The organism is Leifsonia lichenia, from assembly GCF_054780215.1.
The window spans coordinates 872,166-926,967 of record NZ_BAAGWT010000001.1; the positions used below are offsets into that span (position 1 = coordinate 872,166).

Consider the following 54,802-nt stretch of genomic DNA (forward strand, 5'->3'; position numbering starts at 1 on the left):
CACGAGTTCGCGGCGCGCGCCGCCTCCGAGGCGTGCGCCTCCCTCGCCGCGGACGAGTCGTTCCTGTCGTTCCTGCTGCTGTCCCGAGTGGATGTGGAACTCATCCGGGAGCTGCTGTCCGGCCAGAACGCCGCCTTCGTCGACAGCTACCTGGAGCGCACCTCCGGCCGGCCCGACCTGTTCCAACCGCTCGCATCCCTGGTGACGCTGACGACGAGGGAGCAGGCGGTCCTCAGCGCGATGGCGACGCATCCCACGGTGGGCGACGCTGCTGCGAGCCTGCACGTCTCGCCGAGCACGGTGAAGAATCAGCTCAGGTCGGCGTACCGCAAGCTCGGGGTGAGCACCAGGGCCGACGCTCTCCTCCGGGCGAGCGAGCTCGGCCTGCTGGGAGAGGGGTGAGGGCGCGTCCGTCGAATGCCAGAACCCGACTCTGATTTCGACGGCCGCGCCCTCGTGGGTATCGATCCGACCTGAGCTCTCCGTGTTGACCCCGGCCGTTTCGATGTCTCAACGCTATGGCCGCCGGGCGACCGCGCGGTGCCGATCCCCGCTGGGCACCGCGCTTTTAGTCCCTCCTTTGGTACCCCGTGCGGCGGCGCCCGCCCGCTGCGCCCGCCCGCTGCGCCCGCGCCGTGCCGCGTCATCATCGCTGACCGCTGGCATCTCTTCGTACGAGGGTCGTCCGCGACCCAGCGAAAGGATACGCATGACCAATCACGACGGCCCATGGCCCACGGGCACCCCCTCCTGGACCGACCTGCAGGTGGCCGACGTCGCCGCGGCGCGTGGCTTCTACGCCTCCCTGCTCGGCTGGGACATCGAGGACGGACCTGAGGACGCCGGCGGCTACCTCATGGCCCTCCTGAACGGTCGCCCCGTCGCGGGCATCGGGCCGAAGACGGCGGAGGACCCGACCCCGAGCGCGTGGATGACCTACCTCGCCACCGACGATGCCGACGCGACGGCGAAGCGCATCGTGGATGCGGGCGGCAGCGTCTTCATGCCGCCGTTCGACGTGCTCGACGTCGGGCGCATGACCGTCGCCGCCGACGCGGGCGGCGCGGTGTTCGGTGTCTGGCAGGGCACGAAGCACCAGGGCGCCGGCATCGTGAACGAACCGGGGGCGCTGTGCTGGAACGAGGTGCACACCCGTCACTACGCGGCCACCACAGCGTTCTACTCGACCGTCTACGGCTACGACTTCGCCGAGATCGGCGACGGTGAGCACTTCACGTACAGCGTCGCCGCACTCACGCCCGGCGGACCGCAGATCGCGGGTGTGCTCGACGATCCGGCCCTGCCGGAGGGGGTCGACGGGTACTGGCTCACCTGGTTCGCCGTCGCCGACGTCGATGGCGCTGCCGTCCATGTCACCCACCTCGGCGGCAGGATCGTCGCACCACCGGCGGACAGCCCGTTCGGCCGCATGGCGATCGCGACCGGCGCCCAGGGCGAGACGTTCGGCCTCATCGCGCTGGACTGAAGCGCCCACTCGTGCGAAAGGCGCGGCCGGCGTGTTGCCGACCGCGCCTTTCGCACGACTGGTGGACGCGTCAGTCGCGGTCCAGGGGACGCCAGACGACAACCTGGTTGCTGCGACGCACGCGGGTGCCGGCGCGCATCGAGATGACCTCGCCGGCCGAGCCGGCCGCGAAGACGCGGTGCCCTGGCCGGTTCAGGAGCTCGTCGGCCAGCGCCGTTTCGAGTTCCCGCACCCGCTTCGTGAGCGCGCCCACCTGATCCTCCAGGTTCAGGATGCGCCGGATGCCCTCCAGGCTCACGCCCTCGGCTCCGAGCCGCGCGATCTCCTGCAGCTTCGCCACGTCGCGCATCGAGTACCGGCGCGACTTGCCCGCCGTCCTGCTCGGGCTGACCAGCCCGAGCCTGTCGTACTGGCGGAGGGTCTGTGGATGCATCCCCGCCAGTTCGGCCGCGATCGAGATCACGAAGACCTGGCTGTCCTCATCCATAATCAGGTGCGCGCCTTCGCGAGCAGGTCCTCGCGGGGGTTCTCGTCCGGGAGCTTCTCCGCGAACGCCTTCAGCGCGTCCTGAGCCTCGGCGGACAGGTGAGACGGAACAGCCACCTGCACCACGGCGAGGAGGTCGCCCGTGCCCTTGGCCGTCTGCACACCTCGCCCCTTGACGCGCAGCACGCGGCCGCTCGGCGTGCCGGGAGCGACGCGCAGCTTGACCGGGTCGCCGCCCAGCGTCGGCACCTCGATGGTCGCACCGAGCGCCGCTTCGGCGAACGTCACGGGGACGGTCACGCGCAGATTGAGGCCGTCGCGCTCGAACACGGGGTGCTTGCGCACGGTGACGGTGAGCACGATGTCGCCTGCCTCGCCGCCGTCCGGGCTCGGCTGGCCCTTGCCGCGGAGCTTGATCTTCTGGCCGTCTGCGACGCCGGCGGGGATCTTGACCTTGATCGGCTTGCCGTCCGACGCCTGCAGCGTGATGGTCTCGCCCTTGGTGGCCGTCACGAAGTCGATGGTGGTGTGCGCGGTCACGTCGCGGCCGCGGGTCGGTCCGCCGTAGCCGCGGAACCCTCCGCTGGACGAACCGAAGCCGCCGCCGCCCTGGCCGAACAGCCCTCCGAACACGTCGTCGAAGTTGCCGCCCTGCTGGTAGCTGTAGCCGCGGTTGCCGCCCTGGCCGAACATCCCGCCGAACACGTCGTCGAAGCCGCCCTGACCTGCGGAGCCCGGCGCGGTGAAGCGGGCGCCGGAGCCCATCGCGCGGATCTGGTCGTACTCCTTGCGCTGCTCAGGGTCGCCGAGCACCGAGTGCGCTTCGCTGATCTCCTTGAACTTGGCCTCTGCGGCCGGGTCGCCCGGATTGGAGTCGGGGTGGTACTTGCGCGCGAGCTTGCGGTAGACCTTCTTGAGCTCCGCGGGGGTGACGTCTTTGGAGACGCCGAGAACCTTGTAGAAGTCCTTGTCGAACCAGTCCTGGCTTGCCATGGCGCCTCCTTCCTAAGCCTGTGGTGGTGTGTATGAAGTCTGCATGTATTCGTGGCGCGCGTCACGGAAGCGGCGGGATGCGTATCCCGCCGCTTCGCGTGTCACGTGCATCCGGCTGTCGGGGATCAGGCCGGGACCGCGACGACGACCTTGGCCACCCGCACCGTGGTGGAGCCGAGCCGGTAGCCCGTCTCGACCACGTCGGCGACGGTTTCCACCGTGACGCCGGGGGTCGGCTGCTGGAAGATCGCCTCGTGGATCTGCGGATCGAACGGCTCGCCCTTCTCGCCGTACGGCGTGAGGCCGAGACGTTCCACCGTGGTGCGCAGCTTGGCCGCGATCGTGGCGAACGCGCTGCCATCTTCGAGGTCGCCGTGCTTGTCAGCACGGTCGAGGTCGTCGAGCACGGGAAGGAGTCCCTTCACCGTGTCGCCGACCGCGCGTTCGCGCTCGATCTCGCGGTTGGACTCGGTGCGCTTGCGGTAGTTCGCGTACTCCGCGGTGACCCGCTGAAGGTCGGCGAGCCGTTCCGCAGCGAGCTGGTCCGCCGTCGACTGGCCGCTGAGCACGTCCAGGTCTTCGTCGGAGAGGAAGGACCCGAGGTCCTCTCCGTCGGCGGGGCCGACGTCGACGATTTCCTCGTGGGCGAGGTCGGGGCCGGCGCCGCTTCCGTCTCCGGAGGCTGCGCCGGCATCCTGACCGTCGCCGTCCTGGCCATCCTGCCCGGCCTGCGGCTGCCGAACCTTGCCGGTCTCGGGGTCGATCCTCCGCTTGTCGCGGACGACCGGCTCCTCGCGCTCAGGGTCTTCGCCCTGCCCGTTGGGGTTCTGGTCCGACATCGTTACTTCTTCTCCTCGTCTTCGACGACCTCTGCGTCGATGACGTCCTCGTCCGAGTTCTCCTCGGCGGGCTGGTCACCGGCAGGAGCCTGCTCACCGGTGGTCGCGTCGGCCTGAGCGGACGAGTAGATCGCCTCTCCGAGCTTCTGCTGGCTCGCGTTGAGCTTGTCGTATGCGGTCTTGACTGCGTCCTCGTCGTCTCCGGCGAGCGCGGTCTTCAGCGCGTCGACGTCGCCCTGGACCTCGTTCTTGACGTCCTCGGGGAGCTTGTCCTCGTTGTCCTTGATCAGCTTCTCGATCGAGTATGCGAGCTGCTCGGCCGTGTTGCGGGTCTCGGCGGTCTCACGACGCTTCTTGTCCTCTGCGGCGTGCTCCTCTGCCTCGCGCACCATGCGCTCGATGTCGTCCTTCGGCAGCGACGAGCCGCCGGTGATCGTCATCGACTGCTCCTTGCCGGTGCCCTTGTCCTTGGCGGACACGTGCACGATGCCGTTCGCGTCGATGTCGAAGGTGACCTCGACCTGCGGGATGCCGCGGGGAGCCGGGGCGATTCCGGTGAGCTCGAAGGTGCCGAGCGGCTTGTTGTCGCGAGTGAACTCGCGCTCGCCCTGGAAGACCTGGATGGCGACGGACGGCTGGTTGTCGTCCGCGGTCGTGAAGGTCTCGCTGCGCTTGGTCGGGATCGCGGTGTTGCGGTCGATGAGCTTCGTCATGATGCCGCCCTTGGTCTCGATGCCGAGGCTCAGCGGGGTGACGTCGATGAGGAGGACGTCCTTGCGCTCTCCCTTGAGGACACCGGCCTGGAGGGCGGCGCCGACGGCGACGACCTCGTCAGGGTTGACGCCCTTGTTGGGCTCCTGCCCACCGGTCTCCTGCTTCACCAGCTCGCTCACGGCGGGCATACGGGTGGAGCCGCCGACGAGCACGACGTGCGCGATGTCGGACACCTTGATGCCCGCCTCGCGGATGACGTCCTGGAACGGCTTCTTGGTGCGGTCGAGGAGGTCGCTGGTCATCTGCTCGAACTGGGCGCGGGTGAGCGTCTCGTCGAGGTTGGCCGGGCCGTTCTCGGTGAGCGAGAGGTACGGGAGCTGGATGCTCGTCGACATGCTCGACGACAGCTCCTTCTTGGCCTGCTCAGCAGCTTCCTTGAGGCGCTGCAGCGCGATCTTGTCCTTGGAGACGTCGACACCGGTCGAGTCCTTGAAGCGCTTGATGAGCCACTCGACGATGCGCTGGTCCCAGTCGTCTCCACCGAGGCGGTTGTCACCGGCGGTCGCGCGGACCTGGATGGTCGAGAAGTCGTCGTCCTTGCCCACCTCGAGGAGGGAGACGTCGAACGTTCCACCACCGAGGTCGAAGACCAGGATGAGCTCGTCTTCCTTGCCCTTGTCGAGGCCGTATGCAAGCGCGGCGGCGGTCGGCTCGTTGATGATGCGGAGCACGTTGAGGCCCGCGATCTCTCCGGCCTCCTTGGTGGCCTGGCGCTCTGCGTCGTTGAAGTACGCGGGGACGGTGATGACCGCATCCGTGACGGTGTCGCCGAGGTACTGCTCAGCGTCCCTCTTGAGCTTGGCGAGGATGCGCGCGGAGATCTCCTGCGGGGTGTACTTCTTGCCGTCGACATCGACCGTCCAGTCGGTGCCCATGTGGCGCTTGACCGACGCGATGGTGCGGTCGACGTTGGTGACGGCCTGGCGCTTCGCGGTCTCGCCGACCAGCACCTCGCCGTCCTTGGTGAACGCGACGACCGACGGGGTGGTCCGGAAGCCTTCCGCGTTGGCGATGACGGTGGGCTCGCCGCCCTCGAGGACGGAGACGACGGAGTTCGTGGTTCCGAGGTCGATTCCTACTGCACGTGACATATGTGCTTTCTCCTTTTGTTGCTGACTGTGTGGCTGAAAAATCTGGGGTCAAGAGTTGAGTCCCGACGGCTCAAGTGTCGCATCCACTGGTGAGCCTGTCAAGCCGAGGATCCAAAACTTGAGCACACTTGACTCAACTTTGATCGCGGGTCGTTCATTCCCGGAATCTGCGAGAGATGACAAGTTTCCTTGACTCGGTCGTGCGGCCTTTCTACGATCGGGCTATGACAAGCGACCTTGACTCCGGAGGCGAATCCCCCACGGAGCTGCGACGCCAGCGCGCCTTCCACATCCAGATGCGGGTGGCGGCCGGCTGCTTCCTTCTCGCCAGTTTCGCGCTGGCCACCTGGGGGCACGCGAACACCCCCTGGCGCCTGCCGCTGGCCTTCCTCCCGCTGCTCGTCGCCGTGTGGATGGTGGTCACGATCGTGCTGCGGGTGCGGAAGATGGACGAGTACCAGCGCAAGCTGTTCTTCCCCGGCCTGGCGGTCGGCTTCACCGTCGCGATGCTCGCCGCCATTGCAATCGGCACGCTCAGCTCGGCCGGGCTCGCGGTGCCGAACGGCGGCTGGATCATCTCGATCGCCGGAGTCCTGGCCTGGGAGGGCACCAACCTCGTGACCGGAGCCCCGACCACCTGATGGAGAACATCATGCGCGCCGAGCGCGAGCAGCGCGGCTGGACGCAGGCGGTGCTCGCCGAACGGCTGGAGGTCTCACGGCAGACGGTGGTCGCACTGGAGACGGGGAAGTACGACCCGTCGCTTCCGCTGGCGTTCCGCATCTCGCGGCTGTTCGAGAAGCCGATCGAGGTGCTGTTCCTCCCCGGCGACGCGCCGTGAGGGCTCGGGCGCGCTCCGTGGGCGCCTAGCTTCGGACGAGCATCCCCCGCCCGGCGTAGAAGCGCTGGAAGTCGTCGACATGCAGGGACGCATCCGCCGCCGTCGCGCCGATCCCAGACGGGTTGTGGAACGAGACGGTCTCGCCGTCGAACCCGTGCACGAGGACCAGGTGGCCGCCGACCCGGTCGTTCTGCCGCTCCGGGAAGCGGATCTCGGGCGTGACCGAGGCGATGGCGACGACGCCGCGCCCAGTGGATGCGGACCGCTCGACGAACGCGGACCGCCCGACGGACTCGAAGTGCTCCCGCGCCGTCGACCCCTCCACCACCTCGCCGTCGAGCCCGAATTCGGCGGCGATCCAGGACAGGAACGGGCGGTAGTAGAGGCCGCGTACGGTGTCGGCCTCGGGGATCAGCGCACCAGCGGACGTCGCGCCGTCGATCAGGTCGCGCATTGTCGCAGCCGCTGCGGCAGGGCGCCAGACGCGCATCACCGAGCGCAGGCAGGCCAGGCCGCACACATTGCTGGCCCAGTAGCGGTACTCGTCTGCGGAGGCGTACCCATCCCGCGCCCAGTCGTGCAGCGCCGCCGGATCCTCGCCGCGCACGATCAGCGCCTCGTTGCAGCGCGGGTCGCCCCACTGCGACTCGTACGGAAAGCGCGCGACCCCCGGATTCACACCGCCTCCACAAGGACCGTCGATAGCGTGCTGTTCATGGATTCGGAGTCCCTTCCCGTCGATCACAACGGCCCGCTGCTGTCGTCGCGCGCCATCGAAGCGCTGCAGAACATCGACGCGGCGACACTCGACGAGGTGCAGGCGTTCCGCACGGACTTCGCGCGGTTCATCATGCCCTACAAGTTCGGCATCGACGAGATCTCGACCAAGGTGTCGATCCTCCGCGAAGAGTTCGCCGAGCTCCACGACTACAACCCGATCGAGCACATCACCAGCCGCCTCAAGTCGGCGGAGAGCATCGAGCAGAAGATCATCCGCAAACAGTGCGACCCGTCGTTCGACGCGATCCGCGAGTCGATCACCGACATCGCGGGCATCCGCATCGTCTGCAGCTTCGTCTCGGACGTCTACCACGTGTTCGAGCTGCTTTCCGCTCAGGCCGACGTCAACGTGCTGCGCGTGAAGGACTACATCGGGCATCCAAAGCCCAACGGCTACAAGAGCCTGCACGCGATCGTGGAGGTGCCCGTCTTCCTGTCGGACGGGCCGATCGCGGTTCCGGTCGAGATCCAGATCCGCACCGTCGCGATGGACTTCTGGGCGAGCCTGGAGCACAAGATCTACTACAAGTACGACGGCGAGGTGCCGGAAGAACTGCTCCGCGACCTCACCGACGCCGCCGTGAAGGCCAACCAGCTCGACATCACCATGGAGAGCCTGCACCGGCAGGTGCGCGGCAAGAGCGGCACCCAGTACACGCTGCCGATCGCGATCTAACAGCACGCCACTGCGAACGGCGAGATGCCAGTATCTGCGGCCGGGATCGCGTGATCGGCTGCAGTTACTGGCATCTCGTTCGCTTCAGTAGCCGACCACGCCGGTGAAGTCGGGGGAGCCGTCCGCCTTCGCGGGCAGCGGCTGGCCGCTGATGTAGCGCGGCCACTCCAGCCGGAGTCCCCCTGCCGCATCGAGCCGCGGGTACGCGGCGGTCGGCAGCGCCGGAGCCGAGGATGCGACCGGGGGCGCGGCGGGCGGCGGCGCAGGCGCGAACGTCGACGCGGCAGGCTGCGCGAACTGGGGCGCGGTGGCCTGCGCGAATTGCGCACCAGCTGCCGGCGCGAACTGTGCCCCGCCGGCCGGAGGCGGCGCAGGCGCGAACGCTTCCGGCTGCTGCGGAGGCCACGGCTGGGGCCGCTCCGCCTTCGGCCCGAACAGCGTGTAAGTGAGCGGGATCAGGATGGTTCCCAGCGCATCCAGGATCGCCACCACCCCCAGCAGACGCCAGTACGTCTCGCCGAAGTCCACGGTCGGCAGCGCGAGCGGAACGGACAGCCCGAGGGTGAGCAGCGCGACCAGGAGCAGCGTGGCAACCGTGACCTTGCTCATCACCGGGCCGGTGAAGCGCCGCTGCGTGTTCAGCACCAGGTGGATGTGCAGGAGCCCGAGCCGTGTCACGATCACCAGCGCGATCCACGCGAACGGCTCCCACCACGGCCCGTGCGCGAAGGGGTCGGCGGGGTTGACGGCGACGGGCACCCAGATCTTCGCCAGCCCCGCCATCAGCAGGTACGCCGACGTGATCACGCTCACCACGCCGAACCAGGCCGCCCGCCTGGCGGAGACGTCGGCGTCGTACCAGGACACCAGCGAGAAGAACACCAGCAGCGCGATCGTGCCGATGAGCCGCCAGCAGGTCTCGTCGAACCGGCCGATCACCACCGCGTACACACCCACCAGGGCCGCCGCGATGAGCGCTCCGATCACGATGCGCGGCAGCAGGTGCCGCACCCAGCCGTACTGCCGGACTTCGTTCGCCGTCGCCGTCATGTGAGCCTCCCGTGCCGTGTATGCCGCTCCGGACATATGCGAGCCAGGAGCACCTTCGGCGCGAGCCTATCCGCGGCGGGGAGACGGCGATAACCGTGACCGCACGGATCATCGGCACAGGGCACGCCACGACCCCGCGGTTCACCCACCGGCTACCCCGACGCCATACGCTGTGCTCATGAGCACTCCCCCGAGCGCGAACGGCAACGACGCCGACCGCGGCACCCAGCCTCCGTCAGCGCCAGCCGACCCGTCGTCGGCGAGCCCGGCGCCAGCCTCGACGCCAGCCGACACGGCGGCCGTGCCGGCCAGCACCGACGCGCTGGTCACCTCGGCGTCTCCGCTGTTCGTCGACAGCTCGGCCGAGCGCCGCATCCCGCGTCGTCAGGTGGTGTCGTGGGCGCTCTGGGACTGGGGCGGCGCGGCGTTCAACGCGGTCATCACGACCTTCGTGTTCACCGTCTACCTCACGGGCAGCCTGTTCGTCGATCCCGCTCTCGTCGCCGCACGGGATGCGGAGACCGACCTGAAGGGACCGGCCCACGCCGCCGTCACGGCTGCCGAGGCCCCGCTGTCGAGCGGGCTCGGCTGGGGGCTCGCCATCGCGGGAATCGTGGTCGCACTGATCGCGCCGGTGCTCGGGCAGCGCACGGACGGCTCCGGCCGCCGCAAACTGTGGCTCGGCATCAACACCGGCGTCGTCGTGATCATGACCGCACTGATGTTCTTCGTCGTCGGCGCGCCGGGATACTTCCTGTTCGGCGTGGTCCTGGTGGCCGTCGGCACGATCTTCTACGAGATCGCGACCGTCAACTACAACGCGATGCTCGTGCAGGTGTCGACGCCGAAGACGGTCGGCAGGGTCAGCGGCTTCGGCTGGGGCGCTGGATACCTCGGCGGCATCGTGCTGCTCCTCATCGTCTACTTCGGTCTCGTCACCGGCAACGACGACGGAACGGGCGGGATGCTCCACGTCACCGAGGACGCCGGGCTCAACATCCGGATCATCGCGCTGATCGCAGCGGCCTGGACACTGATCTTCTCCCTGCCCGTGCTGATCGCCGTTCCGGAGATGCCTGTCGGCTCCCGACGGTCGCGGGTCGGGTTCTTCCAGTCGTACGGCGTGCTCGTGCGCGACATCGGACGGCTGTGGAAGGAGAGCCGCAACACCGTCCTGTTCCTCATCGCGTCTGCGCTGTTCCGCGACGGACTGGTGGGAGTGTTCACGTTCGGCGGCATCCTCGCGCAGGGCACGTTCGGGTTCAGCAGCGGCGACGTCATCATTTTCGCCATCGCCGCGAACGTCGTCGCCGGCATCAGCACGTTCGTGTCCGGCCGCTTCGACGACCGTTTCGGGGCCAAGCCCGTGATCGTCACCTCCCTGGTCGGCCTGGTGATCGCCGGGCTGGCCGTCTTCTTCGCGCACGACCTCGGCGCGACCGCGTTCTGGATCGGCGGCCTCGTGCTCTGCCTGTTCGTCGGGCCCGCACAGTCGGCGAGCCGCACGTTCCTCGCCAGGGTCACGCCTGCCGGCAGGGAGGGCGAGGTGTTCGGGCTCTACGCCACGACCGGACGCGCCGTCTCGTTCCTCGCGCCGCTGCTGTTCGCGACGTTCGTCGCGGTCGGCGGTGCGCAGTACTGGGGCATCCTCGGGATCGTCCTCGTCCTCGCTGCCGGGCTGGCCCTCCTCATCCCCGTCCGCGCCACCCGCTGACCGCTTCCACCCCTTCCCCCCATCATCGAGTCCGACGTTGTTCACGCGTGGCGACGGAGTGTCGCCGGAACACGTTCAGACTCGGCGGTCGGGGAGCTGGGCGAGGGCGGGGACGACGCGGTCGCGCAGAAGCGGGGCGAGGTCGCCGAACGGGTCGGCCTGACTGGACCAGCGAAGCTCCGCGATCTCGGCCGCGGCGACGGGGATGCCCGTGAGATCGGCGGTGAACACGGTCGCGTCGAGGACGTGTCCTGGCTCGTTGGCCGCGTCGGCCTCCCAGGCGCCGAGCAGACGCAGATCGCCACGGTCGAGGACGATGCCGACCTCCTCGCGCACCTCGCGCACGGCGGCCTCCGCCGCTGACTCGCCCGGTTCCGGCTTGCCGCCCGGCAGCATGAACCGCGAGGTGCCCTTCTTGCGCACGGTGAGCACGTCGCCGTCCTCCCGGACGAACGCGACGGCGGAGACGGTGATCACGGGATGGGCCATGGGACGAGCGTAGCGAGGGCGCATACCCAACCCGATCACCCGGCGCGCAGCCGGTCGAGCTTGCCGATGAGCGCCGCCCGCTCGGAGGGCGATGGTCTGAGGGCGAGGGCTTCCTCGAGGGCGGCGATCGCCGCATCCCGTCGCCCCAGCCGTGCGAGGAGTTCGCCGCGTGTCGCGGGGAGCAGGGTGGAGCCGGCGAGCTCGCCCCTGTCGATCATCGCGTCGACGAGCGCGATACCCGCAGCCGGGCCGTCCGCCATGGCGACCGCGACCGCGCGGTTCAGCTCGACCACCGGAGAGGGCGCCAGCCGGGCGAGCGCGTCGTAGAGCAGGACGACGCGCGCCCAGTCCGTCTCGGCCACCGAGGTCGCGACGGCGTGACACTCGGCGATCGACGCCTGCAGGCCGTACGCGCCGAGCCCCCTGCCCGCAGACGCCGCGTGCGCGAGGGCGGCTCTGCCACGCCGGATCGCGGCCGTGTCCCACAGCCGCCTGTCCTGGTCCTCCAGTAGCACCGGCTCGCCCGCCGCATCCATCCTGGCGGGGAAGCGCGCCGCCGTCAGCTCCATCAGGGCGAGCAGCCCGAACACCTCCGGCTCGGGGGCCAGACGCACGAGCACTCTGGCGAGCCGGCGCGCTTCATCGGCGAGGTCGGTGCGCATCCAGGTGTCTCCGGTGGATGCGAACGACCCTTCCGAGAAGATCAGGTAGACCACCTGCAGCACCGACCCCAGGCGTTCGGCTCGCTCGGCAGGCTCCGGCACAGCGAACGGGACTCTGGCCGCGGAGAGCGTCTTCTTCGCGCGGGTGATCCTGGCCTGAATGGTGGGCACCGGCACGAGGAACGCCCGCGCGATCTCGTCGCTGGTGAGACCACCGACGACCCGAAGCGTCAACGCGATGCGCGCCTCCTTCGAGAGGACGGGATGACAGCTCACGAACATCAGCGCGAGCACGTCGTCGTCGATAGCGCCAGGGTCGAACAGGGCGTCGACGCCCGGCTGCGTCTCCTCCAGGTCGCGGGCGAGCAGCGCATACCGGTCGTCGCGCGCCGACCTCCTGCGGAACGAGTCGATCGCGCGCCGTCGCCCGACGGTGAGCAGCCAGCCGGTGGGTTGGGCCGGCACACCGTCGACCGCCCAGGAGACGAGCGCCTCGGCGAGCGCCTCCTGGGCAAGGTCTTCAGCGAGCGCGAAGTCGCCGGTGTAGCGGGCGAGGGCGCCGACGATCCTCGCCGACTCCATCCGCCACACGGCTTCGACGGCTGCGCGCGCTGCAGTGCTGGTGGTCACAGGTGGCCGGAGAGCTTCAGAGCTGACCGGTCTGCTCGCGCCAGGCGCGTTCCTTCTGGATCCACACGTTGTCCTGCGGGAACTCGTCGATCGACGGCACCCTGCGGATCTCGATGATGCTGCCGGACGTCATCGGTGCGCGCTTGGACCACTCGACGGCCTCCTGCGCCGACGCGACGTCGAGGATGTAGTAGCCGTTGAACAGTTCGCGGGTCTCCCCGTACGGGCCGTCGGTGACCACGGGGGTCTCACCCGTGAAGTCGACGACGACACCCTCGCTCGGGTCGGCGAGCCCCTCGGCGGCGAGCAGGACGCCCGCCCGGATGAGCTCGTCGTTGAACTGCCCCATCGCGTTGAGGACCTCCTCGAAGTCGACGTTCGCGAAGGCGGCCGCTGCCGCTTCGGTCGGTCGCAGGATGAGCATGTACTTGGGCATTGTCTTCTCCTTGGTTCGAGGTCGCTTCTCGACCTTTTCATCCAGAGGTCGAACGGCGCGACCCCCGATCGACAGGTTGTGGAAAAAATCTTGGGATGCTGCGCTGGGGAGGGACGCGGTCGGCCGCGGGATGCTCGCGGCTGGCGCCCTGCTCGCGCTCTGCTTGCGCCCTGCTCGCGCTCGGTCGCGCTCAGTCGCGCTCAGTCGCGCGGCCACGCCCGGACGAAGCGCGCGAACAGCTCGGCGAAGGTCTTCGCCTCCTCGGGCGTGAACGCCCCGAGCGCCTGCTCGACAGCGGAACGCCGGTGGTTGCGCACCTCGGAGATCTGCTTGCGCCCTGCCGCGGTCAACTGGATGAGGGTGCGTCGCGCATCCGCTGGATCGGTCACCCTGCTCACCAGGCCGCGATCGACCGCCTCCTGCACCAGCCTGCTCGCCCGCGGCTGATCGACGCCGATGGCCGGCGCGAGGGTGCTGATGGAGAACGTGGTGCCGTCGCGCTCCGCCGCGTCCAGGACGTCGAGCATCCGGAACCGGGCGGCTCGGCCGAGGGAGCCGTCTGGTCGTCCCCGGCGTCCGGGAGCGGGGCGGCCGGAGTCGCCGAAGCCAGGGAAGCCGGTGGGGTAGCCCGGGCCGGGGCGGTCCGGGCCGGGGTAGTCGCTGCCGGGGTGGCCGTCGCCGGGGTCTGCTCCTGCTGGGCTCTCGCCGGGGACGCGTCCTCGGGAGGTGTCCTCGGCTTCACCGTCGTGCGCGTCGAAGCCGTGTCGGCCGCCGCGACCCGCCCATCCCTGGCGGCCGTGCGGACCCTGGCCGAAGCCCTCCTGCCAGGGGGAGCGGCCCGGCATCCCGTGCGACGGCGGCCCTCCGTGCATCCTGCGACGCGATTGATCGTGGCGGACGGCCATCAGCGACTGCTCGACGAGCGCCACGATGTCCGGATCCTGCGAATCGGATTCGGGGACTTGACCATCCATTTCCATGTATGTAATCATACAACTGCTTGTAACAGTACATGCAATAGGAAAGGGTTCCTGATGAACACCACTACGAATACACACACGACACCTCCCGGCTACTGGTTCAGGGTGATCGAGCACGAACTCCGCCACCGGATGCGCGACGAGCTCTCCGGCTTCGACCTCCGCCGCGGAAGCTGGCGGGTCCTCAACACGATCGCCGACGGCGCGACCAGCGTCGACGAGGTCGCGGATGCGCTGCCGCCGCGGCGGGGCGGGCGCGGGCGCGGCGACTTCGGGCGCGACGACTTCGGGCGCGGCGACTTCGGTCGCGGCGACTTCGGGCGCGGCGACTTCGGGCGCGGCGACTTCGGTCGCGGCCACGTCGGGCGCGGCCACGTCGGGCGCGACGACTTCGGTCGCGGCCACGTCGGGCGCGGCGACTTCTGTCGCGGCGACTTCGGGCGCGGCGGCTACGGGCGCTTCGGCGACCACCCGCGGTTCGCTTCCGAGGAGGAGCGCGCAGCGTTCTGGGAGCAGCGACAGCAGAAGTTTGAGGAGATGCGCGAGCGTCGCGGCTTCGGCTCGGGCGAGGGGCACGACTTCACCCGCGGCGAGCGTGACGGCTTCGGCCCCGGCGACCGCCGCCGCACCGAGGACTTCGAGCGCGCCGACGCGACCTGCCACGGTCACGTGCACCCCCACGGCCACGCGCACCCCCACGATGAGGAGCACGGACGCGACGAGCTCGGACGCGACGAGCACGGACACAGCGAGCACGGACACGACGAGCACGGACGCGACGAGCACGGACACCACGAGCACGGACACCACGGTCACCCGCACCACCACGACACCGAGCACGGACGTGACACCCACGGCCACGCGCACCACCACGACACCGAGCACGCTCGCGGCGCCCGCGGCCACCACGGCCCGCGCGACGCCTACCGCCGTCACCTATCCCGCGCATCCCGCGCATCCCGCGCATCCCGCGTCGAGGCGACCATCGCCGACTTCGTGGAGCGCGGCTGGGTCACCCTGTCGGGCGAGCGCAACGAGGTCGTCGAGCTGACCGACGCAGGACGCGCGGCGCACGAGTCGGCCCGCGAACGCATCCACGGTCTTCGCGCGTCGATGACTGCCGGCATCAGCGAGGACGACTACGCCACCACCGTCGCCACCCTTGAGGCGATGGCGCGCAACCTGGGCTGGCAGGACAGGTCCGCTGGTGCGGACGACCCAGATGCGGCGTCCGCAGCAGCGGGTGGCTCCAGCCCGGACGACAACACCGCCCCCGGAGACGACACCGCGCCGACGGAAAGCTAGCCGCACAGGGCTCGGTCGCCCCCGGGCGACCCGCCCGCCTGGCAGCGCGACGCTGCTGGCCGAGCCCAGCCGCCACGTCGCCGTCTTGCTGCGCCGCACTCCTCCCCGCTAAACTCACCGGGAACGTTCCCGGAATGGCCCGGGAGGGAAGCAGGCGGCAGTGAACGATCCGGTGCTCATCATGGGGCTGGCCTTGCGGGTGCTGACCGCGATCGGTCTGGGAGCCGCGATCGGGCTCGAACGACAGTGGCGGCTGCGGACCGCGGGGATCCGGACGAACGCGCTCGTCGCCGCCGGGTCGTCGCTGTTCGTGATCGTCGGCTCGGTCGGACTCGACGGGCCGACCGCCGACCCCACCAGGGTCGCCGCACAGGTGGTGTCCGGGATCGGGTTCCTCGGGGCGGGAGTCATCCTGCGCGATGGCTTGAACATCCGGGGCCTCACCACGGCCGCGACACTCTGGTGCGCGGCCGCCGTCGGATCGCTCGCTGGCGCAGGCAGCCTCTGGATGGCCCTCATCGGCACCGCCGCCATCGTCGCGACCAACACCTTACTGAGGCCGATCAGCACGCTCGTCAACAAGCGCACCCGGCGCTTCGCCGAGCACGCCGACGATCCGGACGAGGCGGAGGAGAGCAACGATTTCGCCCTCGAGGTCGAGACGACGGAGAAGAGCGAGAACCGGGTGAGGGCGCTCCTCATCCAAGCCGTCTCGCGACCCGATCTCGTGTTGCGCTCCGTCGACACCAAGCCGGGTCCGCACTCGCACGTCACCGTGCTCGCCCGCGTGACCTCGATGAAACCCGGCGTGCCCGGCACCCTCGAACGCGCGGTCCAGCGCATCAGCCTCGACCCCAAAGTCGTCGCATCCCGCTGGTGGCCCACCGAGCCGGACGACTGACGCGCCCACGCACTCGAGCCCAGGGTTTTTCACCTTAAGACGCGCACTTACGGTGAAAAACCCTGGGCTCGATTGCTAGGGAGCGGGGGCGGGGGCGGGCGGAGCCGTGGTGCGGCCGGGGACGAAGGCGCCGGGGATGGTCAGGTGGTTGTCGGCGGGGACGCCGTCTTCGATGGCCGCGATCATCAGGTCGACGGAGACGCGGCCGATGTCCTCGATCGGCTGGCGGAACGTGGTGAGACCGAGCAGCGGGGTCGCCAACGGGCCGATGCCGTCGAAGCCGGTCACCGACAGGCGCTCCGGCACCGCGACGCCCGCGCGCTCGCACTGCTCCATGATCGCGACCTGGGTGCGGTCGTTGGGGCACATCACCGCGGTGAGGCCGTCGACCCTTAGCAGCGACGGCAGGATGTGCGCAGCATCGGCGTTCGTGCGCACCTCCCGCACGGTCACGCTGACGCCGGCTGCTGTCAGCCTGTCGATCATGGCGACCCCGCGCAAGTGCTGGCTGTACGAGTAGTCACCGTCCACCAGGATGACCGCGACCGACCGATGCCCAAGCCCGATCAGGTGGTCGGCGAGCTGATTGCCTCCATCCACGTCGTCCACGCAGACGCTCGACAGCACCGGCTCCGTCTCCCGTCGACCAGCGGCGACGACGGGAAGCCTGTCCACGAACGGGAGCACCTGATCGGACGGGAACCTGGCCGAGCAGACCAGCAACCCATCGACCTGCAACGACACAAGCGACCGAAGCGCCGACAGCGCGTTGTCGAGCGTGAGGTCGCCGGGATTGGTCGCCGTGACCACCGAGTACCCGCGCTCGGTTGCGCGCGTCTGCATCGCGACATGGAGGAAGCCTGCGAACGGGTCTGTGACATCGTGCAGCACGACCCCGAGCGTCCTGGTCCGCTCGGAGACAAGGCCGCGCGCCATGGCGTTGGCGACATAGCCGAGCGAGTCGGCGGCGTCGAGCACGCGCCGCCTGGCGTCCTCACTGACCTCGCCCTGACCGAGCAGCGCGCGGGACACAGCCGACTTCGAGACGCCGGCGAGGCGTGCGACGTCGATGATCGTCGGCGCCTTCGCACGCTCCTGAGTCACGGCGGCTCCCCTTCGCTCTGTCGTCCGAATGGACGGTATCAGAGCAGGGCGGCCTCCGCGCGCGTCGGCGCGGGCTGCGTCATCCCGTCGCGGACGGCAACGGCGAGGTCGGGATGGTCGGCGAAGACCGCATCCACCCCGCTGCCGAGCACGAGTTCGAACTCGCCCCGCCAGTCGCCCAGGTCGGCCTCGCTCGCGCCGCGCCGGAAACGGGCGGACAGAAACGCGTTCTCCGGGCGAAGGGTCCAGCAATACGTCTGGAGGCCGAGAGCGCCGGCGCGCACGGGCAGTTCGCTCGCCGACGGCTCGCCATCCGGCCCGGCGGTCAGGATGCGCGAGAGGTCGACACTCACGCCGTCCACCCCCACCCCGGCCTCCTCCGCAGCCAGCGCGAGCAACCCGGCGTCGGAGACATCGTCGTCGTAGCTGCGCGCCGCGGCACCGTCACGCGCGACCCTGTCGGCAGGCGCACCGTGCGACTCGATCAGGTAGATCCAGTCGGCTCGCACCCCTCGGCGGGCGAGCTTTCCCAAGACGGTCTTCTCGAAGCTCTCGACCACCAGAGTGGATGCGTCCGCCCACCCGGCCGCCGACACTTCCGCCGCGAACAGCTCGTCGAGCGGCAGCCCGATGCTCTCGAAATAGGTGGCGTGCTTGATCTCCGCGACGATGCCGAGCGGCCGCCCACTGCGGGTGGCCTCATCGTCGGTGAGCGCGAAGAGGTCACGCATCCGGAGGATGGGGAACGCGCCGTCGAAGGAGGCGCTGAGCGGACGCAGGGCGCCGAGCCGCTCGACGGCGCGGAGGGTGGCGAGCTGCTCCCAGGTGAAGTCTTCGGTGAACCATCCTGTGAGCGGCACGCCGTCGATCTCCTTCGTCGTGCGGAGGTGCGCGAACTCCGGCCGCGAGGCGACGTCGGTCGTGGTCGAAATCTCGGCGTCGTGACGGATCACCAGGACGCCGTCGCGGGTGGCGACGATGTCCGGCTCGACGGCGTCGGCGCCGAGCGCGAAGGCGAGCCGGTAGGCGGAAGCCGTGTGTTCCGGCCGGTAGCCGCTCGCTCCGCGGTGGCCGATGATCGCAGGGCGGGTCGCCGCCCGCGCGGGTCTGCCAGGCGCTCGCGCGGCAGTGCGCTCGTCATCGGAATTGTCCACGGTCGCTCCTTGATCGTCACCGGGAACGTTCCCGAATCGTCTCTCAGATTATCACCACCCCCGACCAGACTTCACCCCCCATTCACCTTCGGCTCGCTTGCGCGCCATCTGGGGCTCTGATACTTTCCATGCACACCGGGAACGTTCCCGCGACGATGCGGGCAGGAGAAGAAATGACATCAACCATCGCAACGGCCACCGGCCCAGAGCCGGCAGCGAGTCACCGTCGTGACCGCCGCCGCGACGGCCAGCACCCCCACGGTGACGGAGTCCGGCGCACGCGACGCACCCGCCGCACCCGTCTCCGCACGGGCATCGGCCCCTGGTTCGTGGTCCCCGCGGCCGTACTCCTCGCGATCTTCATCTACCGACCCCTGATCAACGGGCTCCAGCTCAGCTTCTTCGGCACCGACCTGTTCGGCAACGCCTCCCGTTTCGTCGGCCTCGACAACTACATCACGCTGCTCGGTCAGCCGTCATTCCAGCGGGTGGTCGGAACCTCCCTGCTGATCGCGTTCCTGTCCATGGCGATGTCGGTGGGCGTCGCGCTGCTCGCCGTGATCCTGCTCCGGAAGTGGATTCCGGGCGGCGGCCTCTTCCGGGTGATCTTCTCCCTGCCGTTCGCCTACTCCGCCGCCTCCGCATCCGCCATCTTCTCCGGACTCCTCGCACCATCGGTCGGCGTCGTGAACCAGTTGCTCGCACACCTCGGGATCGACGCCGTTCCGTGGCTGGAACAGCCAGGCTGGGCGATCTTCTCCATCTCGCTCACAACGGCGTGGTACGAGCTCGGCTTCGCCTTCCTGGTGCTCGCCGCGTCCATCCGGACCATCCCGCCCGAGGTGATGGAGGCGGCCGAGCTCGACGGAGCAGGAGGACTCCGGTTCACCTGGTCCATCCTCATCCCGCTGCTGAGCCCCAGCCTGTTCTTCCTGCTCGTCACCCAGACCATCTCCGGCCTGCAAACGTTCACCCAGGTGCGCATCCTCACCAGCGGCGGGCCGTCGTCCAGCACGACGACGCTCGTCTACCAGCTCTACATGTACGCGTTCGGTCAGGGCACGCCCGACTACGGCCGCGCATCCGTCGTCGCCATCGTGCTGGTGCTCATCGTCGCGCTCGTCACCTGGCTTCAGTTCCGCTTCATCAACAGGAGGGTCACGGTATGAGCTCCGCCACCACCATCAGACGCCGATCCAGGATGCGCGCCATGCGCCCGAGCGACATCGCGCGCATCCTGGTGCTCGTCGTCCTCGTGCTGCTGATCGGGTTCCCGGTCTACATGACCTTCGTGAGCGGCTTCTTCCGCTCCGGCGCGTTCGTGCGGAACGGGCTGTTCCCGCCGCTCAGCGACTTCACCCTCGACAACTTCACGGCGGCGCTCACGGCCATTCCGCTGGGGCAGCAATACCTCACGAGCATGATCGTGGTCGTCCTGCAGACGTTCGCTCAGCTCGTCACCTCGGCGCTGGCCGCGTACGCGCTCGTCTTCCCGAGCTGGCGCGGCAGGGGCATCGCTTTCGCTCTCATCATCGCGACCCTGGCGGTGCCTGGCGAGAGCCTGGTGGTACCGAACTATCAGCTCGTCAGCGACCTGGGGCTTCGGGACACCATCTTCGGCATCGTGATCCCCTATCTCGCCATCGGCTACCCGATCTTCCTCCTGCGGCAGGCGTTCGCATCCCTGCCACGCGAGATCTGGGAGGCGAGCAGGCTGGACGGCTGCGGCGACTTCCGCACGCTGCTGTTCGTCGTGTTGCCCGCCTGCCGCAGCCAGGTCACCACGGCGATCATGTGGAGCGCTCTGTTCGCCTGGAACGGCTTCTTCTGGCCCCTGCTCATCACCGACTCCCCCGCCAACCGCACCGTGCAGGTCGGTCTCTCCCAGCTCGTGTCCTCGGAGTCCACCGCCCCTGCCGCGGTCTTCGCGGGGACCGCCCTCGTGCTCATCCCGACGGTCATCCTCGTCATCGTCAGCCAACGGTTCCTGCTCTCCGGCATGTCCCGCGGCGTTCTCAAATGACCCCCGAACCACCCACCCCCTATCCGCACCGAACGAAAGAAACCCTATGAAGAAGACCATCGCCCTCGGAGCTGCAGCGCTCGTTCTGCTCTCCATCGCCGGATGCAGTTCCACCGGTTCCTCCGCGCCGGCCACCTCCGCTGCGGCCGATGCCCCCGGCCCGTCCGCCCTCAGCGCGGCGAAGGGCGTCACCGACATCACGTTCTGGCACGGCCTCGGCGGCATCAACGCCCAGGCGTTGCAGTCACTCGTCGACGAATTCAACACCGAGAACGCCGGGAAGATCCACGTCGACACCAGCGCGCAGGGAAGCTACCCCGACCTGCTCGCGAAGTACACCGCATCCCTGCGCGACAAGTCGACGCCGACGGTCACGCTCAGCAACGACATCTCCTCCGGCTTCCTCAACGACGTGAAGCGCAGCGTCTCTCCCGAGGCGATGGCGGCCGCCAACCCGAAGGATCTCGACCTCGGTCAGCTCTCCCCCGCCGGCAAGCGGTACTACAGCGTCAGCGGCAAGCTGGTCGCCGTGCCGATGAACATGTCCACGCCTCTGCTCTTCGTCAACACCGGCCTGCTGAAGCAGGCGGGCGTCGACACGGCATCGCTCAACACTCTGAAGGGCCTGTCGGAGGCGGCGACGAAGATCCACACCGCGACGGGGGTCGCCGGGATCGCCGAAGCGTTCGACGACTGGTGGTTCGAACAGCTCTCCGCCACGAGCGGCAACCTGTTCTGCACCCCAGGCAACGGCCGGGACGGCAAAGGCGCAGACAAGGTGAGCCTCAGCCAGCCCAGCCAGGTCGCCGCGTTCAGCACGATGGCCGACCTCTACAAAGCGGGAGTGGGCCTCAACGTCGGCACGGACAACAACAACGCCGTCACCGCGTTCGCCGCCGGCAAGACCGCCATGATGTTCAACTCGTCCGCGGTCGCCGCGTCGGTCGCCCAGAGCACGTCGTTCGATTACGAGGCGCTGCCGTTCCCCCTGTCGGCGCCCACCTCGAAGGCCGGAACGGTCGTCGGCGGCTCCGCCATGTGGCTCAGCAACACCGCGACGCCCGCCCAGCAGGTGGCCGGCTGGAAGCTGATCTCGTTCCTCGCCTCGGCGAAGTCGCAGGCCACGTTCAGCGAGGCGACCGGCTACGTCCCCGCCAACACGGCCCTCGAGAACTCGTCGGCCCGCAAGGACTACCTCGCCAGCCATCCCGTGGCCCAGGTCGCGATCGACCAGGTGAAGCACGTCACCGACGTCCCGGCCTCGCACGGCTGCTTCACGGGCGCGTTCAGCGCGATCCGCGCCGCCGTCATCCCCGAGATGCAGGCCGCGTTCTCCGGCTCGAAGACGATGAAGCAGGCCGTCGCCGACGCCACGACCGCGTCGAACCAGGCCATCGCCGACTACAAGCAGCAGCTCGGCGCGCAATAGCCGCCACGACCTGCAGCCTGACGCGCCCCGGTTCACCAGGACCGGGGCGTGTCTGCGTCTCGAGCCGGGAGCGCTGCCACCACCTCCGCCCGGCTACCGCCCCTCCAGGTGCTCCTTCAGCACCCGAAGGGTCCGCCGGTTCTCCGACCCGATCGCGGAGGCGGCGAGACGCCCGACAGCGCGGATGAGGCCCCTCGCCTCCACCGCTCCGGTGCGAACCACGCGCGTGCCGCCGTCGATCGGGGTCAGCTCGTAGCGGATGGTGAGCGACAGCGCACTGCCGCCGGAACGTTTCGGGGCCGCCGTCTGCTGGAAGACGAGGAGGCGCACCGGCTCGTACTCGACGACGGTGCCGTGAGCCGTTCCGATCAGGCTGGCGTCCGTGTACCGGGTCCCCTTCCGGACCGTCGCGCCCGACGCGGACGTGCGGGTGCGCGGAAGCCAGCCCGGATACCCGTCGAGATCGGCGAGCGCTGCGAACACCAGGTCGGGGCTCGCGGCGATGTCGACCGTCACGATGGTCTCACTTGGCTTCGGCACGCTACGAATATAGGGGGGATCCCGACCACCGCCGCGCGTGTCTGGCCGCGGTGGCGTTCGGGTTCCGCCGATCGGCGAGAATGGACACATGACCGCATCCCGCGAAGAGGTCGTCCTGCTCGCCGACGACGGCACCCCGATCGGTGTCGCCGACAAGGCGACGGTCCACACCACGGACACACCGCTTCATCTCGCCTTCTCGTGCCACCTGTTCGACGGCGACGGGCGCATCCTGGTCACCCGCCGCGCGCTGAGCAAGCTGACCTGGCCTGGCGTGTGGACGAACTCGTTCTGCGGGCATCCCGCGCCAGGCGAAGGCTTCGAGGACGCCATCCGCCGCCGCGCCGGCGAGGAGCTGGGCGCCGCCATCGAGAACGTCGCCGTGGTGCTCCCCGACTTCCGCTACCGGGCAGTGGATGCGGGCGGCATCGTCGAGTACGAGGTCTGCCCCGTCTACACGGCCACGATCAGCGGCGAGCTCGCCCCGGAGCCGAGCGAGGTCGCCGAGTGGCGCTGGGTGGACCCGCGCACCCTGCTCGGCGCGGTGGAGGCGACACCCTGGGCGTTCAGCCCGTGGCTCACCCTGCAGCTCCCTGCACTGTATGCGGACACCAGCATCGAGGCGTCTGACCAGCTCTGAGCATCCTGGGCCATCACCACAAAGAGTGAAATGCCCTCATTATTTCCACCTGTGTAATTGACTGTGGATAACTACCGCGGCCGTATGCCGTGCCGGGAAACCGGGAGGGGCGATTCACCCCCAGCGGGACGCCCTCTCAGCGCGGACTCGTGGTCTCTGCGCTGACGGTGTCGAGGAAGTCGACCGTCGACTGGAGCGCTGAACGTGCCTTCGCGAAGTCGAGGTGGAACTGGTACTCGTGCGGGAGGGCGGGCGACTCGTCCTCCGCATAGAAGAGGCTCGTCACATCCACCCCCAGCCCGTCGAGCTTCTTCGCCAGCGGCTTCGACTGGCTGTTCGTGAGCGGGTCGCCGTTGCCTCCGGAGATCCAGGTGGCCGGGAAGTCCGAGGTGACGTATTCGATGATGGACATGTCCCTGCCCGCCGCGGTCTGCGACCAGCCCTTCGCGCCCAGGTACGACCAGAGCGCCACCCGGAACCCCCAGCCGCCGATGCCCGGCGCGTTCGGGATGCCGCGCACGTCGTAGATGCCGCAGTTGAGGATGACAGCCCTGAGCTGGTCCGCGGTGAGCTTCGGGGCGATGCGGACGCGCTCCGCGTACGCGGGGTTGGTCACCATGGTGGCGAGCTGCGAGGCGTACTGCGAGCCTGCCGAGTCGCCGGCGAGCACGATGCTGCCCGCGTCGATGCCGTACTCGGCGGCGTGCTCGACGAGGAAGCCGAGGGCATCGTTGAGCTGGGTCAGCGCCGTCGGGTACGTGGTCTCAGGCGAGATCGTGTAGTTGAGGCCGACGGCGGCGTAGCCGTGCGAAGCGAGGAGCCGCAGATACGCGTCGACGTCGGACTTGTCGCCGGAGATCCAGGCTCCGCCGTGGATCCACACCACGGTGGTGAGCGGGGTGGATGCGCCTGCCGGCGTGAACACGTCGAGGGTGGTGTCTGACCCGGCGTCGCCGTAGGAGATGTCGCGTCGCGCATCCACTCCGCTGCGCGGAGCGTACGGTTCCATTTCGGCGACAGTCTGCGCCGCCCCGCGCTCGAACAGTGCGCGGATGAGAAGAGCGGACGGCCACGGGTTGACGAACGCCACGACGGCGAGGGTCGCCAGCGCGAGGCCGACCGCGATGGACAGGACGGATGCGACACTGTCGTACCAGCGTTTGCGCGTTCGCTGCCCCACTGCTGTCAGCCGTTGCGGGTGGCGTCGATGTGCTGTTCGAGCCACCAGGTCTTTCCTTCGTCGTCTGACACCCAGCCGTCCCACGAGAAGGAGTCGTCTGTGATGGCGCTGAAGTTCCACCGGATGGGGCGGCCGTCGGTCTGCGTGCCGTCCTGCCGGATGCCGTCGCGGTGGTGGGCGCTCGCGACCAGCGTGCAGAAGTCGCCCGCGACGGCGCCGAACCAGCTCACCCGCCACAGCCCGAGCACCGCGTCGTAGACCCGGATCGTGGTGCCCTTCGCTTCGGTCATCGTCGGGTCGGCTGCGCTCGGGGCGACCAGAACATCCTGAACGGCGCGGCCGCCCAGCGTGTATGCGAACAGCCAGTCGGTGGTGAACTCGGACCACGCGCCGGACTCCTCGTCGAGGAACCGGCACTCCGCCCGCCAGCTACCGACGAGCTGCCCGAACAACTGCATCCGTTGCGGCCGGACGGGCGTCGGACCCGACGCCACGAGTGCCCGCGCGAATGCTGCGTCTGTCGACTCACTCATGGTTCTGCCCTCCAGGAGGAATGGGACGGACGAGATCAGCCCGCGGAGCGACCCGCCTCTGTCGTCGACACGTCGGTGCGGTGGAAGTTGAGGTACGACCGCGACGCCGTCGGGCCGCGCTGGCCCTGGTACCGCGAGCTGTACTCGCTCGACCCGTACGGCTTCTCAGCCGGGGAGGTGAGCCGGAAGAAGCACATCTGGCCGATCTTCATGCCCGGCCACAGCTTGATCGGCAGGGTGGCGACGTTGCTCAGTTCGAGCGTGACGTGACCGGAGAAGCCGGGGTCGATGAACCCGGCCGTGGAGTGCGTGAGCAGGCCGAGCCGCCCGAGCGAGCTCTTGCCCTCGAGGCGCGCCGCGACGTCGTCCGGCAGCGAGACCAGCTCGAAGGTGGAGCCGAGCACGAACTCGCCGGGGTGCAGGATGAACGGCTGGTCCGCATCCACTTCGACCAGCCTGGTGAGCTCAGGCTGATCCTCGGCGGGATCGATGAAGGGGTACTTGTGGTTGTCGAACAGGCGGAAGAACCTGTCGAGCCGCACGTCGACGCTCGACGGCTGGACCATGGCCCCGTCGAACGGTTCGAGGGCGATGCGTCCGGAGCCGAGCTCGGCCTTGATGTCGCGGTCTGAGAGAAGCACGGGATCAGCCTATCGGGGGCGGCGCTGATCGAGCAGGATCGGAGAAGCGATGCTGCGCGACGCCGACTTAGATTGTGTGCAGACCAGAAAAGGGAGGGCATCATGGCCACCACGACGTTCAGCAAAGAGGAGAAGGCCGCCATCAAGGCGGCCGTCGCCGAGAAGAAGGCCGCACAGGAGGGCGCGGACGCCGCCGCGGCGTGCGAGGCCGCCATCGCCGCCATGAAGGGCGCCGACAAGGAACTCGCAGAGGCGTTCCACGCGCTCGTCGCCGAGAACACGTCGCTCGCCGCGAAGACCTGGTACGGGATGCCCGCATACGCCGACGCGGACGGCAAGACGGTCGTGGCGTTCAAGCCGGGTTCCAAGTTCAAGATCCGCTACGCGACGATCGAGTTCCAGCAGGCGGCGAAGCTCGACGACGGGCAGCTCTGGCCGGTCGGTCTGGCGCTGACGGGGATGGGGGATGCGGAGAAGGCGCGGATCGCGGGACTGCTGCGCACCGCCGTCGGGCGCTGAACCCCGGCGACTGTCAGGGAACCGTTAGCGTCGCAGCCGTCTCCGTGAGGACATCGCAAGGATCGGCCTGAGCGCGCCGGAACCGGCGCACGCTGAAGGCGTGAACGAGTTCCTGAGGCGAATCACTGAGGGCCGCGCCCTCTGGGGAACGATCGACGTGTCCCCGCTGAGCCGTGGCGTCTGGCAGCGCGTGCGACTGACCGTGTACCCACCCGGCATCAGCCGCGGAGAGCGGCGTCTGCTGCACGCCTTCCACGCCTGGCCGATCGTCGGCGCCATCGGATGCCTGTTCGCGCTCATCCCGCTGAGCGACGCGGGTCCCGTCCTGGCCCTGGCGACGGTACTGACGGTGTACCTCGCGGGATTCCTCGTGCTGGCAGCGCTCAGTCACGACCTGCGCATCCGGTGCCATGTCGTCACCGCCGCCTCAGAGTATGTCGGCGGGAGCCTCCGCGAGTTCGGCGACGTCCAGCTCCTCCTCGCCGCCGGACGTCGGCTGGTCGACCTGGAGACACAGCGGCGGGGCGGTCATATCGACGCCGTCGCATACGAGGCCGAGTGGGCGGCGGTGTACGACACCCTTCCCGCGTCGGCCGAGCGCGCCGCGGTTTGGCCAAAAACCACAGACCGGGTACGCTGAGGATCCAACTCGGATTCCAGATATTCACTGGGATCCTGGGTCGTGCGAGTGTAGTTCAATGGTAGAACTTCAGCTTCCCAAGCTGATAGCGCGGGTTCGATTCCCGTCACTCGCTCTCTAACACGCTCCACCCTCCGCAACGCACCGTAACGATCGATTGCCAGCGTCGCGAGCCGCTGATATCACCGTCGGATGACGATCGAACAGTGGTGGGTCTGCGCTCCGGTCCTCACCGACCGCGTAGCTTTGCGAAACAGTTCTCGCGCCGACGGCCCCGAAGCGAGCAACATATGGCAATGCCCGAGTTCAGCACAGACCAGGTTCACGCCGGAGAGTCGCACGACGCCGCGCACGGAGCCAGAGTCACCCCGATCTACCTGACCGCAGGGTTCGAGTTCGACAGCTTCGCGCAGGCGGAGGACCGGTTCGGCGGCGACGAGCCCGGCTACACGTACAGCAGGTCGGGCAACCCGACCACCGCGTCGCTCGAACGACGGATCGCCGCCCTCGAAGGCGGCAGGGAGGCGGTCGCGGTGGGGAGCGGCCAGGCCGCGCTCACAGTCGCCGTGCTCGGCCTCGTGCAGGCGGGAGACCACATCCTGTCGGCGCAGAGCGTCTACTCGGGCACGCGAGGGCTGTTCGTGACCGGGCTGCGCAGGCTCGGCATCCAGATCGAGTTCGTCGACGACCCGACAGACGCTGCCGAGTGGCGGCGGCGCATCCGGCCGAACACCCGGGTGCTGTTCGGCGAGTCGATCGCCAACCCCTCCAACGACATCCTCGACGTCGCCCTCGTGGCCGGCATCGCGCACGAGCACGGCATCCCGCTGATCGTCGACAACACGCTGGCCACCCCGTACCTCCTCCGGCCGGGCGACCACGGCGCCGACATCGTTGTGCACTCGGCGAGCAAGTTCCTCGGCGGCCACGGCTCCGCACTCGGCGGTGTGCTCGTCGACGTCGGCTCGTTCGGCTGGGCTTCGTCGCCGTTCCAGCACCTGACCGCGCCCGACGAGTGGCTGCACGGCGCCAGCTACGTGGATGCGCATGGCGCCGGCGCGTACATCGCCTTCGCCCGGTCGGTGATCGCCTCCCTGTTCGGGCCGGTCCTCTCGCCCGTCAACGCGTTCCTCATCCAGCAGGGCGTGGAGACGCTGTCGTTGCGGGTGCGGCGTCAGTCGGAGACCGCGCTCGCGGTCGCTCGCTGGCTGGAGGCGCAGGAGGACGTCACGAACGTCGACTACGCGGGCCTGGAGACGCACCGTTCGCACGCGCTCGCCACGCGCTACCTTCCGCGCGGCTCCGGCGCCATCCTGGGCTTCTCGCTCGCGGGCGGGGAGACCGCCGCCGCGCGCTTCTACGACGCCGTGCACCTGTTCAGCAGGATGACCCACATCGGCGACGTCCGCTCACTCATCCTGCATCCGGCGTCCACGACCCACGCTCACCTGGACGGGGACGTCCGCGAGACGACGGGGATCGGCGACGGCCTGCTGCGCCTCTCGATCGGGCTCGAAGACGCCGACGACCTGGTCGCCGACCTGGCGCGCGGGTTCGCCGCCGTCAGCGAGACCGCGACCAGCGCCGCACCCGCACCCGCCGCACCCGCCGCGCCACCCACCCCCACCCTCGCCGTCGCCGCGGCCGGCAACTGAGGAGCACGCTCATGGCCAGACTTCAGCACTTCGGCTGGTTCTTCGCCCGCGGCTTCGGCCCGCAGGGCTGGGGGCACCCGTACTACGAGTGGGACTACCGCTGGACCAAGCCGGACATCTACCAGCAGTCGGCGCGGGAACTCGAACAGGCGGGGCTCGACCTGGTCATCATCGAGGACGCGCTCTCCATCGGCTTCCCCGAGACGATCGACCTGCGCGTGCGGGAGGCGTACGGCGGCCCTAAGCACGACCCGCTCATCCTCTCCCCCTACCTGCTGGATGCGACCCGTCACCTCGGCGTCGCGCCCACCATCAACGCGGGGGCGTACCCGCCGTACGTCGCCGCCCGCCAGTTCGCCAGCCTGCACCACCTGAGCGATCACCGCCTCGGGATCAACGTGGTCACCGACGTCGGCAGCGCCCGCCATCTCGGGCTGCCCCCGCTCCCCCACGACGCCGCCTACGACAGGGCCGAGGAGTGGCTGACCGTCATCCGCCGGCTCTGGCACAGCTGGGACGACGGCGCGCTGATCGAGGACGCCACCACGCGCCGCTACGCGGACGGCTCCAAGATCCGGGCGTTCGAGCACAGCGGAGAGTACTTCGACGTCACCGGCCCGCTCAATGCCGTCCCGTTCGAGCACGGCGACCCGGCCATCGTGTCCCCCGGCGGCTCCCCGCGCGGGATCGCGTTCGCTGGCGCGCACTCCGACGTGCAGCTGGCGCTCGCCCCACTCGACGCGCAGAGCGTCCGCGACTACCGCGAGAAGGTCAGGGCCGCCGCCGTCGCGGCCGGTCGAGACCCGGACGCGATCAAGGTCCTCTTCGTCTTCAAACCGGAGATCGTGTCGAGCGAGGAGGAGGCCGACCGGGTCGTCGCCGCGTCCAAGCATCCGAGCGACGAAGAGCTGTACCGGGTGCTGCTCGGCCAGTCGAGCGACCTGGAGACCGACCTCAACTCGCTGTCGCTGGACGAGCCGTTCGACGCTTCGATCTTCGGCGACCACGTCTCGCAAGGCAGCATCAAAGGGCTGTTCGGCAAGCAGGGGATCCGGGATGGGGTCACGCTGCGCGACCTCATCGCGCCGAAGACCGTCAAGGGCAAGATCGCCGACCGCGAGGGCTTCGTCGGCACCGCCGAGCAGATCGCGGACTTCATCGAGGAGCTCGGCGATGACGCGGACAACGACGGCCTGATCTTCTCCGGCGACCTGCACCCGGTGACGCTGCACCGCAACCTGGACGAGCTGGTGCCGATCCTCCGCCGTCGCGGCGTCCTCCGCCGCGAGTACGGCGACGGCGGCATCCACGCGAACCTCTCGGACTTCTGATCGGCCTTCCGATCCGCGCGACGCGTGGGGGTGCGGGCGCCGGGCTGCTCGCGGCCCTGGCCGCCGCGCTGTCGTTCAGCACCAGCGGGATCCTGCTCAAACCCCTGATGGATGCGGGATGGTCGCCCGCGGCGGCGGTGACCGTCCGCGTCACCATCGGCGGGGTCGTGCTCCTGCCCGCGGCGCTGGTCGCTCTGCGCGGCGACCTCATGCAGCTGCTTCGCCGGTGGCGTCTCGTGCTGGCGTACGGCCTGGTCGCGGTCGCGGGAACGCAGGTGCTGTACTTCGCCGCCATCCAGCGACTACCGATCGCCGTCGCCCTGCTCATCCAGTACTCGGCTCCGGTGCTGATCGTGCTGCTCGGCTGGATCACGGGCAGGGCGCCCGTCCGCGGCACCGTCGTCGCCGGGGCGGCACTGAGCGTGGCCGGTCTCGTGCTCGTGGTCGGCCTCGACGGAATCGGGATCGGCGCAGGCTCCGCGCTCGACGGCGGCGGCATCGCACTCGCCCTCGCCGCGGCCGCCTGCCTCGCCGGGTACTACCTCCTGTCCGCCATCCCGACCCCCGGGCTCCCCCCGATCGCGCTGGTGAGCGCCGGGCTCCTCGTCGGCGCGGCCGCCACGCTCGCGGTTGGCGTCACCGGCCTGCTCCCGTTCACCGTCTCGGACGCACCAGCGATCATCGGCGGAGCGACCATCCCCTGGTGGCTGCCGATGACCGTCGTCGCCCTCGTCGCCACGGCGGCCGCCTACTCGCTCAGCATCGCGGGTTCGCGCCTGCTCGGTTCCCGCCTCGCCTCGTTCGCCGGGCTCACCGAGGTGGTGTTCGCCGTCGTGCTCGCCTGGCTCCTGCTCGGCGAGCAACCGGATGCGCGCCAGCTCGCCGGCGGGGCGTGCATCCTCGCCGGCGTCGCGCTGGTCAGGCTCGAACGGCGCGGGAGGGACGCGCGAGCCCCAGGCGGTCGCGAAGCGTCCCCCGTTCGTAACGCTCAGGGGTGAGCCCGCGGCGCTGGAGCTCCGGCGTCACCAGGTCGACGAACCGATCGAGGCTGAGCGGCAGCGTGAGGGACTGGACGATGAAGCCGTCCGCTGCCCGCGCATCCACTTGCTCCTCGATGGCGTCTGCCACGTCCTGCGCCGTGCCGACGACGATGCCGTCGCGGAACGTCTGGGCGTAGACCTCGCGCGGCGTGCGCGGCCCGCCCTCCGTGCGCAGCGCCTCCGCCCGGCGGTTGGGCGACCGCGACTCGTTCGGGGTGTCGACCTGCGGGGCGAAGTCGATCGGCTCGTCCGCGGAGCGGCCGGTGAGGTCCTGTCCGATCGAGTGCGAGACGTCTTCCACGATCAGCGCATCCGGCGTGGATGCGAGCAGCTCGCCCGCGAGGTCCTCCGCCTCCGAGCGGGTGCGGCCGACCACCGGCTGCAGCGTCGGCAGGATGTGGAACGCATCCGGATCGCGCCCGGCGTCCGCCACCTGATCCTTCAGCCCGCGATAGAACGCCTGCGCTTCGGCGAGCGGCCGGTACCCGGCGAAGACGGCGTCGGCCGTGCGCGCGGCGAGCAGTTGACCGGCCGCCGACCCTCCCGCCTGGAACTGCACAGGATGACCCTGCGGCGGCCGTGCGATGTTGAGCGGTCCCCGCACGGTGAAGAACTCGCCGCGATGGTCGGCGGTGTGCAGCCGGGAGCGGTCCGCGAAGATCCCGCTCTCCTTGTCGGCGGGGAACGCGTCGTCGTCCCAGCTGTCCCAGAGCTGTTCGACCGTGCGCACGAACTCTTCGCCGCGCTCGTAGCGGCGGGAGTGGTCGAGGTGACTGTCGCCGCCGAAGTTGCGCGCCTCCTCGTCGTACCGCGAGGTCACCAGGTTCCAGGCCGCCCGTCCACCGCTGAGGTGGTCGAGCGAGGCGAGCGAGCGGGCGACGTGGTACGGCTCGTTGTAGGTGGTCGAGACAGTGGCGGCGAGCCCGATGTGCTCGGTGTGCACCGCGAGCGCCGACAGCAGGGTCAGCGGTTCGAGGCGGACCTGCCCGTAGTGGTCGATCCCCGAGGGGTGCCTGTCCCAGAAGTACAGCCCGTCTGCCAGGAAGATCGTGTCGAACACCCCGCGCTCGGCGGTCTGGGCGAAGTGCTTGTAGTGGCCGATCGTCAGGTGACGCTCCGGCCGGGCGCTCTCGTGCCGCCATCCCGTGACGTGGGCGCCGCCCGGGTGGAACGCGAAAGCGCCCAGGTGGATGCGCCGGGTCATGCTGCGTACCTGCTCTCCGGTCGGGCGAGCCCCAGGTGCTCGCGGAGCGTGTCTCCGGTGTACTCGGCCGGGTAGACGCCGCGGTCGGTGAGGCGGGGGACGATCTCGTCGACGAAGTCGGTGAGCGTGTCCGGCAGCGTCGGGAACATCAGGATGAATCCGTCCGCGGCCCGCTCGGTGTACGCGGTCGCCAGCGATGCGGCGAGCGAGTCCGGCGTACCGATCACGAAGCGACGCCTGAGCACCGTGCGGTACAGCTCGCGCAGCGTGTAGTCCCGCTCCTTCAGGAGGGCGAGGATGGACAAGTAGAGCGACTTGGACTGGTTGAACCCGGCCAGGTCGGCGTCGAACTCGAACCGCTCGTCGAGGTCGCGACCGCCGAGGTCCTCCCCCAGCCAGTGCGAGAGCAGGTCGAGCGCGAGGCGTTCGGGGGTGAGCTCCTCGATGTGCCGCAGCTTCTCCTCGGCCTCTGCCAAGGTGCGGCCGATGACCGGCTGCAGCGCGGGAAGCACCCGCACGGCCTCCGGGTCGCGTCCGGCCCTCCTCGCTCGGAGCTTGTAGTCGCGGTAGAGCCGCCGCCCGGCGCCCAGATCCTCCGAGCCCAACGTGAAGACCGCATCCGCCGTGCGACCGGCGAGCGCGCGGCCGGCCTCGGATGCGCCCGCCTGGAACAGCGGAGGGTGCCCCTGCGGCGGTCGCGGGATGTTGAGCGGCCCTCTGACCGAGAGGAACTCGCCCTCGTGGTCGAGGACGTGCAGCTTGTCCCTGTCCGCGAAGTATCCGCTCGCCTTGTCGTGGAGGAACGCGTCGTCGTCCCAACTGTCCCAGAGGCCGTTGACCACGTCCACGAACTCCTCGCCCCTGCGGTAGCGCACCGCGTGGTCGAGGTTGCTGTCGCGGCCGAAGTTCCTCGCGTCCTCGTCGCTGGCGCTGGTCACCAGGTTCCAGGAGGCGCGGCCATCGCTGAGGTAGTCGAGCGACGCGAGCTTGCGGGCCACGTGATACGGCTCGTTGTACGTGGTGGAGATGGTGGCGGCCAGGCCGATCTTCGTCGTGAGCTGCGAGAGCGCGGAGAGCAGGGTGAGCGGTTCCGGTCGCACGTTGACGCCGTGGTCGACACCGGAGTCGTAGCGGTCCCAGACATACAGCTCGTCCGCGAGGAAGACCGTCGCGAATCTGCCCGCCTCCGCCGTCTGCGCGAACTCGGCGTAGTAGTCGAGGTCGAGGTACCGGGTCGGCTCGGCCGCGGGAGACCGCCATCCCGTGATGTGCTCGCCTCCCGGGTAGAACAGCCCGGCCCCGAGGATGAGCGGGTGACGATCGGCGCTCACAGCGCGGCTCCGGCGAGCGCGGGCGCGGGCGCGGCTCCGGCGAGCGCGGGCGACGTCCAGCCGAGCGCCGGCGCGATCTCCCGGGTGATCTGCTCCAGCGCGTCGTGCCGCTGGGCGTAGCTCGCGTAGACCAGTTCGAGCTGCACCTGCAGGAGGGTGGTCGACCGGAACGCGGGCTGCGCGGCGATCGACTCGACGATGTCGTCCGTCGTCCCGTAGTGCAGACCGATCGACGACGCCTTCTCCGCCAGCGTGGATGCGGGTGGGAGGAAGTCCTTGCCCCACGCCCACTTGTGCTCGATCCCCGCTTCCGCGGCGCGCAGCGCTTCCTCTCTCGTGCGTCCGGGAAGGATCAGGGTCGAGAGCCCGAGCCGCGGAGCGACACCGTCCGGCAGGCCCGAGAGGTAGGCCTCAGCCGTCGCCTCGGCCGGGACGGTCTGCGTCGTCCCGACCAGCACGCCGTATCCGCGTTCGCCTGCCGCTCGCGCACTCTCCGCTGTCAGCGTCGCCTCCCAGATCCGCTCGCCGAGCGTGGGAGCGGTCGGGGCGAGGGTGTGCCCGTCCGCCGTGACGGGCTCGCCGCGCAGGGCGGACAGCAGCGTGTCGAGCGAGCGCAGGAACGCCGCCCTCCGCTCCGCCCTGTCCTCCGGCAGGTCGCGTCCGAGGGCCTCGGTCACCGCCGGAGCGCCGAAGCCATTCGCCACGCCGAGCTCCAGGCGCCCTCCGCTGATCGCGTCGAGCACCGCGGCATCCTCCGCCACGCGCAGCGGGTTCTCCAGCGGGAGCGTGACCGCCGCCGTACCGAGCCGCAGCCGTTCCGTCCTGGATGCGAGAGCGGCCAGGAAGACGAACGGCGACGGCAGACCACCGGAACGCGAACTTCCCGAGCTGCGGAAATGGAACTGCCGCACCCAGGCGTAGTCGAAGCCCGCCTCCTCGGCGTGCTCGTACAGCCGGAGGAACTCGAGATACGACTCCGCCTCGCTCGACTCCTCCGCGAAGTGGGCGAACAGCCCGAGTTGAATGGGAACGTCAACGATGCGTTCGGTCACCGGTTGCTCCGTTTCTGGTCTCGATTGTCTCGATGGAAAGGGGCCATTGGGCCACACGACCGCAAGAGCCCGCGCGCAATGTTGCGGGATATGTCGGAAATGACCTTCTGTGTCGTCGGGGCTGGTGCTCCCTGCCGCCTCGGCGTGAAGGTTCCGTCCATGCCTAACGACCAGACCCGGCTTCCCGCCGTCACCGACACCCTCGTGCAGCGGTTCCCCTCCTACCCGGACACGTGGAGCTTCCAGCCCAGTGGCCGCTGGGTGCGCGGCTTCGTGGGCGACACGGCGGTGGTGGACAGCCGCGACCAGATCCTCGTCTGGGAGCCGACCCACAAGGTGCCCGAGTACGGCTTCCCCCTCGCCGATGTCCGCACCGACCTCCTTCAGGAGACGGCGGCGCCCACCGAGAACCTCGGCTACTACCGCCCGCGTCGCCCGCCGGCGCAGTGGTACGACCTGCGCCTGGGCGACCGCGTGATCCGCCACGCCGCGTGGAGCTGGGACGTGCCGGAGCTCGTCGGCTTCCTCGGCGTCAGCTGGTTCCCCGGCGTGCTCGATCGCTGGCTGGAGGAGGAGCAGCCGGTGTTCGCGCATCCACGGGATCCCTTCAGCCGGGTGGATGCGCTCCCCACCAGCCGCCGCGTCACCGCATCCCGAGACGGCGTGGTCCTCGCCGACAGCACAGAGACCGTCGTCGTCTACGAGACCGGCCTGATCCCGCGCTACTACTTCCCGCCGGAGCACGTGAACCTCGACGCCCTCGTCGAGACCGACACCGTCAGCGAGTGTCCGTACAAGGGCCACACCACCCAGTACTGGAGTCTCGCCGACGGTTCGCTCGACGACGTCGCCTGGTCGTACGGCGATCCGAAGACCGACGTGATCGCCATCGGCGGGCGCATCGCGTTCTACACGGAGCGCCTCGACCTCACCGTCGACGGCGCATGAGTCCCAGCCCCACCGCATCCGCCCCGCATCCACCCCCACCCCATCCAGGAGACCCGACATGACATTCCGGAAGACCAGCTCCGGTCGCCGCGTGACAGCACTCGCCGCGACCATCGCCGCAACAGCCCTGCTCCTCGCAGGCTGCGCGTCGTCCACCCCCGCCGCGACCTCGACCGCGGGCGGCGCCAGCGGCGTGTACCGCATCCCGATCACCGATCCGGGCGGCGACATCGACCCGCTCACCGCAGCCGACTACAACGCGATGCTCCTCACCGGCCTCGCCTCGGAGGGCCTCATCAGCCTCAACGCGAAGGGCACCCTGGTGCCGCGCCTCGCGACCTCGTGGAAGCCGTCAGACGACGGGCTCTCCTGGACCGTGAAGCTGCGGGCCGGCGCCGAGTTCAACGACGGCAAGCCGGTGACGGCCAAGGATGTCGTCTCGACCTTCCAGGCGATCATCGGGCCGGACAGCAAGTCGCCGGGCAAGAGCTCGTTCGACGGGATCCTCACCTCTGCGGCAGCAGGGCCGGACGACGAATCGGTCGTGTTCACCCTCGCCCGGCCGTTCTCGGACTTCCCACGCCTCCTCACCGGAGCGAACACCGCCATCCTGCCCGCGGGCTACACGCCGGGCGACTGGCTGAAGCACCCGGTCGGAGCCGGACAGTTCGTCCTCGACCAGTTCACCCCCGGCCAGGGCGCGACCTTCTCCAGAAACCCCAAGTACTGGGATGCGAAGGACATCAAGGTCGCGGGCGTCGAGCTCAAGGTGTACTCGGACACCCAGGCCGAACTGCTCGCCTTCCAGGCGGCCGAGATCGACCGCATCGACCAGTCCAGCGAGGTGGCGGCGGCGGTCAAGGCGTCCGACTACACCGAGGTCAGCTCCGGCTACAACAAGTTCGACGGGATCTTCCTCAACGTCACCGCGGCGCCGTTCACCGACCCGAAGGTGCGCCAGGCGGTCGCGTGGGCGATCGACAGGAAGGGGCTCGTGAAGAACGTCTACGGCGGCAACGCGGTCGTGGCGAACGACACCACCTACTTCCCTGACTACCCCGTGCAGCCGGAGGGCCTCACGCAGCGCGAGAAGGACGCCGGGAAGGTGGCCGACCTGCTCGGCGGCAAGACGGTCTCCTTCGACATCACCACCGACAACAAGCTCTACGGCGAGGTGCTCCAGCAGCAGCTCAACGCCGTGCCCGGCTTCACGGTCGGCCTGAAGGTGCTCACCAGCGCGCAGTACTACGCCGACGGAGCCGACTCGCCGTGGCTGAACGCCCCGCTCACCATCACCAACTGGGCCGTGCGCGCGCCGTCGCAGTACATCTCCCTCATCTTCACCGCGGGGGCGGCCTGGAACGCGTCGCACTACTCCAACCCGCAGTTGGAGGCGACCTCGGCCGCCTACGACAAGGCGACGGATGAGGCGACCCGCCAGAAGCTGGTGAACCAGATCGCATCCACCCAGTGGAACGACCTCGCGGTGATCGTCCCGACCATCGCGAAGGCCAAGGTGTTGCAGAACAAGCGCGTGCACGGCCAGTTCCCGGGAGCGCTCGACTTCTACACCGGCTACTCGTTCGCCGGCATCACCATCACCGGCTGATTCGCCGCATCCCCCACCTGGAGCACCATGACCACGTCCAGCCCCCGCCTCGGCGACCGCGAACCGGTGCCGGGGTGGGGGCTGTCCGGGCTCGCCCCTCGGCACCGCGCCCTTGTCTCCCTCGTCGGCCGTCGCGCGGTGCAGATCCCGCTCGTGCTGCTCGTCGTCTCGGTGCTCGTGTTCTGGCTGGTGCAGGTCGTGCCGGGCGACCCCGGCCGCAATGCGCTCGGTCCGTACGCGTCGGCCGACCAGGTCGTCGCCTGGAACGCCGCGCACGGCCTCGACGGCGGGATCGTCGAGCGCTACCTGCGCTGGCTCGGCGGCTTCGTCACCGGCAACTGGGGCACCAGCCTGATCTACGCCCAGCCGGCGTCGCAGCTCATCCTGGGCAGGCTGGGCAACTCCCTCCTGCTCGGGCTCTTCGCGTTCGTCATCATGGCGCCGGTCGCCATCGCGCTCGGCGCCGTCCAGGCCTACCGGGAGGGAAAGCGCACCGACCGCACCATCACGGTGCTGCTGATGTCGCTCTCCGCCGTGCCGGAGTTCGTGATCGGCATCGTCTTCCTCATCGTCTTCGCCGTCTGGCTCGGCTGGGTCCCGGTCAGCTCGGCAGCGGACGCGGTCTCCGCCGACCCGCTCCTGCACCTGCGGGCCATGACGCTCCCCGCGATCACCCTCGCGCTCGGCTACCTCGCCGTCCTGGTCAGGATGGTGCGGACCGGGACGCTCGAAACCCTCACCTCGCAGTACCACCGGACGGCCGTGCTCAAGGGGCTGAAACCGGCTCAGGTGGTCCGGTCGCACGTCGCCAGGAACGCGCTCATCCCCACCATCTCCCTGCTCGGCATCTACCTCGGCACCCTGCTCGGCGGCAGCGCCATCGTGGAGTCCCTGTTCGGCTACCCCGGCCTCGGCGCACTGCTGGTGACCGCGACCCAGAAGAAGGACATCGTGCTGCTCGAAGCGGGCGTGATGGTCACGGGCGTCATCTCGCTGCTCGCCCTGCTGCTCACCGACGTGCTGTTCGCGCTCGTCGACCCGCGCATCCGCTTCGACAGGGGAGAGTGAGATGGCCATCGACGACCTCGGCATCGCCGCGAGCCCGGTGGATGCGCCTCCCGCCGCCGCTCCCGCAGCCGGCGCTCACGCCACGGCGCCCGCAGCCACGCTCAGCTCCCGCCGCCGTCACGGCGCGGTCGTCCGGCTGCTACGCCGCCCGACCTTCGTCCTGAGCGCGATCATCGTGCTCTTCTGGATCGTCGCCGCCGTCGGCTGGCGCTGGTTCGGCCTGCAACCGTTCGTCGACACGGGCCACCAGCTCTCTCCCCCGTCGGCCGCGCACTGGTTCGGCACCGACGACATCGGCCGCGACGTGTTCGCCCGGGTGCTGGCCGGAGCCGAGCCCGCGCTGGCGATCGGTCCAGCTGGCACCATCCTCGCGACGGTCATCGGCAGCACCCTCGGCCTGATCGCCGGGTACTCCCGCGGCTGGGTGGACACGGCTCTGATGCGCGTCTTCGACGTCTTCCTCGCCCTGCCAACGCTCATCTTCATCCTGGTGATCGTCGGTGCGTTCGGCGCGAGCGTCCCCACCCTCATCCTCACGGTCGGCCTGGTGTTCGCGCCGGGAATCGCGCGCATCATCCGGGCGGCCGTGCTCGCGGAGATGGGCAAGCAGTACGTGACCAGCGCCCAACTGCAACGGGAGTCGACCCCGCGCATCCTGTTCGGGGAGCTGCTCCCGAACGTCTTCCCGACCATCCTCATCCAGGCGACCCTGAGCCTCGCCGCCGCGATCTTCATCTCGTCGTCGCTGTCGTTCCTCGGCCTCGCCTCCGCCCCGCCGTCGCCGGACTGGGGTCTCGCGATCAGCGACAACCGGGCGTACCTGCAGAGCGCATCTTGGACCGTGCTGTTCCCGGCCGCCGCCATCGCGTCCCTCGTGGTCGCCGTCCACCTGATCGCCGACAACCTCAAGGAGGTGTTCGACCGATGAGCGAAATCGTCGTCGACGTGCGCGGGCTGTCCGTCGACTATTCGATCGACGGCCGCGTCAGGCGGGTGGTCTCCGACGTCGACCTCACCATCCGCGCGGGCGAGTCATACGGCCTGGTCGGTGAGTCCGGCTCCGGCAAGAGCACGATCGCGCTCGCGCTCACCCGGTACCTGCCGGCGAACGGCCGCATCACCGCCGACCGCCTGACCGTCGCCGGCCAGGATGTGCTGACCCTGTCCAGGGATGCGCTCCGCCGCTACCGGGCCGGTTCCGTCGGCGTCGTCTACCAGGAGCCCGGTCTCGCCCTCAACCCCACGTCCACCGTCGGCGCGCAGCTCGCCGAGGTCTTCCGCATCGCGGGCGCCTCCCGGTCAGCCGCCTGGGCGTCGGCAGTGGATGCGGCGAGGAGCGTCGACCTGCCCGACCCGGAACGCGTCGTCCACCGCTACCCGCACGAACTCTCCGGCGGCCAGCAGCAGCGGGTCGTGATCGCGATGGCCCTTGCCACCGAGCCGCGCCTGCTCATCCTGGACGAGCCGACGACCGGCCTCGACAGCAAGGTGGAGGCCGGAATCCTCGACCTCATCGAGCGCCTGCGGCACCAGCACGACTTCGCAACCCTCCTGATCAGCCACAACCTCCCGCTCGTCGCCTCCCACTGCGACCACGTCGCCGTCCTCCAGAACGGGGTGGTGGTCGAGCGGGCGGAGGCGCGAACCGTCCTCACCCGCCCGACGCACCCCTACTCCCGCGAGCTGGTCTCCTCCCTCCCCGCCATCGACGCTCCGCTCGCCCGCCGCCCGGCCACCGGGACTCCGCTGCTGGAGCTGACGGGCATCACCAAGGACTTCGGCCGCACGCGAGCTATCGACGACGTCTCCCTCGCGATCCGGTCGGGCGAGATCGTCGGCCTGGTCGGCGAGTCGGGCAGCGGCAAGTCCACCCTCGGCCGCATCGCCGCCGGCCTCACCAGCCACCACGGGATGCGCACCCTCCATCACGACGGCGCTCTCGCACCGGTGCAGGTCGTCTTCCAGAACCCGGATGCGTCCCTCAACCCTCGCCGCACGGTCCGCCAGGTCCTCACCCGATCCATCAGGCTCCTCGGCGGCGACACCGACGCGGCATCCCTCGCCGACACGGTGGGCTTGCCGCCCACCGTGCTCGACAGCCTTCCGCGCGAGCTCTCCGGGGGCCAGAAGCAACGCGTGGCGATCGCCAGGGCGTTCGCCGGTCCTGTCCCGCTGGTGGTCTGCGACGAGGTCACCTCCGCCCTCGACGTCTCGGTCCAGGCCCGCATCCTGGACCTGCTCGCCGACCTCCGCGACCGCACGGGCGTCGCCTACCTCTTCATCACCCACGACCTGGCGGTGGTCCGCTCCCTCGCCGACCGCATCGTCGTGTTGAACAACGGCCGCATCGTCGAGCAGGGCGCACCGGCGGAGATCTTCGAGAGCCCGCGCGACGAGTACACACGCGAGCTCGTCGGCAGCTCGCTGCGGTTGCGGATGGCGCTGCGCTGAGCGACCGCGTCAGTCGCCGGCGACCCTCCCGTACATCGCGTCCACGTCGGCCAGCTCAAGGTCGGCGGTGGCCTGGATGAGCTTGAGCAGTTCAGGGTCGAGGCCCGGCGCGTACTCCTCGAAGCGCTCCCTCGCGATGACGGACGGCGCTCCTTCCGGAGCCTGCGCGGAGGCGTCGAGGGTGGTGCCGTCCTTCGACGGTGAGAGTCCCTGGAAGATCTTGCCGGCTTCGGACTGACCGGCGAGGTCGAACGTGTACTGCTTGCTCTGCAGGCCGAGGTCGGTCAGTTTCTTCACCTCGGGGAAGCGGTCGGCGTTGGTCTTCGGGATCGGCAGCAGTTTGTTCCAGTCGACGCCGAGCGTTTCGAGGGCCTTCGCGTAGCCGTTCTCGTGGGCCTGGTCGCGCACGATGAGGTAGGCGATGGTCGAGCGCGCCGTCTTGTTGTCGGTCATCTCGTAGATCCGGCACTTCTGCAGGCGTCCGGTGGACTCCAGCATCAGGTTGTAGAGCAGGTCCAGCACGAGGTTGCCGGAGTTGTAGACGTAGCTGCCGGACCACGGATTGCCGACGGCGTCTACCGGCAGAGCACCCTGAGCTCCGACCAGGTAGTGGTGGATGTTCCCCTCGGCGAGGGCGATATTGAGCGGGATCGCGCCGCCGGCGCCCGGCTTGTCGACCGGGTCGCGCTTCGTTCCCTGGTACTGGGGGGATCCGTCGAGGAGTCGCGCGATGGTCGTGCCGATCAGTTCGACGTGGCTGATCTCCTCCGTGCCGATGCCCTGGATGAGGTCACGATACGGCTTGGCTGCAGGGCCGCGGAAGTTCATCGCCTGGAACAGGTACTGCATCATCGTGCGCATCTCGCCGAACTGACCACCGAGCCCCTCTTGCAGTGCGTTCGCGGCGGCCGGATCCGGCTCGTCCTGCTCGATGTCGTTGATCAGGCTCTGCACGTGAAAGAACATGAATACCTCCCCGATAGTGAGGCTCCGAGTTCGGGTGCCTCCCCGTCGACGGTCCTCAGCAATCTCGCGCCCGCCACCCCATTGACCGCTGACGCGGCGGGTGTCACCGCGAGAGCGGATGCACGCGGTCCGCGCCTGCACGATGCGGGCGGCCGGGCAACCCGGTCGGCGCAGATCAGCTCGCTGAGCGTGGGCGAAGACCTCGTGACGCACCGGAGCCGACGGGAGGCCGCCTGCCCCGCGTCTGCCCCGCCGCCTCGATCAGCGCCGCGACCAGACCCTCGTAGCCCAGGCCGGTCGCGGCGTACATCAGCGGCACCTGCGACTGCTCGGTGAAACCGGGCGTCGTGTTCACCTCGTTGAGGACGATGCCCGTCGCGGTGACGAAGAAGTCGAAGCGCGCCACGCCCGCGCAGCCGAGCTCCTCGTAGAGGGCGCGCGCCGCGCCATCGACGGCCGCGTGCTCGGCTGGGGTGAGGCGCGCCGGGACGGTGAACGAGGCGGTCCCGTCGTACTTCTGCTCCCGGTCGAAGACACCGCCGTCTGCGACACCGATCTCGAGGGCGGCTCCCGCGTGGAGCACCCCGGCACCATCCCGGAACAGCGCGATGTCGACCTCGCGACCGGTGACGAACGGCTCGACGAGCGCTGTGTCCCCCGAGCCGCACGCGAGGTCGATCGCTGCGGCCAGCTCGCCGACGTGCCTGACCACGGTGACGCCGTTGCTCGACCCACCGGAGGTCGGCTTCACGACGAACGGCGGGACCGCATCCATCGAGGATGCGTCCGCCGCACCGCGCACCAGAACCCCTGGCGCGGTGCGGACGCCCACGGCCTGCGCGACGAGCTTCGTCACCCACTTGTCCATCCCGATGGCCCCGGCCCGCACCGGCGAGCCGACGAAGGGCACGCCGATCATGGTCAGCAGCCCTGCCGCGGCGCCGTCCTCGCCGTTGACGCCGTGCAGCACGGGGAACGCGACATCGCAGGTGGTCATGAGCGCGACCGCCTCCGCAGACGTCAGTGGCCCGCCACCGCCGTGGTGCCATCCACCGGCGCGGTCGATGGTGACGGGGACCGCATCCAGCCCGATTGCCTCGACGGCGCGGGCGACCGCCGCGGCGGAGGCGAGCGAGACCTCGTGCTCGTCGTTCGCACCGCCGCCGATCACGGCGACCCTGCGTGCTCGCCCCTCACCCATGAACAGCTCCCTGCCTGCTCCGATACGCGCCCGTCGTCCGGTGGATGCGCGCCACGCGCGTGCCGATCCTCGTCACGATCTCGTGCTCGATCGTCCCCGACCACCGCGCCCACTCCGCGACCGTGGGTTCACCGTCCGCACCCGGCCCGAACACCAGGACGGTCTCCCCGGGTGCGACCGCGTCGTCGCCCGTGTCGACCACGACCATGTCCATCGAGAACCGCCCGACGAGAGGGCGACGGCGACCGCGCACGAACACATCCGCCCGCTCCGACGCTCCGCGCGGGAGCCCGTCGCCGTAGCCGATCGGGAGCAGGGCGAGGTGGGTGCGCCGGTCGGCGACGTGATCGAGCCCGTAGCCGATGCCCGTGCCAGGCGCGACCTCTCGCGCGGCGACGACGTGCGTGGACAGCGACAGCGCCGGCCGCAGTTCTCGGGAGGTGCCGGACGGGTCGATGCCGAAAAGTCCCGCGCCGATGCGGTGCATTCCGAACCCGGCGCCGACGCCGGTCAGCGTGGCGGCCGTCGCGGCGAGGTGGGTGACGGCCGGGGAGAGGCCGCGCCGGGTCGCGGTGCGCACGGCGTTGGCGAAGACGAGTCGTTCGCGCTGATTCTGTGGATGCTCGGGCTGATCGGCGCACGACATGTGCCCCATCACGCCGACGACGCGAATCCAGCCCAGATGCTCGAACTCACGGGCGATCCCGCAGAGCGCCGCCCACTCGCCGGCTGGCGCGCCGTCGCGCGCCATGCCCACGTCGATGTGCAGGTGCACCCTGGCGCGCCGCCCGACAGCCGAGGCGGCCCGCACCACGGCGGGCAGCAGAGCGGCGCTCGGCACCGCGAGATCGATGTCGGCGAGCACGGCTGCCTCGAAGTCGGCGTCGACAGGGTTCAGCCAGCTCAGGATCGGGGCGCTGATCCCCTCCCCGCGCAGAGCCAGCGCCTCGTCTACGGACGTGACGCCGATGGAGGTCGCCCCGGACGCCACGACGGAGTGCGCGATCGCACCGTGCCCGAACGCATCCGCTTTGAGCACCGCCATCACGCGGCCCCCGGTGATCGACGCGAAGAACGCGGTGTTCGCCCTGATCGCCTCATCGTGGACGACCAGCTCGGATGTCCAGGACATCAGCAGGCGAGTGGATGCGCGACGCCGTGTCGCTCGTTGACGATTCCCATGCGATCAGCGTCGCCCATATCGGAGCGCAGAGAGTCATCCGAACTGTTGAAGCCGATCATCCCCTGGATCGAGATCGCGGCCGCTCCGAGCCGCCCAGCGCTACTCCGCGAACACCCGCTTCGCCACCTGGATGGCCGACATTGCCTTCGGCCAGCCCGCGTAGAAGGCGAGGTGGACGATCGCTTCGATCAGCTCCTCCTCTGTCAGGCCGTTCGCCTTCGCGAGGCGGAGATGGTTGGGAAGCTGCTCGAAGCTGCTGGAGGTGATGAGGCTGGTGACCGTGATGAGACTGCGGTCGCGTTTGGACAGCTCCTGGCGTTCCCAGACGTCGCCGAAGAGCACGTCATCGGTGAGTTGCACCAGCTTGGGGGCGAAGTCGCCGATGGCGGCCTGGGCGGGGGTCTGTTCGGTCATTCGTGCTCCTTCGTTCGGGCGGCGGTGTACTCGGCGGCGGCGTATTCGGCGGCGGCGTATTCGGCGGCGGTGAGGTGGTCGCCCCAGGTCACGGAAGGACCATCCGCGTCTCTGGGCGCTGCCGAGAGGGCGAGGTGGGTCATGAAACCCGTAGCGGTGGCGCCGTGCCAGTGCCACTCGCCGGCCGGGGTGTAGACGGTGTCCCCCGCGCGGGCGATGACGAGGTCGCCGCCCCTGGCCTGGATCAGGGCGGTGCCTTCGGTCACGTGCAGGGTCTGGCCGTGCGCGTGCGCGTGCCAGGCGGTGTGCGCGCCGGGGGCGAAATGAACGATGCCCGCCGTGAGCTGTGCCGCGTCCGGGGCGATGCGGTCCACCCAGACCTGGCCGGTGAAGCGCTCGGCGGGTCCGGCCGAGGTGGGGGTCGCCGGCTCACGGTTCACGGTCGGCTCCCGCCTGCGCCGCATCCCGGGCATCCCGAGTCGTCGCCGCCAGGCTGCCCAGCAGGCGGATGCGCTCCTCCGACGGCGAGCCGGGCTGCGGTGCACAGACGAACAGCACCAGGTCGGGGTCGGTCGGAAGGTCGAGGGCCTCGTAGTCGAGTTCCAGGTCGCCGACGTCCGGGTGGTGGATGCGCTTGGTGCCGGAGCGGTGGAAACGCACGTCGTGGTGGGCCCAGCGCATCCGGAACGCATCGCTGCGGGTGACGAGCTCGCCGATGAGGTCGGTGAGCGGCTTGTCGTGCGGGTTCTGCCCTGCTGCCACACGGAGGGACGCGACGATGCTGTCCGCCCCCTTCTCCCAGTCGGGGTAGTAGCTGCGCGACGCCGGGTTGAGGAAGGTGAAGCGGGCGTTGTTGCGCTGGTTCGACGGGTCGTCGAGGATCGGGGCGAAGACGGCGGCGCCGAGGGCGTTGGTGGCGAGGAAGTCTTTGCGCTGGTTCGCGATGTACGCCGGCGCGTCGATGGTGTCGAGAAGGCGTCGGAGGGCGGGCCGGACTGTGCCGGCGGCAGAGCGCGACCGTGTGCGGACCCGCGCACCGGGAGCGGCGGCCCTGGCGAGGTCGTGCAGGTGCGTGACCTCGGCCTCGTCGAGCTGGAGGGCGCCGGCGAGGGCATCCAGAACCTCAGGGGAGACGCCGCCGAGGTTCCCGCGCTCCATTTTGGCGTAGTAGTCGACGCTCATCCCGGCGAGCATCGCGACCTCCTCGCGCCGCAGACCGGCGACGCGACGGCGGCCACCACCGATGATCCCCGCCTGCTCCGGTGTGATGCGGGCGCGACGGGACGCGAGGAACTCGCGCACTTCGAGCTGGTTGTCCATGCCTTCACGGTACGGCCGCAAGCTGGGGGCGAGGGAGTCTCTGTCAGTACACGGATAACCGGCCCCTCCCTTTCTCACGCGCGAAGGAGTGGACTGGGCGTACACGAACCACGACGAAAGGACACCCCATGACCGACCCCACCGACGGTCGCGTCGCCGTCATCACCGGCGCATCCTCCGGCATCGGCGCTGCCACGGCCCGAGCCCTGTCCGCGCACGGCTACCGGGTGGCCCTCCTCGCCCGCAGGGCCGACCGCATCCACGCTCTGGCGGACGAGCTCGGGGCAGGCGCCGTCGCCATCGAGGCAGACGTGACCGATCGGGATGCACTGGTCGCCGCTGCCGACCGCGTGCAGCAGGAGCTCGGCGGGGCCGACGTGCTCGTCAACAACGCCGGCATCATGCTCCTCGGCCCCTTCTCGTCTGAGCAGCGCGCGGACTACCGGCGGATGATCGAGGTCAACCTGCTCGGTGCGATCACCACCACGGAGGTGTTCCTGGAGCAACTGCGGGCCGGAGGTGGCGACATCGTCAACATCTCGTCGGTCGCCGGGCGAACTGCCCGGTCCGGCAACGCGGTGTACGCCGCGACCAAGTGGGGCATCAACGGCTTCTCCGAGTCGCTGCGTCAGCAACTGCTGCCGGACGTGCGGGTCAGCCTGATCGAGCCGGGTGCCGTCGCGACCGAGTTGCCGACGCACATCACCCACGCGGAGACGAAGAAGGGCACGGAAAGCCTCTACGACACCGTGCAGGTGACGGCGGAGGACGTGGCCGACGTGATCGCGTTCGTCGTGACCCGGCCACGGCACTTCGCGATCAACGAGGTGCTCGCGCGCCCGGCGAACCAGCTCGGGTGAGGCCGGGCGCACGGCCGCCAGCGACCCCGGTCAGTCCTCCGGGATGTCGCGACCGAACGACTCCAGCGTGATCGCCTCCGGCTCAGGACCGCCGCGCACCCCGCGGTCGAGGGCGTCGAGCCTGCGCAGCTCGTCGTCGGTCAGCTCGAAGTCGAAGACGTCGAAGTTCTCGCGGATGCGCTCCGGCTTCACCGACTTCGGGATGGCGGAGCGGCCCTCCTGCAGGTGCCAGCGCAGCATCACCTGAGCCGCGGATTTGCCGTGCTTCTCCGCGATCGCGAGGATCGCCGGGTCGGCGAACGTGCTCGTGCTGCCCTCGCCCCGGTAGGACGTGATGCCGCCGATGGGCGACCAGGCTTGCGTCACGATGCCGTGCTCCGCATCCACTGCCTGCACCAGGGGCTGCGTGAAGTAGGGGTGCACCTCGACCTGGTTGACGGCGGGCACGACCTCTGTCTGCTCCAGCAGGGATGCGAGATGGGCCGGCATGAAGTTGCTGACGCCGATCGCGCGCACCTTCCCGTCTGAGAGCAGCTTCTCGAGCGCCCGATAGGCCTGGACCGTCTTCTCGAACGCACCGGGGAGCGCCTGGTGCAGGATGAACAGGTCGATGGTGTCGACGCCGAGTTTCCTCGCGCTCTTCTCGAACGCGTGCATGGTCTCGTCGTAGCCGTAGTCGCTGATCCAGACCTTGGTCTCGATGAAGACATCGTCTCGGGCGATTCCGGATGCGCGGATCGCGTCGCCGACGCCGCGCTCGTTGCCGTAGGCGGCAGCCGTGTCGATCAGGCGGTAACCGGTGGCCAGGGCTGCCGCGACCGCCTCCGCCGTCTCGTCGGGCGGTGTCTGGAAGACGCCGAACCCGAGAGCGGGCATCTCGACGCCGTTGTTCAGGGTGAGGATGTTGTTCATGCCATCGACGTTAGGCCGGTTCGCGCGCGGGAGGGAGTGACTGTCAGTACGTGGAAACGACGTCCGCACTGATCGCGGCGGTGAGCCCGCGCATCCCGCCCTGATCCATCGCCGCTCGCTGCCTGGTCGCACCGTTGCCCTCGCGCAGGATGCGGTCCACCGCCGCGGACGCTACCGCCGTGTCGTCGTGCTCGGCGAGGCCGCCTGCGGCCGCTTCGAGAACGGCGTGGACGACCGTGCGGGCGTCGGCGAGCTCTCCGTCGCGCGGATCGAGCAGGTCGGACGCGAGGCCGTTGCGGGCCGCGTGCCAGAGCGCGGAGTCCAGGAGCTCGGCCTCGATCGCCGCGGCGTCGACCTCCTGCTGGCGCCTCGCAGACGCGACGACCAGCCCGCGCACGACGGATGCGAGGGCCACGCTCGTCTCCGGGTCGAGCTGGGCGTCGAACACGCGCACCTCGACGGTCGGATAGCGTTCCGATGGCCGCACGACCCAGTTCAGCGTTCCGGCATCCGATGTGCCCCCGACGCCGCGCAGCGCGGCGGTCCTGCGGTCGTAGTCGACCGCATCCCTGAAGCGGGGAGGGATGCCGTGCGTCGTCCACCGCCTGCTGTGGATGGCACGCCAGGAGTCGAACCCGGTGTCCACGCCGTTCCAGTACGGCGAGTTGGCGGACAGCGCCAGCAGCACGGGCAGCCACGGCCTCAGCGCGTTCGAGGCCGCGACCGCGGCGTCCCTGTCGGCGACGCCGACGTGCACGTGCAATCCGTTGAGCTGGTGATCGCGCACGATCAGCCCGAAGTGCGACGCGATCTCGCGGTACCGCGGCTCATCCGTCACTTCCGCCTCCTGCGCGACGCGGTACGGCAGGCCGACACCGCACGCGACCAGGCCGTTCTCCGCCGCCCAGGCGGACAGCTCCTCGCGGAACCCGGCCACGGCGTCCAGCGCCTGCCCGGCCGTCTCGCACACCGGCGAGGCGAACTCGAGCTGGGACGGGAAGAACTCGGCCATCACCCGGCCGGACCGGTCGCTGCGCCGCAGCGCATCCTGAGCCTCGCGAGCACGCTCGACGGGCACGAGGCTGCCGGGATCGAGCAGCACGAACTCCTCCTCTATGCCGATCGTCGTCCGCACGCGCATCCCCTCGTCCGTCGCACACAGTACGCACGGCCACGGGATGCGCGCAATGGCTTGACTGGGTAGGGAAGTCGGCTCACGGTCGGAGCATGACAGCACGAATCACGCCACGCGGACCCGTGAGCGCGCAGCTCCTCCAGGCCCTCGCCGAACCGGCGCGGCCATCCACAGACGCCATGCAGCGCACCCTCGACCTCGCACGGGAAGCGCTCGACGAGAAGCCGGACGTCGGCACGGACGACGACCTCCAGCTCGTGCTGCTCCTCAGCTACGGGCTCTCATACGGTGGGGTGATCGAGTGCGACGACCGCTGGGAGTGGCACCCTGAGCAGGTGGCCGTCCGCACTGCGATCGAGGACCTGTTCGAGCAGCAGCTCCGGGAGCGCGTCGAGATCGGCGAGCTCCCGCATCCCGATGCGGAGTCCGTCGCCGCGTACCTCTTCGCCGCGACCGCGGAGGACAGCGGCCCGAGCCTCTCCCGCTACCTGGCGAAGAAGGCGACGCGCGAGCAGGCGGCGGAGTTCATCATCCACCGGTCGATCTACACCCTCAAAGAGGCTGACCCGCACTCCTGGGCCATCCCGCGCCTGACCGGCAGGGCCAAGGCCGCACTCGTGGAGGTGCAGTCGGACGAGTACGGCGGAGGGCAGCCGACTCGGATGCACTCCGTGATCTTCGCGAAGACCATGACGGGCATCGGGCTCGACCCCGGCTACGGCGCTTACCTCGACCGCGCGCCCGCCGTGACACTCGCGTCCTTCAACATGATGTCGATGTTCGGCCTGAATCGACGTCTCCGCGGCGCCATCGCCGGTCACCTTGCCGCGTTCGAGATGACGTCGTCCATCCCGAACCGCCTGTACGGAAACGGGTTCAGGAGGCTCGGCTACGACAGCGAGGTCACCGACTACTTCGACGAGCACGTCGAGGCGGATGCGGTCCACGAGCAGATCGCGGGACGCGACCTCGCCGGTGGTCTGGCGGAGGAGCATCCCGAACTGCTGCCCGACATCGTGTTCGGTGCGCGTGCCTGCCTCTACGCGGACGGCCTCGTCGGCGCGCACATGCTCGAACGCTGGCAGGCGGGCGCGAGCTCGCTGCGCGTGGAAGAGACGGTGACGGTGTGAGCGCAGACGATTCGCCAGTGGTGACCATCGTCGCGTGCACGGACGGCCCGCTGCTCGTGCGCGGCCCAGCGCAGATCGTCGACGCGGACGGGCAGCCCGTTCACCGCAGCCGTCGCACGGTGGCGCTGTGCCGCTGCGGGGTGTCGACGATCAAGCCGTACTGCGACGGGACGCACAAGCTCGTCGGTTTCCGGACGGACCCGCCGCCGCAGCCACCGGAGGCGTGAGCGCGAGTGCGGGCCGGTGCACCCGGCCCGCACCGCCGATCAGGCGATCCCGCCGCCGTCCACGACGAGGGCGGAGCCGGTGACGTACGAGGACTCGTCGGAGGCGAGCCAGACGACAGCGGCCGCGATCTCCTGCGGCTCCCCCATGCGCTGCAGCGGCCGGTCGGCGGCTTCGGCGAGGAACGAGCCAGCCTCCTGGCCGAGCTGACGGGCCTCGTCGCGGAGCATCCCGGTGTTGACGTCGCCGGGGTTGACCGAGTTGACGCGGATGCCCTGCGGGCCGTGGTCGATGGCGAGGGCGCGGGTCATGTTGACCACGGCGCCCTTGGATGCGCAGTACGAGATGGCCTGCGCGCCGCCCTTGAGCCCCCAGCCCGAACCGGTGTTGACGATCGAGCCTCCGCCGTTCGCCGCCATGACGGGGACGACGTGCTTGCACATCAGGAAGATGCCCTTGACGTTGACGCCGAACACGCGATCCCACTCGTCCGCCGTGGTCTCGACCGCGGTGGTCCTGCGGATGATGCCCGCGTTGTTGAACACAACGTCGATGCCGCCGAACTCCGCGACCGTGTCGGCGACGACGCGCTCGATGTCCGCCTCGTTCGACACGTCGGCCGTGAGCGCGATGGCGGTGCCGCCCGCTGCACGGATCTCCTCGGCGACCTTCTCCGCCGCCCCAGGGGCGACGTCGACGACGGCGACGCGCGCGCCCTCCGCCGCGAAGGCGAGGGAGGTGGCGCGGCCGATGCCGCCCGCTCCTCCGGTGACGATGGCGGACTTGTCGGCTAGACGCATGTGTGCGCTCCTTCGGTGGTGGCCGCACTGGCGGCACTGACAGGGTAGATGCTCGACGACGACGGGCCGGTGATCACCCGGAGGTGACCGGCGAGGCGTGCGTCGATGCGGGGGTCGCCGGTGTCGACCAGAAGAGGCCGGCCGGAGAGATCGAGGAGTTTCTGCTCCGTCGCGACGACGAGCAGAGGGTCGGGGCCGATCGCGTCGACCACTGCGGGAGAGAGCTGCTGATTGCCGCGGCCGAGCAGGAAGCCCTGGCCGCCGATCACGGTGACCACGGCCTTCGTCGGATGCCCGGCGACGGCGGCGAGCGCCTGCTTCTCGGAGACGTCGCGGGCGATGAGCCCACCGTCCTGCACGATGTCGACGCCGAGCGGCGTGCCCTGGATGCCGAGCGCACGGGACACGGAGGCGAGCGTTCCGCCCGGCCCGAGCAGGTAGCGGACGCCGGGCCGCATGGCCGCCACGGCTCCCGCTGCCGCGAGGCGCACGGCGTCCGCCTCGCTCGTCGGGGTCGGCGCTTTGCGCGCCTGGGTGCGCTCTCGGGACGCCGGTACGCGCACGAGCGCGAACAGCCGCGGGTCGGGCCGCCCCGCACGCAGGAGGGCTTCGTCGAGGTCGAGGACTTCCGCCTCGCGCGTCGGCAGGCCGCCCGAGGTCTGCCAGTCTGCTGCGATGGCGCCCGCAGCCGCCGGGGCGACGGCGAAGCAGCCCGAGTACATCTTCACGCCGGCCGGGATGCCGAGGAGCGCGACCTCCGGAGGCGCGCCGCTCGCCGCATCCCTGGCCGTGCCGTCTCCGCCCGCGAACAGCACCAGTCCTGCGCCGTCTGCCGCACAGGCGGCGACCGCGCGCATCGTGTCGTCACCGGTCGTCGGGCGGGACGCATCCGGGGTGTAGACGACGTGTGGCAGCAACCCGGCCGCACGGACGGCGTCCTCACCGAGCGCCCCGGCAGCCGTCAGCACCTCCAGCCCGGGATGCGCGTCCGCCAGCACCGCGAGGGCGACGGCCGCGCGGTCGGCTGCACGGGCGTGCGCACCGCGCGCGACCGCTTCGCGCTGCACGGCGTCGCCGTCGCTGCCGACGAGACCGGCCGGTCCCCCGATCCCGGCGACGGGGTTCACGACCACCCCGATCGCCGGGCGGCGGAGCTGACGGACGGTGGACATCTAGGCCGCTGCCTCCTCGGCCGACGCCGACCCGGACGCCGACCCTGCCGCGGACGCGGACGGCGCGGCAGCGTTTCCGGTCCCTGCGCCTGCGCCTGCCCCGAAGTACTTCCGCTGGTACGCGCGCCAGGTCACAGCCCACCGCTCCGGGTCGTCGAGGTCGTCGTGGTGCGTGTGGTGCACGGTCTGGTTGTGCGGGGCGGTGCGCACCACCTCCGGTGTCTCGCGTGCCTCGCGCGCGACCTCGGCGAGCACGTTCGCGTACTCGTCCAGCTCGGCCATCGAGTACGACTCCGTCGGCTCCAGCGTGAACGGCTGCGGCACGACGTACGGGTGGTGGCTGGTCCAGTAGTGCATTCCGAAGTCGGCGGCGCGCACTCCGATCTCCTCCGAGCTGATGCCGGTCTCCTCGAACAGCTCGTGCCACGAGTAGCGCACCTGTTCGATGCGACGGCGGCCCGTCGCATACGGTGCACTGGCGCCGGGGATCTCGAGGATGCGCTTCATCAGGTAGTTGTTGTTCAGCACGGCGGTCTCCGCCACCGCGCGCAGGCCGTCAGCGCCGAGCGCGCTGATCCACGCGTATGTGCGGACGATGTTCGGGATGACGCCGTAGAACGGTGCGACGGAGCCGATCGACTGCGGGCGGTCCGCATCCAGGTAGTAGTGGTCGCCGTCGCGCTCGACCACAGGCCCGGGCAGGAACGGCGCGAGCGCCTCGGACACGGCGTTCGCCCCTGACCCAGGCCCTCCGCAACCGTGCGGGGTGCCGAACGTCTTGTGCAGGTTGAAGTGGCAGACGTCGAACCCGGCGTCGCGGGCGCGGGTGATGCCGAGGATGCCGTTCGCGTTGGCCTGGTCGTACGACGCGAGCGCGCCCACCTCGTGCGCCAGCTCCACCCACTCGCGGATGCGCGGGTTGTAGATCCCGGTGTCCTCCGGGTTGGTGACCATGATCGCCGCCGTGCGCGGGGAGAGCGCGGCGCGGAGGGCGTCGAGGTCGGGGTAGCCGTCGGCGTCCGGATGGATGGTGATGACCGTGTAGCCCGCCGCCTTGGCCGCTGCGGCGTTGGACGGGTGGGAGAAGATCGTGGTGATGACCTCATCCCGCTGCTCCGCCTCGCCGCGGGAGGCGTGGTAGGCGCGGATCATCGAGATGTTGGCCCAGATCGCCTCGGAGCCGCCGCTGGTCTGCAGCGAGACTCTGCTCATGCCGGAGATCTCCGCGAGCATCCGCTCGGTGCGCCAGACGATCTCGAGGACTCCCTGCACGCTCGCCTGGTCCTGCAGCGGGTGCAGCTCGGTCAGGTCGGGCGTGCGGATGATGGCCTCGTTGACCTTGGGCGCGTACTTCATGGTGCAGGTGCCCTGACCGACGTCGACGTTGAGGTCGGCGCCGAGGTTCTCCTGGCTCAGGCGCAGGTAGTGCTTGAGCACGCGCATCTGCCCGATCTCCGGCAGCGCGGGCGGCGCGCTCCGACGGAGGGACGCAGGCAGGGCGGCGACGACATCGCCGACCGTCTCGCGCACCCCGGCCTCCGGGCGGGAGACGAGCACGCCGCGCTCGCCCGGCGTGTGCAGCTCGAAGACGATGGGCTCGTCCCAGCGCGCCTGGTGGAAACGGCGCAGAGCCGGCTTGGGGGCGATGGGGAGGCTCATGCGTTCTGCTCCTTCTTCTGTGCGCGCGCTGCGCCGAGCGCGTCGGCGAGCACGGCCGTGAGGTCGTCGATGTCGGTCTGGGTGTTCTGCTCGGTGACGCACACCAGCAGGCGGTGGTCGTCGAGCGCGAGGCCCGGCTCGAATCCGGATGCGCGGCCCGCCGCGACCAGTTCGGGTGCGGTGAGCGCCGCATCCGTCAGGTCGATGACGAACTCGCGGAAGTGCGTCGCGCCGTCCGCGAGCGCGACGCCGGGGAGAGCGCCGAGCACACGGGACGCGTACGCGGTGCGGGCGAGGACGGTCTCGCCGACCTCCGCCATGCCCTGCGGGCCCATCAGCGAGAGGTAGACGCCCGCCGCGATGCCCCAGAGGGCCGCTGCGGTGCCGACCCACTCCTTCCCCTCCTCACGGAGGGCGAACGAGGTGCGGTCGTACGCCACGTCGCCGAAGCCGTACTCGCCTTCGACATCCGTGGATGCGAGACCGAACAGACGCGAGGGCAGCTCCATCACGAAGCGGGTGTCGTCGTGCACGGCGATGAACCCGGCGTGCGCGCCGCCGAACCAGGGGTGCAGCCCGAGGGACTGGATGTCACCGTGGACGATGTCGGCGCCGAGGTCGGCCGGCGGCGTGAGCACGCCGAGTCCGATCGGGTCCGTGCCGACGATGACGACGGCTCCGACAGCGTGCGCGGCGTCGGAGAGGTCCGCGACGGCGGTCTCCAGGGCTCCGGTGTAGCTGGGGGTCTCGATCCAGATGGCGGCGGTGCCCTCGTCGAGCATCCCGGTCACGGTGGCGAGGTCGGCGGCGCCGTCGACGGTGGGAACGAGCACGAGGTCGATGGTGGGTGCGATGTAGTCGCGGACCTTCGACAGCTTGTCCGGATGCGCGTCGCTGACGAGCAGGACGGTGCGGCGGCCGGTGATGCGGCCCGCCATGGCCAGCGAGGTTGCCGCGGCCTGGAAGCCGTCGTAGGTGGGGACGTTGACCACATCCTGGTTGAGCAGTTCGCCCATCAGCGACTGGTACTGGAACAGCGCCTGGAAACGGCCGTGATCCTCGTACGGCTCTCCGGCGTATGCGGTGAGGAACTCGCTGCGGTTGATGACCTCGTCGACCACGGCGGGGACGGCGTGCTGGTACGTTCCTGCGCCGAGGAAGAGGCGGCCTGGATCGACAGAGCGGTTGCGGCGCAGCAGACCGCCGACATGACGCACCAGGTCCTGCTCGGCGACGAGCGGCTCCGGCAGGTCGAGGGCGCGGCCGAGGCGGAGGTCGGCGGGGACGTCCGCGTAGAACTCCTCGACGGATGCCGCCCCGACGGCGTCGAGCATCGCCTGACGGGATGCCGGCGCCGTGTTCGGCACGTACGGGTGGACGAAGGGTTGGGTCATGGTGGCCTCGCGGTCGGTGGTGGGGTGGTCTGGGTGATGGGTCATGGCTGCGCCGGGTGGGCGATGACGGCTACGCCGAAGGCGGAGAGGGGGAGGCCGCCGGCGGCGTCTGCGCCGGTGAGGAGGTCGCGGCCGTCCGGGATGAGCGGTGCGGTGAGGTCGCGGCGGCCGTGGTTGAGGACGAACGTGTAGTCGGTCGTCCCGTC

The 54,802-nt window shown here is 69.8% G+C and carries 57 protein-coding genes and 1 tRNA gene (2 of these 58 only partly in view); 26 read left to right on the forward strand and 32 right to left on the reverse strand.

Annotated features, from left to right (window positions below; translation table 11 throughout):
- Positions 1-402: the final stretch of a LuxR C-terminal-related transcriptional regulator gene (locus ACYVGI_RS04105; RefSeq protein ID WP_460631377.1), read on the forward strand. It extends 2,169 nt beyond the left edge of the window; the window shows 402 of its 2,571 coding nt (coding positions 2,170-2,571); the start codon falls outside the window, past its left edge; its stop codon occupies positions 400-402.
- A 307-nt stretch (positions 403-709) separates the two neighbouring features.
- Positions 710-1,486 carry a VOC family protein gene (locus tag ACYVGI_RS04110; RefSeq protein ID WP_460631378.1) on the forward strand — a complete coding sequence of 259 codons (777 nt, stop codon included), beginning with the start codon at positions 710-712 and terminating at the stop codon, positions 1,484-1,486.
- 70 nt (positions 1,487-1,556) lie between these two features.
- Here ACYVGI_RS04110 and ACYVGI_RS04115 read toward each other — a convergent pair whose 3' ends face one another.
- The 4 genes from ACYVGI_RS04115 to dnaK form a co-directional block, all read right to left on the reverse strand.
- A complete protein-coding gene (locus ACYVGI_RS04115) occupies positions 1,557-1,973 on the reverse strand; it encodes a heat shock protein transcriptional repressor HspR (RefSeq protein WP_460631379.1) in 417 nt (138 codons plus the stop codon).
- Between the two features lie 2 nt (positions 1,974-1,975).
- Positions 1,976-2,965 (reverse strand): DnaJ C-terminal domain-containing protein, encoded by a 990-nt coding sequence (locus tag ACYVGI_RS04120; RefSeq protein ID WP_460631380.1) that lies wholly within the window; start codon positions 2,963-2,965, stop codon positions 1,976-1,978.
- Between the two features lie 125 nt (positions 2,966-3,090).
- Entirely contained in the window at positions 3,091-3,804 is a 714-nt protein-coding gene (locus ACYVGI_RS04125) for a nucleotide exchange factor GrpE (RefSeq protein WP_460631381.1), read from the reverse strand.
- Positions 3,805-3,806: 2 nt separating this feature from the next.
- A complete protein-coding gene (dnaK, locus tag ACYVGI_RS04130; RefSeq protein ID WP_460631382.1) occupies positions 3,807-5,669 on the reverse strand; it encodes a molecular chaperone DnaK in 1,863 nt (620 codons plus the stop codon).
- Between the two features lie 224 nt (positions 5,670-5,893).
- On the opposite strand from dnaK, the gene ACYVGI_RS04135 reads away from it, so the two are divergent.
- Together ACYVGI_RS04135 and ACYVGI_RS04140 are read left to right on the forward strand one after the other, a co-directional pair.
- Positions 5,894-6,310 (forward strand): hypothetical protein, encoded by a 417-nt coding sequence (locus ACYVGI_RS04135; RefSeq protein ID WP_460631383.1) that lies wholly within the window; start codon positions 5,894-5,896, stop codon positions 6,308-6,310.
- Positions 6,311-6,321: 11 nt separating this feature from the next.
- The gene (locus ACYVGI_RS04140; RefSeq protein WP_460631384.1) at positions 6,322-6,510 is read left to right on the forward strand and encodes a helix-turn-helix transcriptional regulator; all 189 of its coding nucleotides are present in this window, start codon (positions 6,322-6,324) and stop codon (positions 6,508-6,510) included.
- Positions 6,511-6,535: 25 nt separating this feature from the next.
- Here the strand turns inward: ACYVGI_RS04140 and ACYVGI_RS04145 are convergent, their stop codons facing one another.
- Positions 6,536-7,189: a cysteine peptidase family C39 domain-containing protein gene (locus ACYVGI_RS04145; protein WP_460631385.1), complete on the reverse strand. Its 654-nt coding sequence runs from the start codon at positions 7,187-7,189 to the stop codon at positions 6,536-6,538.
- Positions 7,190-7,225: 36 nt separating this feature from the next.
- On the opposite strand from ACYVGI_RS04145, the gene ACYVGI_RS04150 reads away from it, so the two are divergent.
- A complete protein-coding gene (locus tag ACYVGI_RS04150; protein ID WP_460631386.1) occupies positions 7,226-7,966 on the forward strand; it encodes a GTP pyrophosphokinase in 741 nt (246 codons plus the stop codon).
- A gap of 84 nt (positions 7,967-8,050) precedes the next feature.
- On the opposite strand, the gene ACYVGI_RS04155 is transcribed toward ACYVGI_RS04150, so the two are convergent.
- Positions 8,051-9,052, reverse strand: a complete 1,002-nt coding sequence (locus ACYVGI_RS04155; protein ID WP_460631387.1) for a hypothetical protein — start codon at positions 9,050-9,052, stop codon at positions 8,051-8,053.
- 142 nt (positions 9,053-9,194) lie between these two features.
- Here ACYVGI_RS04155 and ACYVGI_RS04160 point away from each other — a divergent pair, with 142 nt between their 5' ends.
- Entirely contained in the window at positions 9,195-10,730 is a 1,536-nt protein-coding gene (locus tag ACYVGI_RS04160) for an MFS transporter (RefSeq protein WP_460631388.1), read from the forward strand.
- A 75-nt stretch (positions 10,731-10,805) separates the two neighbouring features.
- On the opposite strand, the gene ACYVGI_RS04165 is transcribed toward ACYVGI_RS04160, so the two are convergent.
- The 4 genes from ACYVGI_RS04165 to ACYVGI_RS04180 form a co-directional block, all read right to left on the reverse strand.
- Positions 10,806-11,219: an NUDIX hydrolase gene (locus ACYVGI_RS04165; RefSeq protein WP_460631389.1), complete on the reverse strand. Its 414-nt coding sequence runs from the start codon at positions 11,217-11,219 to the stop codon at positions 10,806-10,808.
- Between the two features lie 35 nt (positions 11,220-11,254).
- Positions 11,255-12,463 (reverse strand): RNA polymerase sigma factor, encoded by a 1,209-nt coding sequence (locus ACYVGI_RS04170; protein WP_460631486.1) that lies wholly within the window; start codon positions 12,461-12,463, stop codon positions 11,255-11,257.
- Positions 12,464-12,527: 64 nt separating this feature from the next.
- The gene (locus ACYVGI_RS04175) at positions 12,528-12,947 is read right to left on the reverse strand and encodes a YciI family protein (RefSeq protein WP_460631390.1); all 420 of its coding nucleotides are present in this window, start codon (positions 12,945-12,947) and stop codon (positions 12,528-12,530) included.
- Positions 12,948-13,147: 200 nt separating this feature from the next.
- A complete protein-coding gene (locus ACYVGI_RS04180; RefSeq protein WP_460631391.1) occupies positions 13,148-13,921 on the reverse strand; it encodes a MarR family winged helix-turn-helix transcriptional regulator in 774 nt (257 codons plus the stop codon).
- A 60-nt stretch (positions 13,922-13,981) separates the two neighbouring features.
- On the opposite strand from ACYVGI_RS04180, the gene ACYVGI_RS04185 reads away from it, so the two are divergent.
- Together ACYVGI_RS04185 and ACYVGI_RS04190 are read left to right on the forward strand one after the other, a co-directional pair.
- Positions 13,982-15,232, forward strand: a complete 1,251-nt coding sequence (locus ACYVGI_RS04185) for a hypothetical protein (protein WP_460631392.1) — start codon at positions 13,982-13,984, stop codon at positions 15,230-15,232.
- Between the two features lie 160 nt (positions 15,233-15,392).
- A complete protein-coding gene (locus ACYVGI_RS04190) occupies positions 15,393-16,133 on the forward strand; it encodes an MgtC/SapB family protein (RefSeq protein ID WP_460631393.1) in 741 nt (246 codons plus the stop codon).
- A 75-nt stretch (positions 16,134-16,208) separates the two neighbouring features.
- Here the strand turns inward: ACYVGI_RS04190 and ACYVGI_RS04195 are convergent, their stop codons facing one another.
- Entirely contained in the window at positions 16,209-17,237 is a 1,029-nt protein-coding gene (locus ACYVGI_RS04195) for a LacI family DNA-binding transcriptional regulator (RefSeq protein WP_460631394.1), read from the reverse strand.
- 38 nt (positions 17,238-17,275) lie between these two features.
- Complete coding sequence (locus ACYVGI_RS04200) at positions 17,276-18,391, reverse strand: glycerophosphodiester phosphodiesterase family protein (protein ID WP_460631395.1); 1,116 nt, start codon at positions 18,389-18,391, stop codon at positions 17,276-17,278.
- A 173-nt stretch (positions 18,392-18,564) separates the two neighbouring features.
- Between ACYVGI_RS04200 and ACYVGI_RS04205 the strand changes: the two genes are divergently transcribed.
- Genes ACYVGI_RS04205 through ACYVGI_RS04215 form a run of 3 tightly spaced genes read left to right on the forward strand, consistent with a single transcriptional unit; the run spans position 18,565 to position 21,843 of the window.
- Positions 18,565-19,560 (forward strand): carbohydrate ABC transporter permease, encoded by a 996-nt coding sequence (locus tag ACYVGI_RS04205; RefSeq protein WP_460631396.1) that lies wholly within the window; start codon positions 18,565-18,567, stop codon positions 19,558-19,560.
- Complete coding sequence (locus ACYVGI_RS04210) at positions 19,557-20,414, forward strand: carbohydrate ABC transporter permease (protein WP_460631397.1); 858 nt, start codon at positions 19,557-19,559, stop codon at positions 20,412-20,414. The genes ACYVGI_RS04205 and ACYVGI_RS04210 overlap by 4 nt, the downstream gene beginning before the upstream one ends.
- A 46-nt stretch (positions 20,415-20,460) precedes the next feature.
- Positions 20,461-21,843: an extracellular solute-binding protein gene (locus ACYVGI_RS04215; protein WP_460631398.1), complete on the forward strand. Its 1,383-nt coding sequence runs from the start codon at positions 20,461-20,463 to the stop codon at positions 21,841-21,843.
- Between the two features lie 93 nt (positions 21,844-21,936).
- On the opposite strand, the gene ACYVGI_RS04220 is transcribed toward ACYVGI_RS04215, so the two are convergent.
- Positions 21,937-22,383 carry an SRPBCC family protein gene (locus ACYVGI_RS04220; RefSeq protein WP_460631399.1) on the reverse strand — a complete coding sequence of 149 codons (447 nt, stop codon included), beginning with the start codon at positions 22,381-22,383 and terminating at the stop codon, positions 21,937-21,939.
- An 88-nt stretch (positions 22,384-22,471) separates the two neighbouring features.
- On the opposite strand from ACYVGI_RS04220, the gene idi reads away from it, so the two are divergent.
- On the forward strand, positions 22,472-23,023 hold the full coding sequence (idi, locus tag ACYVGI_RS04225; RefSeq protein ID WP_460631400.1) for an isopentenyl-diphosphate Delta-isomerase: 552 nt from the start codon (positions 22,472-22,474) through the stop codon (positions 23,021-23,023).
- A gap of 136 nt (positions 23,024-23,159) precedes the next feature.
- Here the strand turns inward: idi and ACYVGI_RS04230 are convergent, their stop codons facing one another.
- The 3 genes from ACYVGI_RS04230 to dcd are packed head-to-tail and all read right to left on the reverse strand — an operon-like array spanning position 23,160 to position 25,377.
- Positions 23,160-24,248: an alpha/beta hydrolase gene (locus ACYVGI_RS04230; protein ID WP_460631401.1), complete on the reverse strand. Its 1,089-nt coding sequence runs from the start codon at positions 24,246-24,248 to the stop codon at positions 23,160-23,162.
- Entirely contained in the window at positions 24,209-24,736 is a 528-nt protein-coding gene (locus tag ACYVGI_RS04235; RefSeq protein WP_460631402.1) for a hypothetical protein, read from the reverse strand. The genes ACYVGI_RS04230 and ACYVGI_RS04235 overlap by 40 nt, the downstream gene beginning before the upstream one ends.
- 35 nt (positions 24,737-24,771) lie before the next feature.
- Positions 24,772-25,377 (reverse strand): dCTP deaminase, encoded by a 606-nt coding sequence (gene dcd, locus ACYVGI_RS04240; RefSeq protein WP_460631403.1) that lies wholly within the window; start codon positions 25,375-25,377, stop codon positions 24,772-24,774.
- Positions 25,378-25,479: 102 nt separating this feature from the next.
- Between dcd and ACYVGI_RS04245 the strand changes: the two genes are divergently transcribed.
- The 6 genes from ACYVGI_RS04245 to ACYVGI_RS04270 all read left to right on the forward strand — a co-directional run bounded on the left by ACYVGI_RS04245 (position 25,480) and on the right by ACYVGI_RS04270 (position 30,520).
- A complete protein-coding gene (locus ACYVGI_RS04245) occupies positions 25,480-25,896 on the forward strand; it encodes a hypothetical protein (protein ID WP_460631404.1) in 417 nt (138 codons plus the stop codon).
- Positions 25,897-25,996: 100 nt separating this feature from the next.
- Positions 25,997-26,536: a DUF6611 family protein gene (locus ACYVGI_RS04250; protein WP_460631405.1), complete on the forward strand. Its 540-nt coding sequence runs from the start codon at positions 25,997-25,999 to the stop codon at positions 26,534-26,536.
- Between the two features lie 44 nt (positions 26,537-26,580).
- Positions 26,581-26,651: transfer RNA gene (locus ACYVGI_RS04255), tRNA-Gly, on the forward strand.
- A 181-nt stretch (positions 26,652-26,832) separates the two neighbouring features.
- The gene (locus ACYVGI_RS04260) at positions 26,833-28,191 is read left to right on the forward strand and encodes an O-acetylhomoserine aminocarboxypropyltransferase/cysteine synthase family protein (protein WP_460631406.1); all 1,359 of its coding nucleotides are present in this window, start codon (positions 26,833-26,835) and stop codon (positions 28,189-28,191) included.
- Positions 28,192-28,202: 11 nt separating this feature from the next.
- The gene (locus ACYVGI_RS04265) at positions 28,203-29,522 is read left to right on the forward strand and encodes an NtaA/DmoA family FMN-dependent monooxygenase (RefSeq protein WP_460631407.1); all 1,320 of its coding nucleotides are present in this window, start codon (positions 28,203-28,205) and stop codon (positions 29,520-29,522) included.
- A gap of 44 nt (positions 29,523-29,566) precedes the next feature.
- On the forward strand, positions 29,567-30,520 hold the full coding sequence (locus tag ACYVGI_RS04270) for an EamA family transporter (RefSeq protein WP_460631487.1): 954 nt from the start codon (positions 29,567-29,569) through the stop codon (positions 30,518-30,520).
- Here the strand turns inward: ACYVGI_RS04270 and ACYVGI_RS04275 are convergent.
- From ACYVGI_RS04275 to ACYVGI_RS04285, 3 genes are read right to left on the reverse strand one after another with little or no spacing between them, the layout of a single operon-like run.
- Positions 30,441-31,766 (reverse strand): NtaA/DmoA family FMN-dependent monooxygenase, encoded by a 1,326-nt coding sequence (locus tag ACYVGI_RS04275; RefSeq protein WP_460631408.1) that lies wholly within the window; start codon positions 31,764-31,766, stop codon positions 30,441-30,443. The two genes, ACYVGI_RS04270 and ACYVGI_RS04275, sit on opposite strands and share 80 nt — an antisense overlap.
- Positions 31,763-33,097, reverse strand: coding sequence for an LLM class flavin-dependent oxidoreductase (locus ACYVGI_RS04280; protein WP_460631409.1), 1,335 nt, complete (start codon positions 33,095-33,097; stop codon positions 31,763-31,765). Before ACYVGI_RS04280 ends, ACYVGI_RS04275 begins: the two co-directional genes overlap by 4 nt.
- The gene (locus ACYVGI_RS04285) at positions 33,094-34,149 is read right to left on the reverse strand and encodes an LLM class flavin-dependent oxidoreductase (protein ID WP_460631410.1); all 1,056 of its coding nucleotides are present in this window, start codon (positions 34,147-34,149) and stop codon (positions 33,094-33,096) included. Before ACYVGI_RS04285 ends, ACYVGI_RS04280 begins: the two co-directional genes overlap by 4 nt.
- A 159-nt stretch (positions 34,150-34,308) precedes the next feature.
- On the opposite strand from ACYVGI_RS04285, the gene ACYVGI_RS04290 reads away from it, so the two are divergent.
- From ACYVGI_RS04290 to ACYVGI_RS04310, 5 genes are read left to right on the forward strand one after another with little or no spacing between them, the layout of a single operon-like run.
- Positions 34,309-35,097 carry a DUF427 domain-containing protein gene (locus ACYVGI_RS04290; protein WP_460631411.1) on the forward strand — a complete coding sequence of 263 codons (789 nt, stop codon included), beginning with the start codon at positions 34,309-34,311 and terminating at the stop codon, positions 35,095-35,097.
- 58 nt (positions 35,098-35,155) lie between these two features.
- Complete coding sequence (locus tag ACYVGI_RS04295) at positions 35,156-36,706, forward strand: ABC transporter substrate-binding protein (protein ID WP_460631412.1); 1,551 nt, start codon at positions 35,156-35,158, stop codon at positions 36,704-36,706.
- A 27-nt stretch (positions 36,707-36,733) separates the two neighbouring features.
- Positions 36,734-37,774, forward strand: coding sequence for an ABC transporter permease (locus ACYVGI_RS04300; protein ID WP_460631413.1), 1,041 nt, complete (start codon positions 36,734-36,736; stop codon positions 37,772-37,774).
- A 1-nt stretch (position 37,775) separates the two neighbouring features.
- Positions 37,776-38,702 (forward strand): ABC transporter permease, encoded by a 927-nt coding sequence (locus ACYVGI_RS04305; protein ID WP_460631414.1) that lies wholly within the window; start codon positions 37,776-37,778, stop codon positions 38,700-38,702.
- Complete coding sequence (locus ACYVGI_RS04310) at positions 38,699-40,225, forward strand: ATP-binding cassette domain-containing protein (RefSeq protein ID WP_460631415.1); 1,527 nt, start codon at positions 38,699-38,701, stop codon at positions 40,223-40,225. Before ACYVGI_RS04305 ends, ACYVGI_RS04310 begins: the two co-directional genes overlap by 4 nt.
- A 9-nt stretch (positions 40,226-40,234) precedes the next feature.
- On the opposite strand, the gene ACYVGI_RS04315 is transcribed toward ACYVGI_RS04310, so the two are convergent.
- The 6 genes from ACYVGI_RS04315 to ACYVGI_RS04340 form a co-directional block, all read right to left on the reverse strand.
- Positions 40,235-41,191, reverse strand: coding sequence for a manganese catalase family protein (locus tag ACYVGI_RS04315; RefSeq protein ID WP_460631416.1), 957 nt, complete (start codon positions 41,189-41,191; stop codon positions 40,235-40,237).
- A 175-nt stretch (positions 41,192-41,366) separates the two neighbouring features.
- Positions 41,367-42,392, reverse strand: a complete 1,026-nt coding sequence (locus tag ACYVGI_RS04320) for a D-alanine--D-alanine ligase family protein (RefSeq protein ID WP_460631417.1) — start codon at positions 42,390-42,392, stop codon at positions 41,367-41,369.
- The gene (gene alr / locus ACYVGI_RS04325) at positions 42,385-43,524 is read right to left on the reverse strand and encodes an alanine racemase (RefSeq protein ID WP_460631418.1); all 1,140 of its coding nucleotides are present in this window, start codon (positions 43,522-43,524) and stop codon (positions 42,385-42,387) included. Before alr ends, ACYVGI_RS04320 begins: the two co-directional genes overlap by 8 nt.
- 150 nt (positions 43,525-43,674) lie before the next feature.
- A complete protein-coding gene (locus tag ACYVGI_RS04330) occupies positions 43,675-43,989 on the reverse strand; it encodes a carboxymuconolactone decarboxylase family protein (protein WP_460631419.1) in 315 nt (104 codons plus the stop codon).
- Entirely contained in the window at positions 43,986-44,429 is a 444-nt protein-coding gene (locus tag ACYVGI_RS04335) for a cupin domain-containing protein (protein ID WP_460631420.1), read from the reverse strand. The genes ACYVGI_RS04330 and ACYVGI_RS04335 overlap by 4 nt, the downstream gene beginning before the upstream one ends.
- The gene (locus ACYVGI_RS04340) at positions 44,419-45,309 is read right to left on the reverse strand and encodes a helix-turn-helix transcriptional regulator (protein WP_460631421.1); all 891 of its coding nucleotides are present in this window, start codon (positions 45,307-45,309) and stop codon (positions 44,419-44,421) included. Before ACYVGI_RS04340 ends, ACYVGI_RS04335 begins: the two co-directional genes overlap by 11 nt.
- A 128-nt stretch (positions 45,310-45,437) precedes the next feature.
- Here ACYVGI_RS04340 and ACYVGI_RS04345 point away from each other — a divergent pair, with 128 nt between their 5' ends.
- Positions 45,438-46,169 carry an SDR family oxidoreductase gene (locus ACYVGI_RS04345; protein WP_460631422.1) on the forward strand — a complete coding sequence of 244 codons (732 nt, stop codon included), beginning with the start codon at positions 45,438-45,440 and terminating at the stop codon, positions 46,167-46,169.
- A gap of 30 nt (positions 46,170-46,199) precedes the next feature.
- Here the strand turns inward: ACYVGI_RS04345 and ACYVGI_RS04350 are convergent, their stop codons facing one another.
- Entirely contained in the window at positions 46,200-47,081 is an 882-nt protein-coding gene (locus ACYVGI_RS04350; RefSeq protein ID WP_460631423.1) for an aldo/keto reductase, read from the reverse strand.
- A 43-nt stretch (positions 47,082-47,124) separates the two neighbouring features.
- Positions 47,125-48,216, reverse strand: a complete 1,092-nt coding sequence (locus tag ACYVGI_RS04355; RefSeq protein WP_460631424.1) for a carboxylate-amine ligase — start codon at positions 48,214-48,216, stop codon at positions 47,125-47,127.
- 92 nt (positions 48,217-48,308) lie between these two features.
- Between ACYVGI_RS04355 and ACYVGI_RS04360 the strand changes: the two genes are divergently transcribed.
- Entirely contained in the window at positions 48,309-49,346 is a 1,038-nt protein-coding gene (locus ACYVGI_RS04360; protein WP_460631425.1) for an iron-containing redox enzyme family protein, read from the forward strand.
- The gene (locus tag ACYVGI_RS04365) at positions 49,343-49,573 is read left to right on the forward strand and encodes a CDGSH iron-sulfur domain-containing protein (protein ID WP_460631426.1); all 231 of its coding nucleotides are present in this window, start codon (positions 49,343-49,345) and stop codon (positions 49,571-49,573) included. The genes ACYVGI_RS04360 and ACYVGI_RS04365 overlap by 4 nt, the downstream gene beginning before the upstream one ends.
- A gap of 39 nt (positions 49,574-49,612) precedes the next feature.
- Here the strand turns inward: ACYVGI_RS04365 and ACYVGI_RS04370 are convergent, their stop codons facing one another.
- The 5 genes in view from ACYVGI_RS04370 to ACYVGI_RS04390 are tightly spaced (each overlapping or abutting the next) and all read right to left on the reverse strand, a layout consistent with a single transcriptional unit that may run on beyond the window.
- Positions 49,613-50,371 carry an SDR family NAD(P)-dependent oxidoreductase gene (locus ACYVGI_RS04370; protein WP_460631427.1) on the reverse strand — a complete coding sequence of 253 codons (759 nt, stop codon included), beginning with the start codon at positions 50,369-50,371 and terminating at the stop codon, positions 49,613-49,615.
- A complete protein-coding gene (locus ACYVGI_RS04375; protein WP_460631428.1) occupies positions 50,362-51,543 on the reverse strand; it encodes an ATP-NAD kinase family protein in 1,182 nt (393 codons plus the stop codon). The genes ACYVGI_RS04370 and ACYVGI_RS04375 overlap by 10 nt, the downstream gene beginning before the upstream one ends.
- Positions 51,544-53,202 (reverse strand): aminomethyl-transferring glycine dehydrogenase subunit GcvPB, encoded by a 1,659-nt coding sequence (gene gcvPB, locus ACYVGI_RS04380; RefSeq protein ID WP_460631429.1) that lies wholly within the window; start codon positions 53,200-53,202, stop codon positions 51,544-51,546. It abuts the gene before it with no gap.
- Complete coding sequence (gene gcvPA / locus ACYVGI_RS04385) at positions 53,199-54,641, reverse strand: aminomethyl-transferring glycine dehydrogenase subunit GcvPA (RefSeq protein WP_460631430.1); 1,443 nt, start codon at positions 54,639-54,641, stop codon at positions 53,199-53,201. Before gcvPA ends, gcvPB begins: the two co-directional genes overlap by 4 nt.
- Positions 54,638-54,802 carry the end of a beta-galactosidase gene (locus ACYVGI_RS04390; RefSeq protein WP_460631431.1) on the reverse strand. The gene runs 1,863 nt beyond the window's last position, so 165 of the gene's 2,028 nt are visible here — the last part of the coding sequence; its start codon lies beyond the right edge, outside the window; its stop codon occupies positions 54,638-54,640. Before ACYVGI_RS04390 ends, gcvPA begins: the two co-directional genes overlap by 4 nt.

What these genes read in the sequence shown, in the direction of transcription:
- ACYVGI_RS04110 (WP_460631378.1), top strand. Translation starts at nt 710, where the DNA reads ATGACCAATCACGACGGCCCATGGCCCACGGGCACCCCCTCCTGGACC.
- ACYVGI_RS04115 (WP_460631379.1), bottom strand. Translation starts at nt 1,973, where the DNA reads ATGGATGAGGACAGCCAGGTCTTCGTGATCTCGATCGCGGCCGAACTG.
- ACYVGI_RS04120 (WP_460631380.1), bottom strand. Translation starts at nt 2,965, where the DNA reads ATGGCAAGCCAGGACTGGTTCGACAAGGACTTCTACAAGGTTCTCGGC.
- ACYVGI_RS04125 (WP_460631381.1), bottom strand. Translation starts at nt 3,804, where the DNA reads ATGTCGGACCAGAACCCCAACGGGCAGGGCGAAGACCCTGAGCGCGAG.
- dnaK (WP_460631382.1), bottom strand. Translation starts at nt 5,669, where the DNA reads ATGTCACGTGCAGTAGGAATCGACCTCGGAACCACGAACTCCGTCGTC.
- ACYVGI_RS04135 (WP_460631383.1), top strand. Translation starts at nt 5,894, where the DNA reads ATGACAAGCGACCTTGACTCCGGAGGCGAATCCCCCACGGAGCTGCGA.
- ACYVGI_RS04140 (WP_460631384.1), top strand. Translation starts at nt 6,322, where the DNA reads ATGCGCGCCGAGCGCGAGCAGCGCGGCTGGACGCAGGCGGTGCTCGCC.
- ACYVGI_RS04150 (WP_460631386.1), top strand. Translation starts at nt 7,226, where the DNA reads ATGGATTCGGAGTCCCTTCCCGTCGATCACAACGGCCCGCTGCTGTCG.
- ACYVGI_RS04155 (WP_460631387.1), bottom strand. Translation starts at nt 9,052, where the DNA reads ATGTCCGGAGCGGCATACACGGCACGGGAGGCTCACATGACGGCGACG.
- ACYVGI_RS04160 (WP_460631388.1), top strand. Translation starts at nt 9,195, where the DNA reads ATGAGCACTCCCCCGAGCGCGAACGGCAACGACGCCGACCGCGGCACC.
- ACYVGI_RS04165 (WP_460631389.1), bottom strand. Translation starts at nt 11,219, where the DNA reads ATGGCCCATCCCGTGATCACCGTCTCCGCCGTCGCGTTCGTCCGGGAG.
- ACYVGI_RS04170 (WP_460631486.1), bottom strand. Translation starts at nt 12,463, where the DNA reads ATGGAGTCGGCGAGGATCGTCGGCGCCCTCGCCCGCTACACCGGCGAC.
- ACYVGI_RS04175 (WP_460631390.1), bottom strand. Translation starts at nt 12,947, where the DNA reads ATGCCCAAGTACATGCTCATCCTGCGACCGACCGAAGCGGCAGCGGCC.
- ACYVGI_RS04180 (WP_460631391.1), bottom strand. Translation starts at nt 13,921, where the DNA reads ATGGATGGTCAAGTCCCCGAATCCGATTCGCAGGATCCGGACATCGTG.
- ACYVGI_RS04185 (WP_460631392.1), top strand. Translation starts at nt 13,982, where the DNA reads ATGAACACCACTACGAATACACACACGACACCTCCCGGCTACTGGTTC.
- ACYVGI_RS04205 (WP_460631396.1), top strand. Translation starts at nt 18,565, where the DNA reads ATGACATCAACCATCGCAACGGCCACCGGCCCAGAGCCGGCAGCGAGT.
- ACYVGI_RS04210 (WP_460631397.1), top strand. Translation starts at nt 19,557, where the DNA reads ATGAGCTCCGCCACCACCATCAGACGCCGATCCAGGATGCGCGCCATG.
- ACYVGI_RS04215 (WP_460631398.1), top strand. Translation starts at nt 20,461, where the DNA reads ATGAAGAAGACCATCGCCCTCGGAGCTGCAGCGCTCGTTCTGCTCTCC.
- idi (WP_460631400.1), top strand. Translation starts at nt 22,472, where the DNA reads ATGACCGCATCCCGCGAAGAGGTCGTCCTGCTCGCCGACGACGGCACC.
- ACYVGI_RS04235 (WP_460631402.1), bottom strand. Translation starts at nt 24,736, where the DNA reads ATGAGTGAGTCGACAGACGCAGCATTCGCGCGGGCACTCGTGGCGTCG.
- ACYVGI_RS04245 (WP_460631404.1), top strand. Translation starts at nt 25,480, where the DNA reads ATGGCCACCACGACGTTCAGCAAAGAGGAGAAGGCCGCCATCAAGGCG.
- ACYVGI_RS04260 (WP_460631406.1), top strand. Translation starts at nt 26,833, where the DNA reads ATGCCCGAGTTCAGCACAGACCAGGTTCACGCCGGAGAGTCGCACGAC.
- ACYVGI_RS04265 (WP_460631407.1), top strand. Translation starts at nt 28,203, where the DNA reads ATGGCCAGACTTCAGCACTTCGGCTGGTTCTTCGCCCGCGGCTTCGGC.
- ACYVGI_RS04275 (WP_460631408.1), bottom strand. Translation starts at nt 31,766, where the DNA reads ATGACCCGGCGCATCCACCTGGGCGCTTTCGCGTTCCACCCGGGCGGC.
- ACYVGI_RS04290 (WP_460631411.1), top strand. Translation starts at nt 34,309, where the DNA reads ATGCCTAACGACCAGACCCGGCTTCCCGCCGTCACCGACACCCTCGTG.
- ACYVGI_RS04295 (WP_460631412.1), top strand. Translation starts at nt 35,156, where the DNA reads ATGACATTCCGGAAGACCAGCTCCGGTCGCCGCGTGACAGCACTCGCC.
- ACYVGI_RS04300 (WP_460631413.1), top strand. Translation starts at nt 36,734, where the DNA reads ATGACCACGTCCAGCCCCCGCCTCGGCGACCGCGAACCGGTGCCGGGG.
- ACYVGI_RS04305 (WP_460631414.1), top strand. Translation starts at nt 37,776, where the DNA reads ATGGCCATCGACGACCTCGGCATCGCCGCGAGCCCGGTGGATGCGCCT.
- ACYVGI_RS04310 (WP_460631415.1), top strand. Translation starts at nt 38,699, where the DNA reads ATGAGCGAAATCGTCGTCGACGTGCGCGGGCTGTCCGTCGACTATTCG.
- ACYVGI_RS04315 (WP_460631416.1), bottom strand. Translation starts at nt 41,191, where the DNA reads ATGTTCTTTCACGTGCAGAGCCTGATCAACGACATCGAGCAGGACGAG.
- ACYVGI_RS04320 (WP_460631417.1), bottom strand. Translation starts at nt 42,392, where the DNA reads ATGGGTGAGGGGCGAGCACGCAGGGTCGCCGTGATCGGCGGCGGTGCG.
- alr (WP_460631418.1), bottom strand. Translation starts at nt 43,524, where the DNA reads ATGTCCTGGACATCCGAGCTGGTCGTCCACGATGAGGCGATCAGGGCG.
- ACYVGI_RS04330 (WP_460631419.1), bottom strand. Translation starts at nt 43,989, where the DNA reads ATGACCGAACAGACCCCCGCCCAGGCCGCCATCGGCGACTTCGCCCCC.
- ACYVGI_RS04340 (WP_460631421.1), bottom strand. Translation starts at nt 45,309, where the DNA reads ATGGACAACCAGCTCGAAGTGCGCGAGTTCCTCGCGTCCCGTCGCGCC.
- ACYVGI_RS04345 (WP_460631422.1), top strand. Translation starts at nt 45,438, where the DNA reads ATGACCGACCCCACCGACGGTCGCGTCGCCGTCATCACCGGCGCATCC.
- ACYVGI_RS04350 (WP_460631423.1), bottom strand. Translation starts at nt 47,081, where the DNA reads ATGAACAACATCCTCACCCTGAACAACGGCGTCGAGATGCCCGCTCTC.
- ACYVGI_RS04360 (WP_460631425.1), top strand. Translation starts at nt 48,309, where the DNA reads ATGACAGCACGAATCACGCCACGCGGACCCGTGAGCGCGCAGCTCCTC.
- ACYVGI_RS04370 (WP_460631427.1), bottom strand. Translation starts at nt 50,371, where the DNA reads ATGCGTCTAGCCGACAAGTCCGCCATCGTCACCGGAGGAGCGGGCGGC.
- ACYVGI_RS04375 (WP_460631428.1), bottom strand. Translation starts at nt 51,543, where the DNA reads ATGTCCACCGTCCGTCAGCTCCGCCGCCCGGCGATCGGGGTGGTCGTG.
- gcvPB (WP_460631429.1), bottom strand. Translation starts at nt 53,202, where the DNA reads ATGAGCCTCCCCATCGCCCCCAAGCCGGCTCTGCGCCGTTTCCACCAG.
- gcvPA (WP_460631430.1), bottom strand. Translation starts at nt 54,641, where the DNA reads ATGACCCATCACCCAGACCACCCCACCACCGACCGCGAGGCCACCATG.